The 57671-nt window shown below is 71.2% G+C and carries 51 protein-coding genes (1 of these 51 cut by a window edge); 29 read left to right on the forward strand and 22 right to left on the reverse strand.

Going from position 1 to position 57671, the window contains the following annotated elements; translation table 11 throughout:
- Positions 1-190 precede the first annotated feature (190 nt).
- Complete coding sequence (locus ACIRO3_RS11885; RefSeq protein ID WP_404135161.1) at positions 191-1453, forward strand: FAD-dependent oxidoreductase; 1263 nt, start codon at positions 191-193, stop codon at positions 1451-1453.
- Between the two features lie 224 nt (positions 1454-1677).
- Here the strand turns inward: ACIRO3_RS11885 and ACIRO3_RS11890 are convergent, their stop codons facing one another.
- Positions 1678-3117 (reverse strand): regulator, encoded by a 1440-nt coding sequence (locus ACIRO3_RS11890; protein WP_361785954.1) that lies wholly within the window; start codon positions 3115-3117, stop codon positions 1678-1680.
- 173 nt (positions 3118-3290) lie between these two features.
- Between ACIRO3_RS11890 and ACIRO3_RS11895 the strand changes: the two genes are divergently transcribed.
- The 5 genes from ACIRO3_RS11895 (at position 3291) to ACIRO3_RS11915 (ending at position 6705) form a co-directional block, all read left to right on the forward strand.
- Entirely contained in the window at positions 3291-3569 is a 279-nt protein-coding gene (locus ACIRO3_RS11895) for a hypothetical protein (protein WP_366001047.1), read from the forward strand.
- A 76-nt stretch (positions 3570-3645) separates the two neighbouring features.
- A complete protein-coding gene (gene lipB, locus ACIRO3_RS11900) occupies positions 3646-4443 on the forward strand; it encodes a lipoyl(octanoyl) transferase LipB (protein WP_404135165.1) in 798 nt (265 codons plus the stop codon).
- A gap of 109 nt (positions 4444-4552) precedes the next feature.
- Complete coding sequence (gene lipA / locus ACIRO3_RS11905; RefSeq protein WP_361785921.1) at positions 4553-5500, forward strand: lipoyl synthase; 948 nt, start codon at positions 4553-4555, stop codon at positions 5498-5500.
- Between the two features lie 299 nt (positions 5501-5799).
- A complete protein-coding gene (locus tag ACIRO3_RS11910) occupies positions 5800-5997 on the forward strand; it encodes a hypothetical protein (RefSeq protein WP_361786007.1) in 198 nt (65 codons plus the stop codon).
- A 9-nt stretch (positions 5998-6006) separates the two neighbouring features.
- Positions 6007-6705 (forward strand): DUF4191 domain-containing protein, encoded by a 699-nt coding sequence (locus ACIRO3_RS11915; RefSeq protein ID WP_053676101.1) that lies wholly within the window; start codon positions 6007-6009, stop codon positions 6703-6705.
- A 106-nt stretch (positions 6706-6811) separates the two neighbouring features.
- On the opposite strand, the gene ACIRO3_RS11920 is transcribed toward ACIRO3_RS11915, so the two are convergent.
- Positions 6812-7279 carry an RDD family protein gene (locus ACIRO3_RS11920; RefSeq protein ID WP_366000704.1) on the reverse strand — a complete coding sequence of 156 codons (468 nt, stop codon included), beginning with the start codon at positions 7277-7279 and terminating at the stop codon, positions 6812-6814.
- A 185-nt stretch (positions 7280-7464) separates the two neighbouring features.
- Between ACIRO3_RS11920 and glnA the strand changes: the two genes are divergently transcribed.
- Positions 7465-8874, forward strand: coding sequence for a type I glutamate--ammonia ligase (gene glnA / locus ACIRO3_RS11925; protein ID WP_053676099.1), 1410 nt, complete (start codon positions 7465-7467; stop codon positions 8872-8874).
- Positions 8875-9001: 127 nt separating this feature from the next.
- On the opposite strand, the gene ACIRO3_RS11930 is transcribed toward glnA, so the two are convergent.
- A complete protein-coding gene (locus ACIRO3_RS11930) occupies positions 9002-9664 on the reverse strand; it encodes a TetR family transcriptional regulator (protein WP_366000703.1) in 663 nt (220 codons plus the stop codon).
- An 86-nt stretch (positions 9665-9750) separates the two neighbouring features.
- Between ACIRO3_RS11930 and ACIRO3_RS11935 the strand changes: the two genes are divergently transcribed.
- A complete protein-coding gene (locus ACIRO3_RS11935) occupies positions 9751-10521 on the forward strand; it encodes an SDR family NAD(P)-dependent oxidoreductase (RefSeq protein WP_404135171.1) in 771 nt (256 codons plus the stop codon).
- A gap of 50 nt (positions 10522-10571) precedes the next feature.
- Here ACIRO3_RS11935 and ACIRO3_RS11940 read toward each other — a convergent pair whose 3' ends face one another.
- The 6 genes from ACIRO3_RS11940 to ACIRO3_RS11965 form a co-directional block, all read right to left on the reverse strand.
- Positions 10572-11090: a DUF4240 domain-containing protein gene (locus tag ACIRO3_RS11940; RefSeq protein WP_351002125.1), complete on the reverse strand. Its 519-nt coding sequence runs from the start codon at positions 11088-11090 to the stop codon at positions 10572-10574.
- Between the two features lie 145 nt (positions 11091-11235).
- Positions 11236-13920 carry a pyruvate dehydrogenase (acetyl-transferring), homodimeric type gene (gene aceE, locus ACIRO3_RS11945; RefSeq protein WP_404135176.1) on the reverse strand — a complete coding sequence of 895 codons (2685 nt, stop codon included), beginning with the start codon at positions 13918-13920 and terminating at the stop codon, positions 11236-11238.
- 313 nt (positions 13921-14233) lie between these two features.
- Complete coding sequence (locus tag ACIRO3_RS11950) at positions 14234-14857, reverse strand: GntR family transcriptional regulator (RefSeq protein WP_361785394.1); 624 nt, start codon at positions 14855-14857, stop codon at positions 14234-14236.
- A 256-nt stretch (positions 14858-15113) separates the two neighbouring features.
- The gene (sucB, locus tag ACIRO3_RS11955) at positions 15114-16931 is read right to left on the reverse strand and encodes a 2-oxoglutarate dehydrogenase, E2 component, dihydrolipoamide succinyltransferase (protein ID WP_404135179.1); all 1818 of its coding nucleotides are present in this window, start codon (positions 16929-16931) and stop codon (positions 15114-15116) included.
- A gap of 53 nt (positions 16932-16984) precedes the next feature.
- Positions 16985-18373 carry a dihydrolipoyl dehydrogenase gene (gene lpdA / locus ACIRO3_RS11960; protein ID WP_053676093.1) on the reverse strand — a complete coding sequence of 463 codons (1389 nt, stop codon included), beginning with the start codon at positions 18371-18373 and terminating at the stop codon, positions 16985-16987.
- Between the two features lie 312 nt (positions 18374-18685).
- A complete protein-coding gene (locus ACIRO3_RS11965; RefSeq protein ID WP_404135181.1) occupies positions 18686-20215 on the reverse strand; it encodes a leucyl aminopeptidase in 1530 nt (509 codons plus the stop codon).
- A gap of 358 nt (positions 20216-20573) precedes the next feature.
- Here ACIRO3_RS11965 and ACIRO3_RS11970 point away from each other — a divergent pair, with 358 nt between their 5' ends.
- The 5 genes from ACIRO3_RS11970 (at position 20574) to ACIRO3_RS11990 (ending at position 27279) form a co-directional block, all read left to right on the forward strand.
- Complete coding sequence (locus ACIRO3_RS11970) at positions 20574-22601, forward strand: hypothetical protein (protein ID WP_404135183.1); 2028 nt, start codon at positions 20574-20576, stop codon at positions 22599-22601.
- 121 nt (positions 22602-22722) lie between these two features.
- Positions 22723-24237, forward strand: coding sequence for a GT4 family glycosyltransferase PelF (gene pelF / locus ACIRO3_RS11975; RefSeq protein ID WP_404135186.1), 1515 nt, complete (start codon positions 22723-22725; stop codon positions 24235-24237).
- On the forward strand, positions 24234-25760 hold the full coding sequence (locus ACIRO3_RS11980) for a hypothetical protein (protein WP_404135189.1): 1527 nt from the start codon (positions 24234-24236) through the stop codon (positions 25758-25760). Before pelF ends, ACIRO3_RS11980 begins: the two co-directional genes overlap by 4 nt.
- A 26-nt stretch (positions 25761-25786) precedes the next feature.
- Complete coding sequence (locus tag ACIRO3_RS11985) at positions 25787-26452, forward strand: spherulation-specific family 4 protein (protein ID WP_361785358.1); 666 nt, start codon at positions 25787-25789, stop codon at positions 26450-26452.
- Positions 26449-27279 carry an endo alpha-1,4 polygalactosaminidase gene (locus tag ACIRO3_RS11990; RefSeq protein WP_404135192.1) on the forward strand — a complete coding sequence of 277 codons (831 nt, stop codon included), beginning with the start codon at positions 26449-26451 and terminating at the stop codon, positions 27277-27279. Before ACIRO3_RS11985 ends, ACIRO3_RS11990 begins: the two co-directional genes overlap by 4 nt.
- Before the next feature lie 63 nt (positions 27280-27342).
- Here ACIRO3_RS11990 and ACIRO3_RS11995 read toward each other — a convergent pair whose 3' ends face one another.
- The 5 genes from ACIRO3_RS11995 to ACIRO3_RS12015 all read right to left on the reverse strand — a co-directional run bounded on the left by ACIRO3_RS11995 (position 27343) and on the right by ACIRO3_RS12015 (position 33701).
- Complete coding sequence (locus tag ACIRO3_RS11995) at positions 27343-28563, reverse strand: histidine kinase (protein ID WP_361785364.1); 1221 nt, start codon at positions 28561-28563, stop codon at positions 27343-27345.
- 49 nt (positions 28564-28612) lie between these two features.
- Entirely contained in the window at positions 28613-29329 is a 717-nt protein-coding gene (locus tag ACIRO3_RS12000; RefSeq protein ID WP_404135196.1) for a hypothetical protein, read from the reverse strand.
- Complete coding sequence (locus tag ACIRO3_RS12005) at positions 29326-31050, reverse strand: phosphatidylglycerol lysyltransferase domain-containing protein (RefSeq protein ID WP_404135343.1); 1725 nt, start codon at positions 31048-31050, stop codon at positions 29326-29328. Before ACIRO3_RS12005 ends, ACIRO3_RS12000 begins: the two co-directional genes overlap by 4 nt.
- Positions 31051-31299: 249 nt before the next feature.
- Positions 31300-32355 carry a nicotinate-nucleotide--dimethylbenzimidazole phosphoribosyltransferase gene (cobT, locus tag ACIRO3_RS12010; protein WP_366148521.1) on the reverse strand — a complete coding sequence of 352 codons (1056 nt, stop codon included), beginning with the start codon at positions 32353-32355 and terminating at the stop codon, positions 31300-31302.
- A gap of 116 nt (positions 32356-32471) precedes the next feature.
- Positions 32472-33701, reverse strand: coding sequence for a bifunctional adenosylcobinamide kinase/adenosylcobinamide-phosphate guanylyltransferase (locus tag ACIRO3_RS12015; protein ID WP_361785373.1), 1230 nt, complete (start codon positions 33699-33701; stop codon positions 32472-32474).
- Positions 33702-33830: 129 nt separating this feature from the next.
- On the opposite strand from ACIRO3_RS12015, the gene ACIRO3_RS12020 reads away from it, so the two are divergent.
- Entirely contained in the window at positions 33831-34043 is a 213-nt protein-coding gene (locus tag ACIRO3_RS12020; protein WP_404135200.1) for a hypothetical protein, read from the forward strand.
- A gap of 28 nt (positions 34044-34071) precedes the next feature.
- On the opposite strand, the gene ACIRO3_RS12025 is transcribed toward ACIRO3_RS12020, so the two are convergent.
- Both ACIRO3_RS12025 and ACIRO3_RS12030 read right to left on the reverse strand, forming a co-directional pair.
- Positions 34072-34815, reverse strand: coding sequence for a class I SAM-dependent methyltransferase (locus tag ACIRO3_RS12025; protein WP_404135346.1), 744 nt, complete (start codon positions 34813-34815; stop codon positions 34072-34074).
- A gap of 80 nt (positions 34816-34895) precedes the next feature.
- Positions 34896-35495 carry a DUF3043 domain-containing protein gene (locus tag ACIRO3_RS12030; RefSeq protein WP_361785376.1) on the reverse strand — a complete coding sequence of 200 codons (600 nt, stop codon included), beginning with the start codon at positions 35493-35495 and terminating at the stop codon, positions 34896-34898.
- A 282-nt stretch (positions 35496-35777) separates the two neighbouring features.
- Here ACIRO3_RS12030 and ACIRO3_RS12035 point away from each other — a divergent pair, with 282 nt between their 5' ends.
- Complete coding sequence (locus ACIRO3_RS12035) at positions 35778-36572, forward strand: PspA/IM30 family protein (protein WP_361785379.1); 795 nt, start codon at positions 35778-35780, stop codon at positions 36570-36572.
- Between the two features lie 13 nt (positions 36573-36585).
- Positions 36586-36864: a hypothetical protein gene (locus ACIRO3_RS12040; RefSeq protein ID WP_404135204.1), complete on the forward strand. Its 279-nt coding sequence runs from the start codon at positions 36586-36588 to the stop codon at positions 36862-36864.
- Positions 36865-36930: 66 nt separating this feature from the next.
- On the opposite strand, the gene ACIRO3_RS12045 is transcribed toward ACIRO3_RS12040, so the two are convergent.
- Positions 36931-37698, reverse strand: coding sequence for a hypothetical protein (locus ACIRO3_RS12045; RefSeq protein WP_404135207.1), 768 nt, complete (start codon positions 37696-37698; stop codon positions 36931-36933).
- 70 nt (positions 37699-37768) lie between these two features.
- Between ACIRO3_RS12045 and ACIRO3_RS12050 the strand changes: the two genes are divergently transcribed.
- The 3 genes from ACIRO3_RS12050 to ACIRO3_RS12060 all read left to right on the forward strand — a co-directional run bounded on the left by ACIRO3_RS12050 (position 37769) and on the right by ACIRO3_RS12060 (position 42697).
- Positions 37769-38590 (forward strand): adenosylcobinamide-GDP ribazoletransferase, encoded by an 822-nt coding sequence (locus ACIRO3_RS12050; protein ID WP_404135210.1) that lies wholly within the window; start codon positions 37769-37771, stop codon positions 38588-38590.
- A gap of 112 nt (positions 38591-38702) precedes the next feature.
- A complete protein-coding gene (locus ACIRO3_RS12055) occupies positions 38703-39410 on the forward strand; it encodes a response regulator (RefSeq protein WP_404135349.1) in 708 nt (235 codons plus the stop codon).
- A gap of 170 nt (positions 39411-39580) precedes the next feature.
- A complete protein-coding gene (locus ACIRO3_RS12060) occupies positions 39581-42697 on the forward strand; it encodes an efflux RND transporter permease subunit (RefSeq protein WP_404135214.1) in 3117 nt (1038 codons plus the stop codon).
- A 198-nt stretch (positions 42698-42895) separates the two neighbouring features.
- On the opposite strand, the gene nadA is transcribed toward ACIRO3_RS12060, so the two are convergent.
- Positions 42896-44083, reverse strand: a complete 1188-nt coding sequence (nadA, locus tag ACIRO3_RS12065) for a quinolinate synthase NadA (protein ID WP_404135217.1) — start codon at positions 44081-44083, stop codon at positions 42896-42898.
- Between the two features lie 308 nt (positions 44084-44391).
- On the opposite strand from nadA, the gene erpA reads away from it, so the two are divergent.
- Positions 44392-44748: an iron-sulfur cluster insertion protein ErpA gene (gene erpA, locus ACIRO3_RS12070; RefSeq protein WP_053676136.1), complete on the forward strand. Its 357-nt coding sequence runs from the start codon at positions 44392-44394 to the stop codon at positions 44746-44748.
- A gap of 67 nt (positions 44749-44815) precedes the next feature.
- Here the strand turns inward: erpA and ACIRO3_RS12075 are convergent, their stop codons facing one another.
- Both ACIRO3_RS12075 and ACIRO3_RS12080 read right to left on the reverse strand, forming a co-directional pair.
- Positions 44816-46273 (reverse strand): hypothetical protein, encoded by a 1458-nt coding sequence (locus tag ACIRO3_RS12075; RefSeq protein ID WP_404135220.1) that lies wholly within the window; start codon positions 46271-46273, stop codon positions 44816-44818.
- Between the two features lie 137 nt (positions 46274-46410).
- Positions 46411-46626, reverse strand: a complete 216-nt coding sequence (locus ACIRO3_RS12080) for a hypothetical protein (RefSeq protein ID WP_361784394.1) — start codon at positions 46624-46626, stop codon at positions 46411-46413.
- 132 nt (positions 46627-46758) lie between these two features.
- Here ACIRO3_RS12080 and ACIRO3_RS12085 point away from each other — a divergent pair, with 132 nt between their 5' ends.
- The gene (locus ACIRO3_RS12085) at positions 46759-47736 is read left to right on the forward strand and encodes a carbohydrate kinase family protein (RefSeq protein WP_361784397.1); all 978 of its coding nucleotides are present in this window, start codon (positions 46759-46761) and stop codon (positions 47734-47736) included.
- 67 nt (positions 47737-47803) lie between these two features.
- Here ACIRO3_RS12085 and ACIRO3_RS12090 read toward each other — a convergent pair whose 3' ends face one another.
- Positions 47804-49183 (reverse strand): cysteine desulfurase/sulfurtransferase TusA family protein, encoded by a 1380-nt coding sequence (locus tag ACIRO3_RS12090; protein WP_404135223.1) that lies wholly within the window; start codon positions 49181-49183, stop codon positions 47804-47806.
- A 283-nt stretch (positions 49184-49466) separates the two neighbouring features.
- Between ACIRO3_RS12090 and ACIRO3_RS12095 the strand changes: the two genes are divergently transcribed.
- The 4 genes from ACIRO3_RS12095 (at position 49467) to ACIRO3_RS12110 (ending at position 53966) form a co-directional block, all read left to right on the forward strand.
- Complete coding sequence (locus ACIRO3_RS12095; protein WP_361784403.1) at positions 49467-50477, forward strand: cytochrome c oxidase subunit II; 1011 nt, start codon at positions 49467-49469, stop codon at positions 50475-50477.
- The gene (ctaD, locus tag ACIRO3_RS12100; protein WP_267798586.1) at positions 50474-52204 is read left to right on the forward strand and encodes a cytochrome c oxidase subunit I; all 1731 of its coding nucleotides are present in this window, start codon (positions 50474-50476) and stop codon (positions 52202-52204) included. Before ACIRO3_RS12095 ends, ctaD begins: the two co-directional genes overlap by 4 nt.
- Entirely contained in the window at positions 52201-52599 is a 399-nt protein-coding gene (locus ACIRO3_RS12105; protein ID WP_361784406.1) for a cytochrome c oxidase subunit 4, read from the forward strand. The genes ctaD and ACIRO3_RS12105 overlap by 4 nt, the downstream gene beginning before the upstream one ends.
- 119 nt (positions 52600-52718) lie before the next feature.
- A complete protein-coding gene (locus tag ACIRO3_RS12110; RefSeq protein ID WP_404135227.1) occupies positions 52719-53966 on the forward strand; it encodes an Ig-like domain-containing protein in 1248 nt (415 codons plus the stop codon).
- Between the two features lie 104 nt (positions 53967-54070).
- Here the strand turns inward: ACIRO3_RS12110 and ACIRO3_RS12115 are convergent, their stop codons facing one another.
- Positions 54071-54472, reverse strand: a complete 402-nt coding sequence (locus ACIRO3_RS12115) for a hypothetical protein (protein ID WP_053676066.1) — start codon at positions 54470-54472, stop codon at positions 54071-54073.
- Between the two features lie 200 nt (positions 54473-54672).
- On the opposite strand from ACIRO3_RS12115, the gene ACIRO3_RS12120 reads away from it, so the two are divergent.
- The 4 genes from ACIRO3_RS12120 to ACIRO3_RS12135 form a co-directional block, all read left to right on the forward strand.
- Positions 54673-55293 carry a heme-copper oxidase subunit III gene (locus tag ACIRO3_RS12120; RefSeq protein ID WP_008738823.1) on the forward strand — a complete coding sequence of 207 codons (621 nt, stop codon included), beginning with the start codon at positions 54673-54675 and terminating at the stop codon, positions 55291-55293.
- Between the two features lie 76 nt (positions 55294-55369).
- Positions 55370-56179: a c-type cytochrome gene (locus ACIRO3_RS12125; protein ID WP_361784415.1), complete on the forward strand. Its 810-nt coding sequence runs from the start codon at positions 55370-55372 to the stop codon at positions 56177-56179.
- Entirely contained in the window at positions 56176-57234 is a 1059-nt protein-coding gene (locus tag ACIRO3_RS12130) for a Rieske 2Fe-2S domain-containing protein (protein WP_361784418.1), read from the forward strand. The genes ACIRO3_RS12125 and ACIRO3_RS12130 overlap by 4 nt, the downstream gene beginning before the upstream one ends.
- Positions 57231-57671: the beginning of a cytochrome bc complex cytochrome b subunit gene (locus ACIRO3_RS12135; RefSeq protein WP_361784421.1), read on the forward strand. 1191 nt of this gene lie beyond the right edge of the window; 441 of the gene's 1632 nt are visible here — the first part of the coding sequence; it begins with the start codon at positions 57231-57233; its stop codon lies beyond the right edge, outside the window. Before ACIRO3_RS12130 ends, ACIRO3_RS12135 begins: the two co-directional genes overlap by 4 nt.

Consider the following 57671-nt stretch of genomic DNA (forward strand, 5'->3'; position numbering starts at 1 on the left):
CCCCACGCCCGGCGCCCCACGCCCGGCGGCTCGGGGGAGCATCGTCTGCTCATGTGCGACCGTTTGTGACCCGAATGCGACCGCTGTGCGACCGGAGTTGTGCGTAATACGGCACCGGACTCGGGTTCTCCTGGAGTCCGTTGGGGGAAGGAGGAACCCCACACAGCGCGCCGACCTCGGGGAGGGGCACGTGCTCAGCAGCGCACACCATGCAGACGTCGTCATCGTGGGAGCCGGAGTCTCAGGACTCGCGGCGGCACACCATCTGATCGCCGCGGGAGTCACGGTCACCGTCCTGGAGGCCGCGAACGATCCCGGAGGCCGAATGGCCACCGAGTCGGTCGACGGCTTCCGGCTGGACCGGACCGGCCAGCTCCTCAACACCTCGTACACCGAACCGTCCCGCACCCCGGGCCTGGAGGCGCTCGTCCTGCGCCCCTTCGCGCCCGGGGTCCTCATCCGGGGAACCGACGGCAAACAGCAGCGCGCCGGGGCCCTCACCCCCGCCCGCGCCCTGGCCGGCGGCTCCCTCGACCAGGCCCGCCTCAGCGCCGCGCTCGGCCGGCTGGCCGCCCTGCCCGTCGAGCGCCTGCTCGCCCGGCCCGAACGCACCGCCATCGCCGCCCTGCGCACCCGCGGCCTGCCGCCGCGCACCGTCAACGGCGTGCTGCGGCCCCTGCTCGCCACCCTGCTCCGCGACCCGGAACTCACCACCTCCAGCCGGGTCGCCGACCTGGCCCTGCGCGGATTCGCCCGGGGCCGGCTCGCCGTGCCCGAGGGTGGCGCCGCGCGCCTGCCCGACCTGCTCGCCGCCGCCCTGCCGCCCGGGACCGTACGGACCGGGGTACGGGTCCGCACGGTGGCGACGAACCTCGTCACCACCGAAGGACACGGCGACTTCAGCTGCCGTTCCGTCGTGCTCGCCACCGGCGCCCGTGCCGCCGCCGAACTGCTGCCGGGACTGCGGGTGCCCGACTTCCACGAGGTCACCGTCATCCACCACGGCACCCCCGGCCCGCTGCCGTGGGACGGTTCCCTGCTCCTGGACGCCGACCCGAGGTGGCCGCTCGCCCACACCACCGTGATGAGCGCGGTCGACCCGACGCGGGCCCCGGCGGGGCGGAGCCTGGTCACCACCACCGTGCACGGACCGCCGCCGGCGGCGCGGACGGTCGCCTCCCGCCTCGCCAGGCTCTACGAGACCTCCACCCGGGATTGGGACCTGCTCGCCGTCCACCACACCCCGGAGGCCGTCCCGGCCATGCCCCCGCCGCACGACCTGCGGCGCCCGGTACGGGTCGTGGCGGGGCTGTACGTGTGCGGCGACCACCGCGACTCCAACACCGTCCAGGGGGCCCTGAACTCCGCCCGCCGCGCGAGCACCGCCGTCCTGCGCGACTTCGGCATCCCGGTGCCGGCCGCCCCGGAACGATCAATTCCGGTGGCGGCCTGAGCCAGTCCCGCCAGGCCGCGTCCCGCCAGGCCGCGTCCGGTCGAGCCGCGTCCGGTCGGGCCGCGTCCGGTCGGGCCGCGTCCGGTCGGGCCGCGTCCGGTCAGGCCGCGTCCCGCCCGGCCGCGTCCGGTCGGAGGCCCGGCCCCGACCCCGGGGCCGGGCCTTCCCGGCGCGGGCCCGGGCGCGGCCGGCCCCGGTGCGGGAGCCCGGGCGAAGCCCCCGTCTCAGGACAGGGCCGCGACCCGGTCCCGGTAGGTCCGCACCGCCGACGCCTCCCGGTACGGCTCCAGCCGCCGCTCGAAGTCCCGTACGTACTCCACCGCGCGCACCGACCGCATCTCCATCGCCTGCTGCGCCGCCTCCGCGCCCAGCGCGCACGCCTGGTCCAGCTCGCCGAGCCCCAGCCGGGCCGTGGCCAGCACCACCCGGCAGAACAGCCGCGAGCGCGCGTGGCCGGGAGCCCGCAACTGGAGCGAGCGCTCCGCGTGCTGCGCCGAGGCCCGGTACTGCTGGAGGTCCCGGTGGCAGTGCCCGAACTCGTCCGCCAACTGCGCCTCGTCGTAGAACCGCGCCCAGTGCGGCACCTCGTCCCCCGGCCGGGCCGCGCCGAGCGCCCGCTCCGCCCGCACCAGCGAGGCCGTCGAGGCCCGCACCTCGCCCAGCACCGCGTGCCCGCGCGCCTCCGCCGAGTGCAGCAACGCCTGCACCACCGGCGGCGGCCCGGAGCCCACGCCCTGCTGGGCGACCCGGGCGAGCTGCACCGCCTCCCGCCCGTGCCCGAGGTAGACGGCCTGGCGGCTCATCGTGACCAGCACGTACGACCCGTACGGCCGGTCGGCCGCGGCCTGCGCGAGCCGCAGCGCCTGCACGAAGTACCGCTGGGCCAGCCCGTGGGCGGCGATGTCGTACGAGGTCCAGCCCGCGAGCCGGGTCAGGTCGGCGGCGGCCGCGAACAGCCTGCGCCCGGTGGTCTCCCCGTAGGTGCCCCGGAGCATCGGCTCCGCCTCGTGCTCCAGGTACCGCACCAGCGCCTGCCGGGCGTGCCCGCCGCCGTAGGTGTCGTCCAGGGTCCGGAAGAGTTCGCTCACCGACCGCAGCGCCGCGATGTCCCCGCCCGTCACCCGCTGCCCGGGCCCCCGGTCGATCTGCCGCTGGCGGGGCACCGCGGTCCGGCCCTGCGACGGGACCCGGGAGCCGGCGGACTCCGCGCCCCGCCCGACCCGTTCGTCGGCCCGGCCGATCAGCCAGTCCCGGCTGGGCACCACCAGACCGGCCGGGGTGAAGGCGATCTTGCGCAGCTCGGCGTGCGAGCCGGAGTCCTTGCGCCACAGCCCGCTCGCGATGTCCACGGCCTCCTCGGGGGTGGCCGCGAACTCCAGACCCGCGTAGACGGGCGCGCACGCGTCCAGCCCCAGGTCCTGCGCCGACAGCCGCCGCCCGAGGCGACGGGTGAAGACCTCCGCGATCAGCGCCGGGGTGGTGCCGCGGGGCTGCTGGCCGCGCAGCCACCGGGTCACGGACGTCTTGTCGTACCGCAGATCGAGACCGTGCTCCAGGCCGAGCTGATCGACGCGGCGGGCGAGACCGGCGTTGGAGAACCCGGCTTCCGCGATCAGCGCCGAGAGCCGCCGGTTGGGGACGCGCTGGGCAGGTCGTTCCGTCATCGGCTCCACGGTTTCCTGACGTGAAAGACCGGAGTCCCGGCCCTGTGAACGGCGTGAATGTAGCGGCGAACTTCGCCCGCACCGCCCCCTCTGTCCCACATTCATCCGATCGTGTGCAGAACCGGCGGGACCCTTTACGGATTGGCCCCCTCCGCCCGCATAGGCTGCGGACCATGACCCGTCGGCCCACCGGGGCGCGCCGCCCCGACGACCACCGCCGCCCCGACGGGCAGGCGGAGTCCACGGCTCCGCTTCCCGCGCCCGAGCTGACCGAGGCGGAGTGCCGGCGCTGCGGCACGCACATCGCGGGGCTGGACGGGCGGTACGCCTGCGGGGTGTGCGGCTGGGTCAACGACCACTCGGAGGGCCACCGGCGGCTGCCGAGGGCGGACGAGGACCCGGATCGACCGCCCGGTGGAAGGCGGCGACCGAGGCGGCCGCCGGGGCCCTGAGGGGCCGCATTCGGCCGGCCGTACCCTTGGCTGGTGCGATGCGTGCACACAGCAGGTTCAACGAGGAGGCGCTGCGGTGACTGAGCTTCGGTTTGTCCATCTGGGCTTCGGGCCGGAATTCGTCGAGTACACCGAGGCCTGGGAAGAGCAGCGCCGCGTGCACGCCGCCCGCTTCGCGGACGAGATCGAGGACACCTGCCTGCTGCTGGAGCACCGGCCCGTCTACACGGCCGGCCGGCGCACCGACGACAGCGAGCGGCCGCTGGACGGCACGCCGGTCGTGGACGTGGACCGGGGCGGCAAGATCACCTGGCACGGCCCGGGCCAGCTCGTCGGCTACCCGATCATGAAGCTGCCGCGCCCCGTGGACGTCGTCGCGCACGTCCGCCGCCTGGAGGACGCGCTGATCAGGACCGCCGCCGAGTTCGGGCTGGAGACCACCCGGATCGAGGGGCGCAGCGGTGTCTGGGTGCTCGGCGACCCCGTCGAGGACCGGCCGAGCATCGGCGGGCTCTCGCTGGACCTCGACCCCCGGATGCACGACGACGAGTTCGACCCGCGGCTGAACGGCCCCGAGTACGCCCCGTCCAACGCGGGCCAGCGCCGCGAGGACCGCAAGCTCGCCGCCATCGGCATCCGGGTCGCCAAGGGCGTCACGATGCACGGGTTCGCGATCAACGTGAATCCGGACAACACCTGGTTCGACCGGATCGTCCCCTGCGGCATCCGGGACGCCGGTGTGACCTCGCTCTCGTACGAACTGGGCCGGGAGATCACCATCGCCCAGGTGCTGCCCGTCATCGAGCGGCACCTGAAGGACGTCCTGGAGCAGGCGGAGCCGCGGCCTCGGGAGATCGAGCCCGCCGTCGGCTGAGCGTCGGGGAATGCGTCCGGCCGCCCCCAGGTTGGCGGACGTAAGAACGTATGAAATTACGGGCGTACCCTGGTGGGCGCCGAAGAATCGAAGTCACAGGGAGCCGGTCGTGTCCGCAGTCGCACCCGACGGACGCAAGATGCTGCGCCTCGAGGTCCGTAACGCCCAGACCCCCATCGAGCGCAAGCCCGAGTGGATCAAGACCCGGGCGAAGATGGGCCCCGAGTACACCAAGATGCAGGCCCTGGTGAAGGGCGAAGGACTGCACACGGTGTGCCAGGAAGCCGGCTGTCCGAACATCTACGAATGCTGGGAGGACCGCGAGGCCACCTTCCTCATCGGTGGCGACCAGTGCACCCGGCGCTGTGACTTCTGCCAGATCGACACGGGCAAGCCCGAGGCGCTCGACCGGGACGAGCCGCGTCGTGTCGGTGAGTCCGTGGTCACCATGGACCTGAACTACGCGACGATCACCGGTGTGGCCCGCGACGACCTGCCCGACGGCGGTGCCTGGCTGTACGCGGAGACCGTGCGCCAGATCCACGAGCAGACGGCGGGCCGCGAGAGCGGCCACACCAAGGTCGAGCTGCTGGCCCCCGACTTCAACGCGGTGCCGGAACTCCTGGAGGAGGTCTTCGCCTCCCGCCCCGAGGTCTTCGCGCACAACGTCGAGACGGTCCCCCGGATCTTCAAGCGGATCCGTCCCGGCTTCCGCTACGAGCGCTCCCTCGACGTGATCACCAAGGCGCGCGCCTACGGCCTGATCACGAAGTCGAACCTGATCCTCGGCATGGGCGAGGAGCGCGAGGAGGTCTCGCAGGCCCTCAAGGACCTCCACGAGGCCGGCTGCGAGCTCATCACCATCACCCAGTACCTGCGGCCCTCGCCCCGGCACCACCCCGTCGAGCGGTGGGTCAAGCCGGCCGAGTTCGTCGAGCTGGCGAAGGAGGCCGAGGAGATCGGCTTCTCCGGTGTGATGTCGGGCCCGCTGGTGCGCTCCTCGTACCGCGCCGGGCGGCTCTACCAGCAGGCGATGGAGAAGCGCGCCACCGTCTGAGGTCGCCGGTGCGGGAGCCGGTGCGGTCGCCGTGTGAATTCCCGCACAAAACCTTACTGAACAGTAATACCGCGCCGACGCGGCCCCTAGGCTCATTCGAGGATGAGTCGGGTGGGCCGCGTCAGTGTTTTCGCGCCCAACATGTTCATCGCATTTGACCGACCGGTCACGCCCTGGTAACACCAGTCAGTGACGATTGCTGCACGCACCGCACATCTCGCAGCACGCACCACCGCTTCGCTCCACGCACCACCGCTCCACTCCCAGCCGTCGTGAGCACCGTGAGAGGGATCGACATCATGCAGGCCGCGCCCGTACGCGCCATCGCCATCCCGTCCTTCACAGACGCCTTCCGGGGCTTCGAGTCGCTGCTCATGAGCGGCGCCCGCCGCAATGCCTGGAGCGCGGTCCTGGAGGACCGCCGCAGGGCCAAGGATCGGGTCGAAACCGAGCACGTACTCGAGGCCGCGGCGACCCGCCGTCCGCAGGCCACGTAAACTCGCCTTATGGCGAGGAAGTCAAACGCAGAGACTGCTGCGAACCCCGGGCGACTGAAGCAGATCGCCCTGACGTACAAGATGACGCGCAAGGCCGACCCGAAGGTCGGTCTGATCGTCGCGGGCGTGGGAATCGTCACCTTCGGTGTCTTTCTCGCGATCGGCTTCCTGATCGGGCATCCGGTCTACCTGGGCATCCTGGGTTTCCTGGTGGCGTTCCTCGCGATGGCGATCGTCTTCGGACGACGGGCCGAGCGGGCTGCCTTCGGGCAGATGGAGGGACAGCCGGGCGCGGCCGCGGCCGTACTGGACAACGTGGGACGGGGCTGGACCACCACCCCGGCCGTCGCGATGAACCGGAACCAGGACATCGTCCACCGGGCCGTCGGCAAGGCGGGCGTCGTCCTGATCGCGGAGGGCAACCCGAACCGGGTCAAGGTCCTGCTCGCGGCCGAGAAGAAGAAACTGGCGCGGATCATGCCCGACGTCCCGGTGCACGACTTCATCGTCGGCACCGGCGAGGGCGAAGTGCCGCTCAAGAAGGTCCGCACCACGCTGCTCAAGCTGCCGCGCGTGCTGGCCGGGCCGCAGATCACGCAGGTGAACGACAAGCTCCGGGCCATGGGCGACCTCATGAGCAACATGCCGGTCCCCAAGGGCCCCATGCCCAAGGGGACGCGCATGCCGCGCGGCGGCAAGATGCGCTGACGGTGCGCTGACCTGCTTTTCGTACCTGCTTTTCGTATACGACACGGGGGTGCCCCCGGAGCCGACGGCTCCGGGGGCACCCCCGTGTCGTGCGTCGCGCCGTTCCTCAGATCCGGACCTGTACGGCGCCGGCGAGCCGGTCGTGCAGGCCGCGGCCGTCCCGGTCCGAGATCAGGGCCGGGACGAAGAGGGCCAGCAGCAGCGTGCGCAGCGCCACCCGGCCGAGGCCCAGGCGCGAGCCGTCCAGCGCGATGACCCGGAGTCCCACGATCCGCTTGCCGGGGGTGAAGCCCACGGTGCCCACCGTCAGGAACGTCAGGCTCAGGAAGAGCGCCAGCGTCCACGGACCGGAAGCGTCCAGGTCACCGCCCGTGATCAGGGCGTACGCGATCAGCTGACAACCGACCCAGTCGATGACGACCGCGCCGAGCCGACGTCCGAAACGGGCCACCGAGCCGGGCCCCGAGCGGGGAAGGCCCAGGCGCTCGCCCGGATGGCCGAAGTCGACGCCCATCTCCTCGGCGGCCGCGCGGGGGCCGGAAAGCCAGGATCCGATTGCTTGCCTGTTGTCCACCGGACCACGGTACCGGTGCGCTCTCCGGCGACCCGGACGGGACCCTGGTTAACTTGTGCGAAACAAATGGGTCATGCTTGAGAAATCCCGTCTGCTTATGGTCGGGTCAGCGTGCGGCACCGCACTGACGCACCACGAGCTATAAAGCCCGCCCCTGCCCCGGGGTCGGGAGTAGGAGGAGTTGGATGTTCCAGAACGCCGACGAAGTGAAGCAGTACATCGAGGAGAACGACGTCAAGTTCGTCGACGTCCGCTTCTGTGACCTGCCTGGTGTGATGCAGCACTTCACCATCCCGGCGCGGGCGTTCGACCCGGCGGAGGAGCTCGCCTTCGACGGATCCTCCATCCGCGGCTTCCAGGCGATCCACGAGTCCGACATGGCGCTGCGCGCCGACATCACCACCGCGCGCCTGGACCCGTTCCGCAAGGACAAGACGCTCAACATCAACTTCTTCATCCACGACCCGATCACGGGCGAGGCCTACAGCCGCGACCCGCGCAACATCGCGAAGAAGGCCGAGGCGTACCTCGCCTCCACCGGCATCGCCGACACCGCGTACTTCGGCCCCGAGGCCGAGTTCTACGTGTTCGACAGCGTGCGCTTCGCGACGACCGCGAACGAGAGCTTCTACCACATCGACTCCGAGGCCGGCGCCTGGAACACCGGCTCCGAGGAGAACAACCGCGGCTACAAGGTCCGCTACAAGGGCGGCTACTTCCCCGTCGCCCCGGTCGACCACTTCGCCGACCTGCGCGCCGAGATCTCCCTCGAACTGGACGCCCAGGGCCTCCAGGTCGAGCGCCAGCACCACGAGGTCGGCACCGGCGGCCAGGCCGAGATCAACTACAAGTTCAACACGCTGCTCGCCGCGGCCGACGACCTGATGCTCTTCAAGTACATCGTGAAGAACGTCGCCTGGCGCAACGGCAAGACCGCGACCTTCATGCCGAAGCCGATCTTCGGTGACAACGGCTCGGGCATGCACGTCCACCAGTCGCTGTGGGCGAACGGCGACCCGCTGTTCTACGACGAGGCCGGCTACGCGGGCCTCTCGGACACCGCCCGCTACTACATCGGCGGCATCCTCAAGCACGCCCCGTCGCTGCTGGCCTTCACCAACCCGACGGTGAACTCCTACCACCGCCTGGTGCCGGGCTTCGAGGCGCCGGTCAACATGGTGTACTCGCAGCGCAACCGCTCCGCCGCGATGCGCATCCCGATCACCGGCTCGAACCCGAAGGCCAAGCGCGTCGAGTTCCGCGCCCCGGACCCGTCGTCCAACCCGTACCTCGCCTTCGCGGCGCTGCTGCTCGCGGGCCTCGACGGTGTGAAGAACAAGATCGAGCCGATGGAGCCGATCGACAAGGACCTCTACGAGCTCTCTCCCGACGAGCACGCGAGCGTCCCGCAGGTCCCGACCAGCCTGGAGGACGTCCTCAAGGCGCTGGAGGAGGACCACGAGTACCTCCTCGCCGGTGGTGTCTTCACCCCGGACCTGATCGAGACCTGGATCGACTACAAGCGCACCAACGAGATCGCCCCGATCGCGCTGCGCCCGCACCCGCACGAGTTCGAGATGTACTTCGACATCTAGTCGACCCGAGCGACCTTGCCGCAGGCGTACTCGCCCGTGGCCGTGCCGCCCTCCACTCCTCACGGAGCGGGGGGCGGCACTTCGTCGTTCCAGGGGCGGGGCGGGGCGGGGTTCAGGGGGCCGTCCCTCAGGCCGGGCGGCGCAGCAGGGGCATCGCGCCCGTCAGGTCGCGCAGGCAGCGGACCGCGAGTTCGGCGGGGGAGCCGGGGCCGGCGACCGGGGCGTCGGTGGCCGACCAGAGTTCCAGGGCGATGCGGATCGCGTCCGTGGCGGCCGCCGCCAGGAGGCGGACGCCGAGGAGGTCGGCGTCCGGGCCGGCGAGTCGGGCGACCACCGGGACCAGGCGTTCCTCGGAGTCCTGGTTCACGCGGTACCAGACGGCCCGCAGGGCCTCGTCGCCGGTGGCCGCCCGCAGCAGCCCGCGGGTGACCCGCAGGCCCTCCTCGACGGCCTGGGAGTCGCCGAGGGAGCGGGTGACGGCGCGTTCCAGCGCCTCGGCCAGGGGGGTGCCGGGGTCCTCCTCGGCGAGGAGCGCGCGCCAGGCGTCACCGCCACCGGCGAGCAGGGGGGCCACGGCCTCCTGCTTGTTGCGGAAGTAGCGGTAGAACGTGCGCAGGGCCACGCCGGCGCGGTGGGCGATGTCCTCGGCGGTGGTGCCGTCGGGCCCGTGCTCGGCGAAGAGTTCGCAGGCCGCGCGGGCGATGTCGAGCTGGGTGGCGGCCTTGCGGCGCTCGGTCAGCGACTGGGCTCCGGGGCCGGCCTGGGGAGAGTACGGACGAGGGGATCTCACGTCTGAAGCCTACCGTCCGATCCGTTCGACGATTGCGTGCATTGACACTCTGGCAAAACATGCCACTTGGTCGTACGCTCGCCCTCATGAATCGTTACGAAGGACGTCGCGTCCTCATCACCGGCGGCGGCTCCGGCATCGGCCGGGCCACCGTCCACCGCATCCTCGCCGAGGGCGGCCGCGTACACACCGTGGACGTCGACGGAGCCGGGCTGGGGAACACGGCGGACCAGGCCGGCGCCGCCGGCCATGGCGAGCGCCTCACCACCGCCGTCCTCGACATATCCGACGAGACCGCCGTACAGGCCGGGATCGCCGGCGCCGTCGCGAGCCTCGGCGGACTCGACGTACTGGTGAACGCCGCCGGCATCCTGCGCTCCGCCCACACCCACCAGACCACGCTCGACTTCTGGAACAAGGTCATCGCGGTCAACCTCACCGGCACCTTCCTGGTGATCCGCGAATCCCTGCCGGCGCTGCTGGTGGGCGACCAGCCGGTCGTCGTGAACTTCAGCTCCACCTCGGCGTCCTTCGCGCACCCCTACATGGCCGCCTACGCGGCCAGCAAGGGCGGCATCCAGTCCATGACCCACGCGCTGGCCGCCGAGTACAGCAAGCAGGGCCTGCGCTTCGTCGCCGTGGCCCCCGGCTCCATCGAGAGCGGCATGACCACCGGCAACGGCCCGGGCCTGCCCGAGGACACCGACTGGAGCCTGTTCACCAAGCTCGCCCCGGCCCTCGGCCAGGGCTTCGCGGGCCCGCAGACGGTGGCCGGCGTCGTCGCGATGCTCGGATCGGAGGACGGCGCGTTCATCACCGGCACCGAGATCCGCATCGACGGCGGCACGCACTACTGATCGGCGGCCGCCGGCCGCCGGCCGCCGGCCGCACGCGTCACGGACCGGGGTCAGCCCCGGAAACGGTCCCAGAGCCGGGGGAAGCGCTCCGCGAGCACGGCTTCGTTCTCGAAGTCGAGGGGAGCGCCCTCCGGCTCGGCCGCCTGCAACGGAACCCCGAGATCCGGGGCCACCGCCCCGGTGAGCTGCTCGTACGCCTCGTCCGCCGCGTACCCCAGCTCCTCGCCGTCGCCGTCGATCTCCTCGTCGAAGTCGCCCAGCAGCTCCGCCAGGTGGTCGGGATCGTGCACCCCGCCCTCGAAGACCTCCCGCCCCTGGCCGATCAGCCAGCACCGGAAGTAGTCGAACGCGTCGTCGCTCGCCCCGTCGAGCAGCACCCAGGCGGCCCCCCAGAGGTCCCAGGTGTACGCCCGGTTGTACCGCGACTCGAAGTGCCGGGCGAAGTCCAGCACGGAATCCGGGTCGAGCTGCGCCAGCCGCTCCACGAGCAGCTCGGCGTGCTCCTCGGGGTCGCCCTCGGCGGCCTCGCGGGTACGGTCGACGATCTCCCAGAACTCCGTCTCGTCCATCACCGCTCCAGCATCACGGGTCCACCCCCGTGCCGCCACCGCGCATACGGCCAAAGGCCGGTGTCCGACCCCCAATGGCGGGGCGGACACCGGCCTTCGGCCGTACGGTGGCGGATCGACTCGGGCGTGTCGGGGCGACCGGGCCCTACAGGCCGTAGCGCTCGCGGGCCTCCTTGATGGCGGACGCCGGCACCTCGCCGCGGCGGGCGAGCTGGGCCAGCGCGGCCACCACGATGGACTGGGCGTCGACACCGAAGTGCCGGCGGGCGCCCTCGCGGGTGTCGGAGAGGCCGAAGCCGTCCGTGCCGAGCGAGGTGTAGTCCTGCTCGACCCACTGGCTGATCTGGTCCGGGACCTGACGCATCCAGTCGGACACGGCCAGCACCGGGCTCGTGACGCCCTCCAGCGCGCGGGTGACGTACGGGGTGCGCACCTCGCCGCGCAGCAGCGCCTCGTCGCACTCCAGCGCGTCGCGGCGCAGCTCGCCCCAGGAGGTGGCGGACCAGACGTCGGCGGCCACGTTCCAGTCGGCGGCCAGCAGCTTCTGCGCCTCCAGCACCCAGTGGATCGCCGTACCCGAGGCCATCAGCTGGACCTTCGGGGCGTCGGCGGCCGGGGCCGCCTCGGCCAGGTCGGCCGCGGTGTTGAAGCGGTACAGGCCCTTGAGGATGCCCTCCTCGACGCCCTCGGGCATCGCGGGCTGCACCTTCGGCTCGTTGTAGACCGTCAGGTAGTAGAAGACGTCTTCCGGCTTCTCGCCGTACATCCGGCGCAGACCGTCCTTGACGATCACCGCGATCTCGTACGCGAAGGCCGGGTCGTAGTTGAGCGACGCCGGGTTCGTGGACGCGATCAGGTGCGAGTGGCCGTCCGCGTGCTGGAGGCCCTCACCGGTCAGCGTGGTGCGACCGGCCGTGGCGCCGACGATGAAGCCCTTGCCGAGCTGGTCGGCGAGCTGCCACATCTGGTCGGCGGTGCGCTGCCAGCCGAACATCGAGTAGAAGATGTAGAACGGGATCATCGGCTCGCCGTGCGTCGCGTACGACGTGCAGGCGGCGATGAAGTCGGCCATGGCGCCGGCCTCGGTGATCCCCTCGTTGAGGATCTGGCCGTCCTTGGCTTCCTTGTAGTACATGAGCTGGTCGCGGTCGACCGGCTCGTACGTCTGGCCCAGCGGCGAGTAGATGCCGGCCGACGGGAAGAGGGACTCCATGCCGAAGGTGCGGGCCTCGTCGGGGACGATCGGCACCCAGCGCTTGCCGGTCTCCTTGTCCCGCATCAGGTCCTTGACGAGCCGGACGAAGGCCATGGTGGTGGCCATCTCCTGCTTGCCGGAGCCCTTGAGCAGCGGGGCGAAGGAGCGGTCCGCCGGAGCCGGCAGGGCCACCTGCTTGACCTTGCGGGCCGGGGCCGGGCCGCCGAGCGCCGCGCGGCGCTCGTTGAGGTACCGGACCTCGGGGCTGTCCGCGCCCGGGTGACCGTAGGGGACCTGGCCGTCGGCGAAGGCGCTGTCCGGGATCGGGAGGTCGAGCTTGTCGCGCATGCTCTTGAACTCGTCGATCGTGAGCTTCTTCATCTGGTGGTTCGCGTTCTTCGACTCGAACCCGGCGCCCAGCGTGTAGCCCTTGACGGTCTGCGCGAGGATGACCGTCGGCGCGCCCTTGTGCTCCAGGGCGGCCTTGTACGCGGCGTACACCTTGCGGGGCTCGTGGCCGCCGCGGGAGGTGTGGAAGCACTCGGCGATCTTCGCGTCGGAGAGCACACCGGCCAGCTGCACCAGCTCGGCGTTCGCGCCGAAGAAGTGCTCGCGGATGTAGGCCACGTCACGGGTCGCGTACGTCTGGAACTGCGCGTCCGGCACCTCGCGCAGGCGGCGCACCAGGGCGCCCGTGGTGTCGAGCTGGAACAGCTCGTCCCAGGCGGAGCCCCACAGGGACTTGATGACGTTCCAGCCGGCGCCGCGGAACTGGGCCTCCAGCTCCTGGACCACGCGGAAGTTGGCGCGGACCGGACCGTCGAGACGCTGCAGGTTGCAGTTGATGACGAAGGTCAGGTTGTCGAGCTGCTCGCGGGAGGCGAGGGCCAGGGCGGCGGTCGACTCGGGCTCGTCCATCTCGCCGTCGCCCAGGAAGGCCCAGACGTGCGAGTTCGCGGTGTCCTTGATGCTGCGGTTCTGCAGGTAGCGGTTGAACCGCGCCTGGTAGATCGCGGACAGCGGGCCGAGGCCCATGGACACCGTCGGGAACTCCCACAGCCACGGCAGGCGCCGCGGGTGCGGGTAGGACGGCAGGCCGTTGCCGCCGGACTCCTGGCGGAAGTTGTCGAGCTGCTGCTCGGAGATCCGGCCGTCGAGGAAGGCGCGGGCGTAGATGCCGGGGGAGGCGTGGCCCTGGATGTAGAGCTGGTCGCCCGATCCGTCGGCCTCCTTCCCGCGGAAGAAGTGCTGGAAGCCGGTCTCGTAGAGCCAGGCTGCCGACGCGAAGGTGGCGATGTGGCCGCCGACGCCGTACTTGGAGCCGCGGGTCACCATGGCGGCCGCGTTCCAGCGGTTCCACGCGGTGATCCTGGCTTCCATCGCCTCGTCGCCGGGGAACTCCGGCTCGGCGGCGGTGGGGATGGTGTTGACGTAGTCCGTCTCGAGCAGCTTCGGCAGCGCGAGGCCGGCGGCCTCGGCGTGCTGGAGGGTACGACGGAGCAGGTACTCGGCGCGGCGCGTACCGGCGGCCTTGGCGACGGCGTCGAGGGAGGCCGCCCATTCGGCGGTCTCCTCGGTGTCGCGGTCCGGGAGCTGGTCGAGCTCGCTCGGAAGCTTTCCTACGGGGTCGGACATCGGTGTGCGCCGCCTTCCGGACAAAGGAGAGGTGGTGAAGAAAATCCCTGACGGGCAGGACAGGGTCGATGGACCCGGGTGGGGTCCGCGTTGACTGTAAAGCGCTGATCGATGATCGATCAAATTAAAGTGACAATTAAATGTCCACGAGGCGAAAGTCGGCACCGGGTGCCATGGGGCAAGGCACCCGGTGCCGGTGGCCCCGCGTGGTGGAACCAGTACAGGCCGCCGCGCCGGCGGCTCCCTGGAGAGTCGCTCGAAACCCCTGGTCGGAGCGGGTGTCAGGGATCTTGCCGGCCGGCGCGGGCGTCCGTCAGGCGCGGGGCGCGCAGCCCAGGACGTGCCGCTTCACGAGCAACCCGATCTCCGGGTCCTGACCGCGGAACGCCGCCACGAGGGCCTCGTGCTCCTCCGCGTAGGACTTCTGGACCGTACCGAGCCAGCGGATCGAAAGCGCCGTGAACACCTCGATGCCCAGGCTCTCCCAGGTGTGCAGCAGCACGCTGTTCCCGGCCGCCCGCACCATCTCGCGGTGGAACCCGACCGTGTGCCGCACCTGCGCCGTGCCGTCCTCGCTGCGGTCGGCCTCCCACAGGGCCGCCACGTGCGGCTCCAGCGCGGTGCAGTCGGCGGCCAGCCGGGGGGCCGCCAGTTCGGCGGCGATCTGCTCCAGACCGGCCCGGACCGGGTAGATCTCCTCCAGGTCGGCCGCGGAGAGGTTCCGTACGCGGACGCCCTTGTTCGGCGCGGACTCGATCAGCCGCAGCGTCTCCAGCTCGCGCAGCGCCTCCCGTACGGGCGTCTGGCTGACCTCCAGCTCGACGGCGATCCGCCGCTCCACGATCCGCTCGCCGGGCTTCCAGCGGCCGCTGACGATCCCCTCCACGATGTGCTCGCGGATCTGCTCGCGCAGCGAGTGCACGACGGGTGGGGTGATCATCGGCGCTTCATCTCCTGAGGGGCACGCAGGGCTCTGATGCGTAGACAATACGGCGGTGTCGGCCCGCCGGTACGCGTTGGTGCCCGGGGACCGGGGGTGAGGCTGGTTACAGGCCGATCCCGGCCGGTTCGGCGCACCCGCCCGGGAACCCCGGCCCCCGCGACCGGACATGACGACGGCGCCCCCGCCCGGAGTGGTTCCGGGCGGGGGCGCCGTGCGCCGCGACGGTACGGCGACCGCCGCGGGCGAAGCCCTACAGGCCGAGCTCGACCTCGAACTCGCCGGCTTCCAGGATCGCCTTGACGGCCGAGAGGTACCGGGCCGCGTCCGCGCCGTCCACCAGACGGTGGTCGTAGGACAGGGTCAGGTACGTCATGTCGCGGATGCCGATGTTCGTGCCCTCGGCGGTCTCGATGACCACCGGGCGCTTGACCGTGGCACCGATGCCCAGGATGGCGACCTGGTTCGGCGGCACGATGACCGTGTCGAACAGCGCACCGCGCGAACCGGTGTTGCTGATGGTGAAGGTCGCGCCCGACAGCTCGTCCGGCGTGATCTTGTTGCCGCGGACCTTGGCGGCCAGGTCGGCGGTCGCCTTGGAGATGCCCGCCAGGTTGAGGTCACCGGCACCCTTGATGACCGGGGTCATCAGGCCCTTCTCGGAGTCCACGGCGATGCCGATGTTCTCCGAGTCGAAGTAGGTGATGGTGCCCTCGTCCTCGTTGATCCGGGCGTTGACGACCGCGTGGGCCTTCAGCGCCTGGGCCGCGGCCTTGACGAAGAACGGCATCGGCGAGAGCTTGACGCCCTCGCGGGCCAGGAACGCGCCCTTGGCCTTCTCGCGCAGCTTCATGATCTTGGTGATGTCCACCTCGACCACGGAGCTGAGCTGGGCCTGCGAGTGCAGGGCCTTCATCATGTTGTCGCCGATGACCTTGCGCATGCGGGTCATCTTGACGGTCTGACCACGCAGCTCGGACACCGCGGCCGGAGCCTTGGCGGCCGGAGCGGCAGCGGCGGCGGCCGGCGCCGGAGCGGCGGCAGCGGCCTTGGCGGCCTCGGCGGCGGCCAGGACGTCCTGCTTGCGGATACGGCCACCGACACCGGAGCCCGAGACCGTCGACAGGTCGACGCCGGACTCCGAGGCGAGCTTGCGCACCAGCGGGGTCACGTACGCGCCCTCGTCACCGGCCGGGGCCGGAGCGGCGGGAGCGGCCGGGGCCACGGGAGCCGGAGCGGCCTGGGCCGGAGCAGCCTGGGCCGGAGCGGGAGCGGCCTGAGCGGGAGCAGCCTGGGCCGGAGCCGGAGCCGGAGCCGGAGCAGCCTGCGCCGGAGCGGCCGCGGGAGCCGGGGCGGCAGCCGCGGGGGCGGCCTGGGCCGGAGCCGGGGCGGCGGCCGCGGGGGCAGCCTCCACCGGAGCCGGGGCGGCGGCGGCCGGAGCGGCCGCGGGGGCCGCGCCGGCGACACCGATGACGGCCAGACGAGCGCCGACCTCGGCGGTCTCGTCCTCGCCGACCAGGATCTCCAGCAGGGTGCCAGCGACCGGGGCGGGGATCTCGGTGTCGACCTTGTCGGTCGATACCTCCAGCAGCGGCTCGTCGGCCTCGACCGACTCGCCGACCTGCTTCAGCCAGCGGGTGACGGTGCCCTCGGTGACGCTCTCGCCCAGGGCGGGGAGAGTGACGTCCGTGCCGGACGCGGCGGGCGCGGCGGCGGGGGCCTCGGCGGCGGGGGCCTCGGCGGCGGGAGCCGCGGGTGCCTCGGCGGCCGGAGCCGGCTCGGCGGGGGTCTCGGCGACGACCGTCTCGGCCTCGGCCGGAGCCGGGGCGCCCGAGCCGTCGTCGATGACGGCCAGCTCGGCGCCGACCTCGACGGTCTCGTCCTCGGCGACCTTGATGGAGGCCAGGACGCCGGAGACGGGCGACGGGATCTCGGTGTCGACCTTGTCGGTCGATACCTCGAGCAACGGCTCGTCGGCCTCGACGCGCTCGCCCTCGGCCTTCAGCCAACGGGTGACAGTGCCCTCGGTGACGCTCTCACCGAGCGCCGGAAGGGTTACGGAAACCGACATGGTTTCAGTTGCTCCTAACGAAAGTGCGGAAGTGGTCGTCGCGCCCGTGACGATTAGTCGTGGGAGTGAAGCGGCTTGCCGGCAAGGGCCAGGTGGGCCTCGCCGAGCGCTTCGTTCTGGGTCGGGTGCGCGTGGATGAGCTGCGCGACCTCGGCCGGCAGTGCTTCCCAGTTGTAGATCAACTGGGCTTCGCCGACCTGTTCGCCCATCCGGTCACCGACCATGTGGACGCCGACCACGGCACCATCCTTGACCTGGACGAGCTTGATCTCGCCCGCGGTCTTGAGGATCTTGCTCTTGCCGTTGCCCGCCAGGTTGTACTTCAGGGCCACGACCTTGTCGGCCCCGTAGATCTCCTTGGCCTTGGCCTCGGTGATGCCGACGGAGGCGACCTCGGGGTGGCAGTACGTGACGCGGGGCACACCGTCGTAGTCGATCGGGACGGCCTTGAGGCCGGCCAGACGCTCGGCGACGAGGATGCCCTCGGCGAAGCCGACGTGTGCGAGCTGCAGGGTCGGGACGAGGTCACCGACGGCCGAGATGCTCGGCACATTGGTCTGCATGTACTCGTCGACCAGGACGTAGCCGCGGTCCATCGCGACGCCCTGCTCCTCGTAGCCCAGGCCCTGCGAGACCGGGCCGCGGCCGATCGCGACCAGCAGCACCTCCGCCTCGAAGGTCTTGCCGTCGGCGAGGGTGACGCGGACACCGTTCTCGGTGTACTCGGCCTTCTCGAAGAAGGTGCCGAGGTTGAACTTGATGCCGCGCTTGCGGAACGCGCGCTCAAGAAGCTTGGAGCTGTTCTCGTCCTCGACCGGCACGAGGTGCTTGAGGCCCTCGATGACGGTGACGTCGGTGCCGAAGGACTTCCACGCCGAGGCGAACTCGACGCCGATGACGCCGCCGCCCAGGATGATCGCGGACTCGGGCACGCGGTCCAGGACCAGCGCGTGGTCCGAGGAGATGATGCGGTTTCCGTCGATGTCCAGGCCCGGCAGCGACTTCGGCACGGAGCCGGTCGCCAGCAGGACGTGGCGGCCCTGGATGGTGCGGCCGTCGACGTCGACGGAGGTCGGCGAGGAGAGGCGGCCCTCACCCTCGATGTAGGTCACCTTGCGCGAGGCGACGAGACCCTGGAGACCCTTGTACAGGCCCGAGATGACGTCGTCCTTGTACTTGTGCACACCCGCGATGTCGATGCCCTCGAAGGAGGCCTTGACACCGAACTGGGCGGCTTCGCGCGCCTGGTCCGCGATCTCACCGGCGTGCAGCAGAGCCTTCGTGGGGATGCAGCCGTTGTGCAGGCAGGTGCCGCCGAGCTTGTTCTTCTCGATCAGCGCAACGTCGAGACCCAGCTGGGATGCGCGCAGCGCCGCGGCGTAACCGCCACTGCCACCGCCGAGGATCACTAGGTCGAAAACGGTGCTGGCGTCGTTCGCCACGTCACGTCCTCCATGCATGTGCGCCGGGCACCGGTCCTCTGTGACCGGGGCGGCGGCTGGTAATCGGCCGCTTGTTTCTTCGGCCCTGTGGTGGGGGCCCTGTCCTGCCGAGAACCCATCTTCGCATTTGTCGGGGGAACGCGGGACGCCGGGCCCCGGCTCTGGACCGTCGTTCCGCCCGAACCCGGGGTTACCACTGCGTAGAAACCTACTGATCCTCGAGGTTTCGTCCAGGGCGAACGCGCCCCGCGGCCCCGATCGGGGCCGCGGGGCGCGTTGCGTCCCACGGGGCGAGACGGATCGCCGGTCGCGTCAGCCCAGGTCGCCCGTGGCGGTGCGCTCGGCCAGCCGCACCAGGGTGCGCACGGCGGAGCCGGTGCCGCCCTTGGGGGTGTAGCCGTACGGGGCGCCCTCGTGGAAGGCGGGGCCCGCGATGTCGAGGTGGGCCCAGGTGATGCCCTCGCCGACGAACTCCTGGAGGAAGAGGCCGGCCACCAGGCCGCCGCCCATGCGGACACCCATGTTGGCGATGTCGGCGGTGGGGGAGTCCATGCTCTTGCGCAGGTCCGCGGGGAGCGGCATCGGCCAGGAGGCCTCGCCGACCTCCTCGGCGATCTCGTGGATCGAGGTGCGGAAGGCGTCGTCGTTGGCCATCACGCCGAAGGTGCGGTCGCCCAGGGCCAGCACCATGGCGCCGGTCAGGGTGGCGACGTCGACGATCGCGTCCGGGTTCTCCTCGGAGGCCCTGGTCAGCGCGTCACCCAGGACGAGGCGGCCCTCGGCGTCGGTGTTGAGGACCTCGACGGTCTTGCCGCTGTACATGCGCAGCACGTCGCCGGGCTTGGTGGCGGAGCCCGACGGCATGTTCTCGGCGAGCGCGAGCCAGCCGGTGACGTTGACCTGGAGGCCCAGCTTGGCGGCCGCGACGACGGCGGCGAACACGGCGGCGGCGCCGGCCATGTCGCACTTCATCGTCTCGTTGTGGCCGGCCGGCTTCAGGGAGATGCCGCCCGAGTCGTAGGTGATGCCCTTGCCGACGAAGGCGAGGGTCTTCGCCGCCTTGGAGTGGGTGTAGCTGAGCTTCACCAGGCGCGGCGGGTTCTCGGAGCCCTTGCCGACGCCCATGATGCCGCCGAAGCCGCCCTTGACGAGGGCCTTCTCGTCCAGCACCTGGACCTTGATGCCGTTCTCCTTCGCGGCCGCGGACGCGACGGCGGCGAAGGCCTCGGGGGTGAGGTCGTTCGGCGGGGTGTTGACCAGGTCGCGCGCGATGTTGACCTCGGTCGCGACGACGACGGCGCGCTCGGCCGCGGCCTTGTGCTCCTTGTCGCGGGGCTTGGCGCCGAGCAGGGCGATCTCGGCGAGGGGCTGCTTGGGGCCCTCGCCCTTGGCGGCCTTCTTCTCGGCGCCCTGGTAGACGGTGAAGGCGTACGCGCCAAGCAGCGCGCCCTCGGCGACCGCGGTGACGGCGGAGGCGTCGTCGAGGGGCAGCGCGAAGGCCGCCTTCTTCACACCGTGCAGGGCGCGGGCGGCGGAGCCGGCGGCGCGGCGCAGCGCCTCCTCGTCGTAGGACTCGTCCTGCTCCGGTACGGAGCCCAGACCGACCGCGAGGACGACCGGGACCTTGAGGCCGGACGGCGCGGGCAGTTTGGTGATCTCGCCTTCCGCGCCCGAGGCGCCGAGCGCGTCCAGCACGGAGGCGAGCTTTCCGTCGAACGCCTTGTCCACGGCCTCGGCGCCTGCGGCGACCACGGGGCCCTTGGCGCCCTTCGCCACGCCGACCACGAGGGCGTCGGCGCGCAACGTCGCGGCGCCGGCAGTGCTGAGAGTCAGAGCAGTCACGGTGGTGAAGTCTCGCTTCCGTTTGTGTGTATGGGCGCTGCGGTCGCGTCAGGGTCGCCGGCCGCTCCGCAGCGATCGTATTCCGGCTCGACGGCCGCCGGAAACGAGCCTACGCCGACGCACTCGTCCGTACGTCACTCGAAGGTTTGGCAAGTTGTTCGATCCGGACGCCGCCAGGTTCACCCATCTGTGGTCTCTGTTCCAGGTTTGCCCTTTAGACCTGACGAGGTCCGAGAGAGTGATGCCGCTCTCGCAAGGGGACGCGGGGTCCCTTTGCATGATTTCCACAGAGCCTCCCCGGCCCGGCCGAACGCCATGCGGCCGAAGTCGGCGGGAGGCCTGCGGGGGGAAGGCCGAAATGGTCAACAAGAACCGGATGAACAGGGTCGCCGCGGCGATGGCCGCCGCGACCCTGATCTCCGTGGCGGTACCCGTCGCGTCCGCCGAGGCGGCGGCCGCGACACCGCGCATCGATCTCAGGGTGCTCGTCGTAGACGACGGCGGCAGCTCGGTCGAGGCGATCACCGCCGAACTCCGCGACACCGGGGTTCCGTACACCCGCGTCGACCTGGGCAGCAGCAGCCGCCCGGTGATCAACGCGGCCTATCTCAGCGACACGGTCGACGGCCGTCCGCGCGCCAAGTTCCAGGGGGTGGTGCTGCCCAACGAGAATCCCTTCGGCACGGGTTCGGCCGAGATGACGGCACTCGCCGCGTACGAGACGACGTACGGGATCCGACAGGTGGACGCCTACACCTGGTCGCACCCGGGCGTCGGACTGGAGTACACCGACAACGGCGGCTACAGCGGCACGCTCGACGGCACCCAGGCCGCCGTCACCGCCGCCGGCAAGACGGGCCCCTTCGGCTACCTCGGCGGTCAGGTCACCTTCGAGGACAACTCGCCGCTGGTCCCCGAGAGCTACGGGTTCATGGGCAAGCCGCGCACCGGCTACACCAGCTACCTCGACGCGCCCGTCGGCTCCGGGCGGGCCTCGCTCGTCGGCGAGTACGCCCACGACGGACGCAGCGAACTGGTCGTCACCTTCGGCTACAACCAGTACCAGCAGCAGTTCCGGCTGCTGGCCCGGGGCATCGTCGAATGGCTCACCCAGGGCGTCCACCTCGGCCAGGAGCGCAACTACTTCGCGGTCCACGTCGACGACGTCTTCGCCCCGGACGCCCGCTGGAGCAAGGAGCTCAACTGCACGCCCGGCGACTACGCCTGCGCGGGCGGCGAGGGCCAGGAGAGCACCATCCGGATGACCGCCGCCGACGCCCAGTACGCGGCGCAGTGGCAGACCTCCAAGAACTTCAAGCTCGACATGCTCTTCAACGCGGGCGCGGGCGAGGAGTGGAAGACCGAACACGGCGGCGTCGACGCCATGACCGCCCAGCTGGTGGCGGACCGGGCCAAGTACCGCTGGATGAACCACACCTACTCGCACCCCTTCCTCGGCTGTGTGCAGGACACCACCACCTCCCCCTGGACCTGCAAGAAGAACGCGCAGGGCGCGATCCAGTACATGAGCCGCGCCGAGATCTCGGCGCAGATCCGCGACAACAACAACTGGGCGGCCGCCAAGGGCATCACCACCGACCGCACCGAGCTCGTCACCGGCGAGCACTCCGGCCTCAAGACGGCCCCGCAGCAGCCCGTGGACAACCCCAACCTGGCGGGCGCCCTCGCCGACAACGGCGTCAAGTGGGCGGGCAGCGACAACTCCCGGGAGCCGGCGCAGCGCGCGGTCGGCGCCGCCCTGACCGTCCCGCGCCACCCGATGAACGTGTACTACAACACGGGCACCAACGCGGAGATGGCCGACGAGTACAACTGGATCTACACCAGTCGTGCCGACGGCGGCAGCGGCGCCTGCGAGGACAACCCGGCGACCTCCACCTGTCTGCCGGCCCCGCTCGACGTCACCACGGGTTACAGCAGCTACATCGTCCCGCAGGAGGCCCGGACCGCCCTGCGCCACGTGCTGGCCAACGACCCCCGGCCGCACTACGTCCACCAGTCCAACCTGGCCGAGGACCGCACCCTGTACCCGGTGCTCAACCAGGTCCTCGACACCTACCGCACGCTGTACGCGCCCAGCGCGCCCATCGTGAACCAGACCATGAAGGACACCGGCGTCGAGCTGACCCGTCGCGCCGCCTGGGACAAGGCGATCGCGAACAACCAGGTCACCGCCTACCGCATCGGCAAGGACGTCACCGTCAAGGCGCCCTCCGGAGTGCTCGCCCCGATCACCGCGCCCAACGGGACGAAGAAGCAGCTGCTGCTCGGCACCGCCGACTTCGGCACCGCGTACGCCGGCACCCGCTCGGCATGGTCGGGTCCCGAGCTGCTCCAGTCCGCGGTCACGCTGAAGCTGCTCTGACCTCCACCCGGCCTCCGTCAGGCCGGTCGTTCCACCGCACGCGCACACACGCATCACCCAGCGCCGGCGCTCCGCGAACCACGGGCGCCGGCCCCTTTTCCGTCCTGGGGGGACACACCGCATGAGCCATGGGCGTCATGTCACCATGCTCACCGAAGGCACCTATCCTCACGTCCACGGGGGCGTCAGCACCTGGTGCGACCAACTGGTCCGCGGCATGCCGGAGGTCGACTTCAACGTCATAGCCCTGACCGGCTCCGGGCGCGAGCCGGTCACCTGGGAACTGCCGCGCAACGTCTACCGGCACACCGCCGTACCGCTCTGGGGGCCTCCATCGGCCCGGCGATCGCGGTCGACGCTGCGCGGCAGGGCCCAACGAGGTTTCACCGAGACGTACGAGACGTTCCTGCTCTCCATGCTCGACCCGCGGCACGGCGGATTCTCGCAGTCCCTGCGCGAACTGGCCCTGCTCGCCCGGGCCGGGAAACTCGCGCCGGCCCTGCGCTCCGAGTCCGTGCTGCGCCTGCTGATGACCGTCTGGACCCGCCCCGGTCTGGTCACCGCCGAGGCCGCGCCCACCATCCACGACGCGCTCACCGCCACCGACCTGCTGGAACACGCGCTGCGCCCGCTGTCCGTGCGGATCCCGCCCGACAGCGTCGCCCACGCCGTCAGCAGCGGCCTCGCCACCCTTCCGGCCCTCGCCGCCAAATACCTCGACCAGGTGCCGTTCCTCCTCACCGAGCACGGCATCTACCTGCGCGAGCGCTACCTGGGCTACCGCACAGCCGAACAGCGGTGGCCCGTCAAGGCGTTGATGCTCGGCTTCTACCGCGAGCTCAACACCGAGGGCTACCGGCAGGCCGACCTGATCACCCCCTGCAACCAGTACAACCGTCGGTGGGAGGAGCGCGGCGGGGCCGCCGCCGACCGGATCCGCACCGTCTACAACGGCGTCGACCCGCACGCCTTCCCCGAGGCCGGTCCCGAACCGGAGGTGCCCACCCTCAGCTGGTGCGGCCGCATCGACCCGATCAAGGACCTCGAAACCCTCGTCCGGGCCTACGCGTTCATGCGCGAGGAGCTGCCCGTCCTGCGGCTGCGCCTCTTCGGCCCGGTCCCGGCCGGCTGCGAGGACTACAAGCTGCGCCTGGAGAAGCTCGCCGCCGAACTCGGCGTCAGCGACGGCATCACCTACGAGGGCCGGATCGACCAGGTCGCCCAGGCCTACGCGGCCGGCAGCGTCGTGATGCTCTCCTCCATCAGCGAGGGTTTCCCCTTCAGCATCATCGAGGCCATGTCCTGCGGCCGCACCACGGTCTCCACCGACGTGGGGGGCGTGCGCGAGGCCGTCGGGGACACCGGCCTCGTCGTCCCGCCCCGCGAGCCCGAGACCATGGCCCGCGCCACCCTGGCCCTGCTCCGCGACGACGAACGGCGCGCCGAACTCGGCCGGATGTCGCGCAAGAGGGTCGTCGAGAAGTTCACCCTCCACCAGTCCGTCGACGGCTTCCGGCACATCTACCGGGAACTCGCCGGCCAGCCCCTGCTGCCCGTCCACCCGGGCGACGACTGGACCCAGCGACTCGCGGACCCCTGGTACAAGGAGCTCGCCGCCGACGGGAGCCTGTGGTGAGCGGTTCCCTCTGGCTCAAGGTCCCGGGCGGCAGCACGCTGCCCGCCGTCCCGCGCCCCCGACGGACGGTCCCCCCGGCCGCCGATCCGATGGACGAACTCGTCGAACGGCTCGACGTGTTCATCGCCGCCGCCGTCCACCCCGACGAGATGGCGGCCATCCTCGAATCCGACGGGATGACCGACGAGTACATCCGGCTCACCTACGGCCGCCACGACTCCTTCGCACTCGCCGAGGAGCTCTACGCCCGGGTGCCCCGCTCCTTCCCGGAGCCCGAGGGCGCCCCCGACCCCTGGAAGGTCTCGCTCACCGCCTGCCTGCTGCGCGGGCTGATCTTCGCCCTGCCCGGCCTGGCCTACCTGCTCGGCGCACCCCTGCTGGAAGGCCCCCAGGACCGGCTGGGGCTGCCCGCCGGGACGCTGACCCTGCTCGCCGGGGCACTCATCGGGTGGGTCTGGGACCAGACCCTGTCCCACCGGGCCTACTCCTGGCTCGGCCTCGGCGACCGGGCCGCCGCCGGGCGGACCCTGCTCGCCGGGGCTCCCGCCGGGGCCCTGCTGGGCACCGCCGCCGCGCTGGCGGTGCCCGGCGGGCCGCCGTTCTCGTACGCGTTCGCCGCCGGACAGGCCCTGTACGTGGGCGCCGCCACCGTCCTGCTGGTCCTCGGCCGGGAGCGGTTGCTGATCGCCGCGCTCGCGCCGATGGCCGCGGGCGCGGCGGCCTCCCTCTTCGTGGACCCGCCCGTACCCGTGCGCGTCACCCTGCTCGTGGTGTCGCTGCTGGCCGCCTGCGCCCTCGCCGTCCGGGAACTCCCGCTGGCCGAGGGCGTACGGACCACCGTGCGCCGCGTCCGGGGCTGGTCCCGGCGCGGCCCGGGGGAGGGCCCGGTGCGCTGGCGGATGCTGCGCGGCACCGAGGAGGAGTACCGCCCGCGCGGTCCCCGGCTCGGGGACTCCGTGCCGTACGGGGTGTTCGGCCTCGGCACCGGCCTGCTCGTGCTGTACGCCGCCCTCGGCGAGGTGCTGGCCGGAGGCCCCGCCGAGGCCGTCGCCGCGCCCTCCGCGGTGGCCCTCACCCTCAGCATGGGCCCCGCCGAATGGCTGCTCCACCGGTTCCGCAGCGGCAGCCTCGCCGGGCTGCGGGCCGCCCGCTCGCCCCGGGCGTTCCGGCGCCGGATGCTCGTCACGCTGACCCGGTGCCTCGCCGCCTACCTGGCGGTGCTGCTCGCCCTGGGCGTCGTCGGGACCCTGCTCTGGCCCGGAGCCCCCGGGCTGACCGGCCTGCGCGTCGCGACGCTGCTGCTGCTCGGCGCCGTGATGTGGACCGGGCTGCTGCTCCAGTCGTTCGGGGCGGTCCGCCCCGCGGCGGTGGTCTGTGCCTCGGCCGCCGTCGCCCAGAGCCTGGCCCTGCTCTTCGGGGCCGGGCAGCCGCGGCTGGTCCAACTGGTCGTGGCGGGCACGGCGGCCGCCGCCCTGACCGTCATGGTCTGCCTGTTCCTGGGTCGGGCCACGGCCCACCGCTGACGCACGTGCCCCCGTACGCGACGGACATGAAGAAGGACCACATGCTGCTGGTGCCCCTCTACGAGCACCCCTCCGACCAGCCCGAGGCCTGGGAGCTGCTGATCCGCTCCGCGGGCCGCCTGCACTCGGTGGTGCTCAACCCCGACAGCGGGCCGGGCGACGCCCCCGACGAACGGTTCGCCGCCGTCGCCGAACGGCTCCGCGAGGCCGGGGTGCCCGTCCTGGGCTACGCCGACACCGACTACGGGCGGCGCCCGCACGCGGCCGTCGTCCAGGACCTGCTGCGCCACCGCGACTGGTACGCCACCGACGGCGTCTTCCTCGACCAGGCCTCCGCCGATCCCGAGCTGCTGGCGCACTACGGTCGGCTCGCGGTCGCCGCCCGGGCCGCGGGCGCCCGCACGGTCGTCCTGAACCACGGCGTCCACCCGCACCCCGGGTACGCCGAACTCGCCGACCTGCTGGTCACCTTCGAGGGTCCCTGGGACGCCTACCGGGACGCGGCGGCCGTACCCTCCTGGACCGCCGACCACCCCGCGGGGCGGTTCTGCCACCTGGTGTACGCCGTCCCGCCGGGCGCGCCCGCCGCCGAACTCGCCCGGGAGCGACGGGCCGCCGTGCACTGCGCGGTCCCCGGAACCGGCGCGCACCCGTGGGGCACCCTCCCGTACGCCCTGGAGGCCACCGCGTGAACCGCCGTCCGCCGAGATGGTCCGGGTCGCTGGTCGTCCCGCTCCTGCTGCTCGCCGCGTGCACCTCCGTGCCGGAGCCGGACGACGTCTCGCCCGACCCGGCGCCGGGGCGGCGCTGGCAGCCCGAGCCGGGGGTCAGTTGGCAGTGGCAGTTGTCGGGCAGGCTCGACACCTCGGTGAAGGCGGCCGTGTACGACGTCGACGGGTTCACCACGAGCAAGGAGCAGGTCGCCGACCTGAAGGAGGCCGGCCGCAAGACGATCTGCTACCTCTCCACCGGCGCCTGGGAGGACTTCCGGCCGGACGCCGACGACTTCCCGAAGTCGATGCTGGGCGAGGGCAACGGTTGGGAGGGCGAACGCTGGTTGGACATCCGGCGCCTCAAGGAGCTGGAACCGCTGATGGCCAAGCGCATCGACATGTGCAGGGAGAAGGGCTTCGACGCGGTGGAGCCCGACAACATGGACGGCTACGCCAACCCCTCCGGGTTCCCGCTGAAGGGCGACGACCAGCTGAAGTACAACCGGCTGATCGCCCGGCTCGCCCACGACCGGGGCCTGTCGGTCGGCCTGAAGAACGACCTGGACCAGATCCCCCAACTCGTCGGGAACTTCGACTTCGCGGTCAACGAACAGTGCATGGAACACGATGAATGCGACCGGTACGCGCCGTTCACCGACGCGAACAAGGCCGTCTTCCACGTCGAGTACGAGAGCCGGGTGGGCGAGTGGTGCGCCCGCTCGCAGGAGGCGCGGCTCAGCTCGCTCCAGAAGAAGTACGAACTGGGCAGCTGGCGCAGGATCTGCCCCCGCTCCGGCACCCCCTGAGGGCGACGGGACCCGGGAGGCAGGACCCGGGAGGCAGGCCCCGGGAGACCCGGGAGGCAGGACCTAGGAGACGGGCAGGATGGCGTGCACCCGGTACCCGCCGCCGTACCGGGGCCCCGCGAAGCAGGACCCGCCCAGCGCGCCCGCCCGCTCGCGCATCCCCAGCAGCCCGTGACCACCACCCGGGTCGGCCGGTTCCGGGGCCGGGTCGGCCGAGGTGCCCCCGTCGTCGAGGACCGTCACCTCCACCGAGGCCCCGACCCGGACCACGCTCACCTCGGCACTGGCGCCCGGGCCCGCGTGCTTGCGCACGTTGGTCAGCGCCTCCTGGATCACCCGGTACGCGGCCAGGTCCACGGCCGCCGGCAGCGCGGACGTGTCCCGCCCCAACTGCACGATGACCCGCACCGGCAGCCCGGCGTGCCGGAAGGTGTCCGCCAGCTCGTCCAGCACGGCCAACCCCGGCGCGGGCTCGGTCGGCGCCTCCGGGTCGCCGGACTGGCGCAGCAGCCCGACCGTGGCACGGAGTTCGTTCAGCGCCGAGCGGCTGGCGTCCCGTACGTGCGCCAGCGCCTCCTTGGCCTGGTCGGGGCGCTTGTCCATCACGTGCGCGGCCACCCCCGCCTGCACGTTGACCAGGGCGATGTGGTGGGCGACCACGTCGTGCAGGTCCCGGGCGATCCGCAACCGCTCCTCGGCGACCCGGCGCCTGGCCTCCTCCTCGCGGGTCCGCTCGGCGCGCTCGGCCCGCTCCCGGATGGCGTCGATGAAGGCACGTCGGCTGCGCACGGCGTCCCCGGCGGCCGCGGCCATGCCGGTCCAGGCGAAGATCCCGAGGTTCTCCTGCGCGTACCAGGGCAGTGGCCCCGCCAGCATGGCGACGCCGGTCAGCCCGGTCATGGTGAGCAGCCCGATCCGCCAGGTGGTGGGGCGGTCGGTGCGGGCGGCCAGCGTGTACAGGGCGATCACCGCGCACATCACGACGGGCGCGCGGGGCTCCCCGGTGGCCAGCTCCAGCAGGGACAGTGCGCAGGTCACGGCGAGTACGGCGCGGGTGCGGCGGCGCCGGAACACGAGGGCGGCGGCGCCCAGGAGCATCAGCAGGAGCGAGAAGGGGTCGGGGGTGCGGGTGCCGAAGGTGGGCCCGTGCGGCCCGTGGGGATCGGCGAAGGATCCGACGACCATGGAGACGAGCGCCCCGAGCGCGAGTACGGCGTCGGTGGCGAGCGGATGGGCCCGCGTCCACTGCCGGGTGGCGGCGAAGGGCCCGCGGTGTGTCGTCACCCCGTTACGGTACGGCCTGACCGCTGAGCCCCGGACGGAGCGGGATCGCTCAGGCCGGCGGCGGTGCGCTCGGCGCGGGCGGCGGGCGTTGTCCCAGCGGGGCGCGGGAGCGCCGCGGCCCCCACTTCGCGCGCACCACGCACACCGCCATGACGGCGGCGATGGCGGCCAGGTGTTCCTTGCCCGCCAGGTTGTCCTTGATCAGCACCTCGCCGATCATCACGAGGATCACCAGGGCCCCGGTGAGGTGGGCCCGGTAGCGCCAGCAGACGTAGATCGCCAGGCCCACGACCGCCGCCGACGGGCCGGTGTCGTTGACGACGCGGTCGGACACCGGCAGCCCGAAGGGGTGGTCGGGGCCCAGGGAGAGCCCGATCCGGGCGTACGTGGTGCCAGCGAGGGTGGCCACGTAGCCGACCACCAGGGTGCGCCACCAGCCGATGCAGATCTCCGAGATCCCGAAGACCAGCAGGATCTGCGCGAGCGCCCCCCAGACCGGCAGGTCGAGCGCCGGCACGAAGAGGGACAGGGGCGTGCGCGACAGCGCCAGCCAGAGCGGGTCGACGGCCTTGACCGAACCGAGGTCCTGCACCGGCTGGAAGCCCCACGAGGTGTTCTGGACGATCTGGAAGACCGAGGTCAGGCAGACCGCGCCGAGGGTCATCGGGATCGCCCGCCACTTGTCGCGGACGAGCGAGTCCCGGATCGTCCAGAACAGGGGCCCCCACTCGCGGCGGGCGAACCGCCGCAGTGAGGAATTCGTCAACGCTTGGTCTCCAGGTGTCTGCGGTGCATCCACTTCGGCAGGCCGGGAGCTTCGAGGAAGCCCTCCGCCCGGCCCGCCGCGACACCGATCCGCAGCAGGTCCGAACTCTTCTCGAAGAGCATGAACCGCGGTTCCCAGATCGGCCGGTATTTGGCGTTGGCCCGGTAGAGGGACTCGATCTGCCACCAGCGGGAGAAGAAGCTCAGCAGCGACCGCCACATCCGCAGCACCGGACCGGCGCCGAGCTTCGATCCCCGCTCGAAGACGGAGCGGAACATCGCGAAGTTCAGTGAGACCTGTGTGACGCCGATCTCCTTTGAACGCTCCAGGAGTTCGATGACCATGAACTCCATCAGACCGTTCTCGGAGTCCCGGTCGCGGCGCATCAGGTCGAGCGACAGACCCTTGGGTCCCCACGGCACGAAGGACAGCACGGCACGCAGTTCGCCGTTGCCGTCGAAGCACTCCAGCATCACGCACTGGCCGTCGTCGGGATCGCCCAACCGGCCCAGTGCCATCGAGAAGCCCCGCTCGGTCGCGCCGTCGCGCCAGTCGTCGGCGCGGACGAGGAGCACGTCCATCTCCTCGGCGGGGATGTCGGAGTGCCGGCGGATGCGCACCGTGTACCCGGCGCGCTTGACCCGGTTGTAGGCCTGCCGGACGGTCCGCATGGCGCGACCCTCCAACGTGAACTCGGCGGTCTCCACGATGGCCTCGTCGCCCAGTTCCAGCGCGTCCAGGCCGTGTCGGGCGTAGATCTGTCCGGCCTCCTCGCTCGCGCCCATGACGGCCGGCACCCAGCCGTGCTCGCGGGCCTCGGCCAGCCAGGGCTCGATGGCGCCGGGCCAGGCCTCGGGGTCCCCGATCGGGTCGCCGGAGGCCAGGGACACGCCGCCGACGACGCGGTAGGTGACGGCGGCCTTGCCGGTGGGGGACCAGATGACGGACTTCTCGCGGCGCAGCGCGAAGTAGCCGAGCGAGTCGCGGTCGCCCTGCTTGGCGAGCAGGGCCCGCAGCCGTTCCTCGTCCTCGGGGGTGAGCGGGTCCACGGCGCGGCGCGAGCGGAACGCGGCGAACAGCACGGCGAGGAGCAGCAGCATCGACATGACGTTGACGAAGACGTCCACCCACGCCGGCGTGGCGATCCCGTCGTAGGCCCGGTCGTTGGGCTCCAGGGTGATCAGCCGCATCGCGCCGTACTTCCAGCGGGCGAGGAAGGTGGCGTCGGCCCGGTCCGGGTCGGTGTTGGTGGCGCCGACGAGCAGGGCGGCGACCAGCGAGGTCAGCAGCAGGCCGACGGCGGCCACGACGGTGGCCAGCTTGGGGTTGGAGCGGTCGCCCTTGGCGTAGAACTCGTGGCGGCCCAGCAGCAGGGCGCCGACGAAGGCCGCGGTGAGGACGAGCGAGACCCAGTTCTGCGCGTGGTCGCGGAACTCCGGGTAGCAGAAGTCGTAGTCCCCGCCGACGCACGGGGCGAAGGCCGCCGTGGCGAAGGCGAACAGCAGCATGCCGCTGATCACCAGGTTCAGGATCCAGGCGGCCCGTTTGCGGCGGCCCATGGTGACGGCGAGGATCAGCGAGAACAGCCCGGAGGCGAAGCCCGCCGTGAGCAGGTACGGGGTGTAGAAATCGGCGGTGTTGTGCCGGCGCAGGTCCTGCCCCAGCGAAAGCCACACCGCGCTGAGGAAGTTCACGAAGGTGACGACGCGCAGGTACCAGATCGCGAAGGCCGCGCCGCGCCGTGATGGTTTGCTGCCTCTGCGGGCCTCGGCCTCGGCCGCCGGATCCCCCTTGCCGGTGTCCCCCCTGCCGGCGGGATTGCCGCCGGACTCTTTTCTTCCGTTTACTGCCGTGGTGGTATCTGCGCTGGTCAAGCGGACCTCTCCCATGAAAAGCGATGATATGGGGCGTCACCGTCCACGGGCGGATCGAGCGCCCCGGACTGGTCAGGCCCGTGGCGCCCGGTGAATTCAGTCCGTCGGCTCCTCCGCCGCTCGTTCGGGCAGCTCCGCAGCGAGTGCGGCGGCCGCCTGGACGAGGGGGAGGGCCAGCAAGGCCCCTGTTCCCTCGCCCACAGTGACGCCGTGGTCGAGCACGGGGTTGAGTGCCATCCGGTCCAAGGCCTTCGCCTGGCCCGGTTCGCCGCTCGCCTGGCCGGCCAACCACCAGTCCGGGGCCCGGAACGCGGCCCTCTGGGCCACCAGCCCGCAGGCCGCCGAGACGAGCCCGTCGAGGATGACCGGTGTACGGCGCACCGCGCACTGGAGCAGGAAGCCGGTGATCGCGGCGACGTCCGTGCCGCCGACCTTCGCCAGCAGGGCCACCTGGTCGCCCAGGACCGGGCGGGCCCGGCGCAGGGCGTCGCGGATGGCCGCGCACTTGCGCATCCAGGCCAGGTCGTCGATCGGGACCCCGCCGCGACCGGTGACGACCGAGGCGTCCGTCCCGCACAGCGCGGCGACCAGGGTCGCGGCCACCGTGGTCCCGCCGACGCTGAGGTCCCCGAGCACGACGAGATCGGTTCCCGAGTCGGCCTCCTCGTCGGCGACGCGCATCCCGAGCCGCAGCGCGGCCTGCGCCTCCTCGACCGTCAACGCGTCCTCGACGTCGATCCGTCCGCTGCCGCGCCGCACGCGGTGCCGGACGACCTCCTCGGGGAGCAGCTCCGGATCGCAGTCCAGACCGGTGTCGACGATCCGAACGCCCGCGCCGAACCGCGCGGCCAGGACGGCCACCGGGCTGGTCCCGTCGAGCACGCCGCGCACCAGCTCATGCGCGGTGCCGGCGGCGCGCGCGGAGACCCCCTCGGCGGCGATCCCGTGGTCGGCCGCGAACAGCACGACGCGGGGCCGCTCGATCTGCCTGACCGGGACCCGCCCCTGCGCGGCCGCGAGCCACTCGCCGAGTTCGTCGAGCCGGCCCAGCGCGCCGGGCGGCACGGCCAGCCGCTCACGGCGATCCTCGGCGTCACGCCGGACGCCCCCGTCGGGGCGCTCGATCAGATCGGAGAAGTCGTCGAGATTCAGCGTGGTCATCTGCCAGAGCGTACAGCCGGTGAGGCCCTCCCCAAGCCCCTCCCGCGGCCCCGCCGTCGGTGCGCCGGGGCCGCCCGCGCGCTCGCCGGCGACCGGCATCGGCGACGTCAGTCCTTCAGGACCACCGCCTGCCCGGCCACGACCAGCAGGACGTGCTCGCACTCCGCCGCCACCGCGTTGTTGAGCCGCCCCAACTCGTCACGGAAACGTCGACCGGAGGACGTCGCGGGGACCACTCCCGCCCCCACCTCGTTGCTGACGAGCACCACCGGACGACGGCTCGCGCGGACCGCCGCCACCAACTCCGCGGTCGACTCGCGCAGCTTCTTCTGCCCGCCGCCCGCCCACACGTCGTCGTCCCAGGCCTCGGCCCGGTCCATCGCGTCGGTCAGCCACAGCGCCAGACAGTCGATCAGCAGCGGCGGCCCGCCGTCGTTCTCCAACAGCGGCACCAGCGCGCAGGTTTCCACCGTCCGCCAGGTCGCCGGCCGCCGCTCCCGGTGCAGACCCACCCGCTGCGCCCACTCCGCGTCCCCCTCACGGGAGCCGCCCGTGGCCACGTAGACCACCTCGGGGAAGCCGGCCAGCCGGCGTTCCGCCTCGTACGACTTCCCCGACCGGGCGCCGCCCAGGACCAGGGTGCGCCGCGGCAGCTCCGGCGCCGCGTGGTACTCGCCGACCACCACCGTCGTGCCGTCCGGCACCACCCGCGCCCCGGCCGCCGCGCACCGCCGCTCCGACTCCCGCCCCGGCGGGGTGTCGTGGTCCAGGTGCACGGCGATCACGTCCGTCGCGGGCCCCAGCGCGCCGCTCGCCCGCAGCCGCGCCACCGCCTCGGGGCGACCGAGCACGTCCGCGAGGACCACGTCGTAGGGGCGTTGCCCGGCCGCGCCGCCGGGCTCCGGGCGCGCGGAGACCAGACCGGCCGGCGCCCCGCCCGGCGGGAGGTACAGCAGTCGGCCACCGTCCGGCCCGGTCACCTCGTACCCGGTGCCCGGCGTGTCCATCGGCACCGCCCGCACCCGGTGACCACTGATCACCGACAACTCCTGCCCGTCCGGCACACGCCCCGCCGCCGGCAGGCCCGGCGGCAGCTCGACGGGCGGCCCGTCGTGCGGGTGGGTGAGCAGCACCTGCCGCACACCGGCCAACGAATGCCCCGCGCGGGCCCCGGCCAACACCGCCCCGGGGGTGAGGTCGAGCAGCAGCGCACCGTCCACGAGCACGGCCGTCGCCGCCCTGGAGAGGGGGCCGACGGAGACCGCGCAGGCGGCGCAGGGACAGCCGGGGCGGGGCAGTCCTTCGGGTGTACCGGTGCCGAGCAGAGTGAGTTCCACCCGATGATCCTCCCGCGTCCGCGGGAGTGGTGCGCGCCCGGTTACTCTGCGGGCAGACTCAAGGCGAACAACGCAGGTGCGCGAGAGACGGTCAACGCGCGAAACAGCGGACGAGCAACGGAGGCGGACATGGCGTGGACGTGGCGGTTCGAGACGGCCGAGGGCAGCGAGGCGACGCCGTCGGTGGTGCCGGAGGAGTTCACCACGCAGGGGGACGCGGAGTCCTGGATCGGTGAGTACTGGAAGGACCTGCTGGAGGGCGGCACCGAGAAGGTGAAGCTGTCCGACGACACGGGCACCGAGCTGTACACGATGAGCCTGCGCGAGGCCCTGGACGCCTGACCGGCTGCCGCCGCCGCGGTGTGCGGGCTCAGCCCCGCACACCGCACAGGTGCAACAGCGCCGCCACCGCGCGGTACGGGTCGGTGCGCCCGGCGCGGTCCTCGGCGGCGAGCAGTCGCTCCAGCTCCGCCTCCGGCGGGAGGTGCTCCCCGGCCTCGGTGCCGTCGGTGAAGACCCGTACCCCGTACCAGGCCTGGAGCGGAGCCCCGATCCCCGAGAGCGTCGCGGTCAGGCCCGCCAGTCGGTCGGCGCGTACGTCCAGACCCAACCGGTTCGTGTAGTCGACGGTGTCGAACGCCTTCAGGGCGCCGTTCCAGTCCCCGCCGAGCCCCGGCCGCATGGCGAGCGCGTCGCCGTTGCGCACCAGCAGGGACAGCAGCCCGCCGGGGGCGAGCATCCGGGCCAGCCCCGCCAACATGGCGTCCGGCTCCGGTACGTACATCAGCACGCCGTGGCACAGCACGACGTCGAAGCTGCCCGGCACGAAGTGCGCGCCCGTCTCCCGGCCGTCGCCCTCCATCAGCCGGACCCGGTCGCGGATGCCCGCCGGCTCGCCGGCCAGCGCCTCGCGGGCCACGTCCAGCATGGCGGGGTCCTGTTCGAGGCCCGTCACCTTGTGTCCGGCGCGCGCCAGGCGCAGGGCCTGGGTGCCCTGGCCCATGCCCACGTCGAGGACCCGCAGTCGCTGCCCGACCGGGAAGCGGTGCGCGATCTGTTCGTCGACCTGGCGGCCCACGAGTTCCTGGCGGACCGCGTTACGCAGTCCGCCCAGGCCCTCCAGCCACAGACGGGATCCCCCGGAGAAGTCGGCCACGTCGCCCCCCGACGCCCCGGATGCGGGCGTCGCTGCGCTCAGGGTCGTTCCCCACGCTTGACCTGCGGCTTCGGCAGGCGCAGCCGGCGCATCTGGAGGGTGCGCATCAGGCCGTACGCGACGGCGCCGCGCTTGGGCTCGTCCGGGAAGCGCTCGTTGACGGCCTTGCGCAGGCGGATGAACATGCCGATGGAGTCGAGGATGATCAGTGCGATCACGCCCATCCACAGCACCAGCGCGATGCTCTGGAGACGCTCGACGCGCACCATGCTCAGCACCAGGATGATCACGGCCAGCGGCAGGAACATCTCGGCGACCGAGAAGCGCGAGTCCACGAAGTCGCGGACGAAGCGACGGACGGGGCCCTTGTCGCGGTTGGGCAGGTAGCGCTCGTCGCCGTTGGCGAGGGCCTCGCGCTGCTTCGCCATCTCCACACGACGGCGCTCACGGGCCCGCTTGGCGTCCTCCTTCCGATTGCCGGTCGAGGCCACCACTGCCTTGCGCTGCGACTGGGCCACAGCACGCTTCGGCGTCGGGCGGCCCTTCGGGGCCTGGGGGTCACGGGGCTGCGAAAGGTCGGCGCTCACCTTGTCGGTGGCGGGGGCCTTTTCTTCCTTGGAGGAACGGCTACCAAACACGAAACCAAGCCTACGTGGTCACGGGCACGCTCCCCACCTCGGTGGGGAACGATCCGGCAACGGCGGGCGTCTTCCCTTGTGCAGGGTTCTTGTGACGGGCGGGCCCCCCTCGGGATCTCCTGGGACCACCTACTCCTTACGCCTGACACGGCGGCGGCGTAGTCGTCCTGGAGGAGGAGCGCATTCGTTCTCGAACAGTGCGGTAATGGAGACAGGGCCCGTACTGTGGGTTCTGTTGGTGACCTGGAGCGAAGTCCGTCTAGAAGGGGGCGCGCGAAGCCCATGAGCGGTGTCATGAAGCGTATGGGGATGATCTTCCGCGCGAAGGCGAACAAGGCCCTTGACCGGGCCGAGGACCCGCGCGAAACCCTCGACTACTCCTACCAGAAGCAGCTGGAGCTGCTGCAGAAGGTGCGGCGCGGTGTCGCCGACGTCGCGACCTCCCGCAAGCGCCTGGAACTGCAGCTGAACCAGCTCCAGGGCCAGTCCACCAAGCTGGAGGACCAGGGCCGCAAGGCGCTGGCCCTCGGCCGCGAGGACCTGGCCCGCGAGGCCCTGTCCCGGCGGGCCTCGCTCCAGCAGCAGGTCAGCGACCTGGAGGTGCAGCACCAGACCCTCCAGGGCGAGGAGGAGAAGCTGACCCTCGCCGCCCAGCGCCTCCAGGCCAAGGTGGACGCCTTCCGCACGAAGAAGGAGACCATCAAGGCCACCTACACCGCGGCCCAGGCGCAGACCCGCATCGCGGAGTCCTTCTCCGGCATCTCGGAGGAGATGAGCGACGTCGGCCTCGCCATCCAGCGGGCCGAGGACAAGACCGCCCAGCTCCAGGCCCGCGCCGGCGCGATCGACGAGCTGCTGGCATCCGGCGCCCTGGACGACCGGAGCGGTCTCGGCTCCAAGGACGACATCCAGGCCGAGCTGGACCGCCTCTCGGGCGGGACGGACGTGGAGCTGGAGCTCCAGCGGATGAAGGCCGAACTGGCGGGCGGCCCGACCGACCGGCAGCAGGCCATCGAGGGCGGCGCCCCGGGCGCCGGTCAGCCCACCCAGACCCCGCACCGGTTCGACAAGCAGTAGGACGGGGCCCGTCATGATTGTCCGCATCATGGGGGAGGGCCAGTGGACGCTGGCCGACAGCCACCTCGTCGAGCTGAACAGGCTGGACGACGAACTGCTCGTGGAGATGGAGTCCGGCGACGGCGAGGGGTTCCGGCGCACGCTCGCCGCACTCCTCGACGCGGTCCGCAGACTCGGCGAGCCCCTGCCGGACGACGCGCTGGAGCCGTCCGAACTGATCCTCCCGGCGCCCGGCGCGAGCCTGGACGAGGTCAGGGAGATGCTCAGCGACGACGGCCTGATCCCCGGCTGACGACGGCCTCTCCCCGGCTGACGACGGCCTGATCCCGGGCCGGCGGGCGGGCCCGCCGCCCGATCGTCAGTCGGGACCCTTCTCCAGCGAGACCCGCTCCGGGTCCGGCGTCCCGCCGATGAAGTTCTCGAACCTGCGGCGCGGCGAGGCCCAGCGCCGGTCGTGGTGGAAGGCGCGCAGCCCCGCCCGGGCCCGGGCCTTGGGGCGGTTCGCGTAGAAGCGCTTCGCATAGGGGGACGTGGGGCGGGCGAGACGGATCGCGCCGATCAGCGCCACGAAGGGCACGACGGTGCCGAAGATCGCGGTGCGCGCCTTGCCCTTCCACAGCGCGACCAGCGCCAGGAAGAAGTTGCCGGCCATGTTCATCACGACCACCCCGCGACTCTGACGCTCCTCACTGGTGAGGTCGTTGACCCCGAACGGCAGGAACCCGCCGAGCATCAGCGCCACCAGCGCGGCGGTCAGGACCACGATCTCCACGCTCTTGCGGCCGTCCTCGCTCCAGTAGACGTCGTCCAGGTGCAGGATCAGCGCGAACTCGTCCAGCACCAGGCCGGCGCCGACCCCGAAGAGCACGGCCGAGAGCATCGCCCCGAAGCCGTGCCGGCCGCTGCCGACGGCCCCGAAACCGCCGATGATCACCAGGATCACGCCCGGGACGACGTGGTGGATGTGGATGCCGCCCGGGGTGACGTTCTTGAAGGGCCCCCGCCCCGCCCGGATCAGGCGGGTGACCAGCCGGGTGATCAGGAAGGACAGCACGAACGACAGCAGGGCGAGCAGCAGCGGGAGCTTGCCCGGCTCCAGGATGTTGCGGTACCACCATTGACCCATGACACCACCTTCCACCGTGGCGGGTAATGCGCAATTCAACGCCGGTCGCGGCGGGGTAGCGTTCGCGCCGATGAAAGATTCGTTCGAAGATCCGCCGCAGTCGCCGCCGACGGAGCGCGCCCCGCTCCTCGACGGGGTCCGCTTCGCGTTCGGCACGCTCACCGTGTTGCCCGCCCGCATCACCCGGTGGGACCGGCCGGCCGCCCGGACCGGGATGGCGTGCGCTCCGCTGGCGGGGCTCGCCGTCGGTCTGCTCGCGGCCGTCCCCGGAGTGCTCCTGCTGGTCCTCGGCGGCGGGCCGCTGCTGGCCGCCGCCGTCACCGTCGCCGTGCCGGCCGCGCTCACCCGGGGGCTGCACCTCGACGGACTCGCCGACACGGTCGATGGGCTGGGGAGCGCCAAGCCGGCCGAGGAAGCCCTGCGGATCATGAAGCAGTCCGACATCGGCCCCTTCGGGGTGATCGCCCTGCTGGTGGTCTTCCTGGTGCAGGTGGCGGCGCTGACGAACGTGTACGCCGACAGTTGGGTGCGGGGCGCCCTGGCCGGCGTGCTCGCCGCCGTCACCGCGCGCCTCGCGATGACCCTGGCCGCCCGCGACGGCGTCCCGGCCGCCCGCCCCGGCGGCCTGGGCGCGGCGGTCGCGGGCGTGGTCCCGCTCCGCTCGGCCGTTCTGGTCACCGCCCTCACCGTCGCGGCCTGCACGGCCGCGGCCCTCCCGCTGGGACTGCCCGCCGCGGCGCAGCACGCGGCGGCGGTGCTCGTCGCGCTGCCGGTGGCCGAACTGCTCCTGCGCCGCTGCGTGCGCCGCTTCGACGGGGTCACCGGTGACGTCTTCGGCGCCCTGTCCGAGGTCTCGGCCACCGTGGTCCTCGTGGTCCTGGCCCTGGGCTGACCCCCGCGCACCCCCGCGGACCCCCGTGGGTGCCGGGCGCGGGGGTCCGCCCCGGGACCGGGCCGGGATCTTGGGGACGTACCCTCGGGGGGTGGACGACACGGTGGCGGGGATGCCGGGCGGCGGGCCCATCAGGGTGCTGCTCGCCGACGATCAGGCGCTGCTGCGCAGCGCGTTCAAGGTGCTCGTCGACTCCGAGGCCGACATGGAGGTCGTCGGCGAGGCGTCCGACGGGGCCCAGGCCTACGCCCTCGCCGGCGAACGACGGGCCGACGTGGTCCTCATGGACATCCGGATGCCGGGCACCGACGGGCTGGCCGCCACCCGCATGATCAGCGCCGACCCGGAGCTGCGCGCCGTCCGCGTCGTCATGTTGACCACCTTCGAGGTGGACGAGTACGTGGTGCAGGCCCTGCGCGCCGGCGCCTCCGGCTTCCTCGGCAAGGGCGCCGAACCGGACGAGCTGCTCAACGCGATCCGGGTGGCCGCCGCCGGCGAGGCCCTGCTGTCCCCGGCCGCCACCAAGGGGCTCATCGCCACCTTCCTCGCGCAGGGCGGCCACCCGGACGTCCCCGCCGACGGCTCCGCGCACGCCGCACGCCTGGCCACGCTGACCGTGCGCGAGCGCGAGGTGCTCGTACTCGTCGCGGCGGGCCTGTCCAACGACGGCATCGCGACCCGCCTGGAAGTCAGTCCGCTCACCGTCAAGACCCACGTCAACCGGGCCATGGCGAAGCTGGGCGCCCGCGACCGGGCCCAGTTGGTGGTCATCGCCTACGAATCGGGCCTCGTGCGGCCCCGGGTCGACGGCGCGCGGTAGTCCCGAGGGGCGGCGCAGCAGGACGGCGTACTGCGGGCGCGGTATGCCGCGCGCAAGTACGGGACCTGGGGGCGACGAAGCGGCGTCCCGGGTACGAAAGGCTGGGGGGCCCTCGCTTGTCCCTGACGGCGTCACCTCGCCGCCGCCACCGAATGAGAGATCCTCCAACCATGTCGTGGCTGTCCCGCTTCAGCCTGGCCCAGAGAGCGTTGATCGGCCTCGTGTCGATCGTCGCGCTCCTCTTCGGCGCCATAGCCGTCCCGCAGCTCAAGCAGCAACTGCTGCCGTCCATCGAACTGCCGATGGTGTCCGTGCTCGCGCCCTACCCGGGCGCCTCGCCCGACGTGGTGGAGAAGCAGGTCATCGAGCCCATCGAGGCCACCCTCAAGGGCGTCGACGGCATCACCGGCATCACCTCCACGGCCAGTGAGGGCAACGCCCTCCTCATGGCGACCTTCGACTACGGCGACAGCGGCACCAAGCAGCTCGTCGCCGACGTCCAGCAGGCCGTCAACCGGGCCCGCGTCCGGCTGCCCGCCGACGTCGACCCGCAGGTGGTGGCCGGTTCCACCGACGACATCCCGACCGTCATCCTCGCCGTCACCTCGGACAAGGACCAGCAGGCGCTCGCGGACCAGCTGGAGGCCTCGGTGGTCCCCGTCCTCTCGGACATCGAGGGCGTCGGCCAGGTCACCGTGGACGGGGTCCAGGACCTCCAGGTCACCGTCACTCCCGACAACGCGAGGCTCGCGGCCGCCGGTCTCGACGCCGGCGCGCTGAACAAGGGCCTCCAGGCCGGCGGCGCCACCATGCCGGCCGGCTCCTTCGACGAGGAGGGCAAGAACCGCACCGTCCGCGTGGGCGCCGGCTACACCTCCCTCGCCCAGCTGGAGGACCTGCGGCTGAGCCCCGGTCCCGGCAAGCCGGCCGTCCGGCTCGGCGACGTGGCCGCGGTGAAGCAGGAGCCGGCCAAGGCCGTCTCCCTCACCCGTACCAACGGCAAGCCCAGCCTCGCCCTGGTCCTGACCATGGACAAGGACGGCAGCGCCGTCGCGATCTCCGACGCGGTCAAGGACAAGTTGCCCGAGCTGCGTTCCACCCTCGGCTCCGGCGCCGACCTGGCCGTGGTCACCGACCAGGGCCCGGCCGTCGCCAAGTCCATCTCCAGCCTCACCACCGAGGGCCTGCTCGGCCTGGCCTTCGCGGTGATCGTGATCCTGGTCTTCCTCGGCTCCCTGCGCTCGACGCTGGTCACCGCGGTCTCCATCCCGCTGTCCGTGGTCCTCGCGCTGATCGTGCTGTGGACCCGCGACCTGTCGCTCAACATGCTGACCCTGGGCGCCCTCACCATCGCCATCGGCCGGGTCGTCGACGACTCCATCGTGGTCTTGGAGAACATCAAGCGGCACCTCGGCTACGGCGAGGAGCGCGAGGCCGCGATCATCACCGCCGTCAAGGAGGTGGCCGGCGCGGTCACCTCCTCCACGCTGACCACCGTCGCCGTCTTCCTCCCGATCGGTCTCACCGGCGGGATGATCGGCGAACTCTTCGGTTCCTTCTCGCTCACCGTCACCGCGGCCCTGCTGGCCTCGCTGCTCGTCTCGCTGACGGTGGTACCGGTCCTGTCGTACTGGTTCCTGCGCGCGCCGAAGGGCACCTCGCAGGACCCGGAGGAGGCCCGCCGCGACGCGGAGGACAAGGAGGCGCGCAGCCGCCTCCAGCGCTTCTACGTGCGCGTCCTGGGCTTCGCGACCCGGCGCCGGCTGACCAGCGTGGCCATCGCCGTGGTGGTCCTCGTCGCCACCTTCGGGATGTCCCCGCTGCTGAAGACCAACTTCTTCGACCAGGGGGAGCAGGACACCCTGACGGTCAAGCAGGAGCTGGCCCCCGGCACCTCGCTGGCCACCGCGGACGAGTCGAGCCGCAAGGTCGAGCAGGTCCTGGCCTCGGTCGACGGCGTCAAGGACTACCAGGTCACCGTCGGCTCCTCCGGCTTCATGGCGGCCTTCGGCGGCGGTACGGGCTCCAACCAGGCCTCCTACCAGGTCACGCTGGAGGACTCCGGCAAGGCGGAGTCCGTCAAGAAGGGCATCGAGACCGGGCTGGCCGCGCTCGACGGCATCGGCGACACCCGGATCATCGCGGGTGGCGGCTTCGGCAGCTCCAACCTGAGCGTGGTCGTCAAGGCCGGCGACGCCGACGTACTGGCCAAGGCCGCCGCGCAGGTCCAAGCCGAGGTGGCGAAGCTCAAGGACGTCACCGACGTACAGAGCGACCTCTCCCAGTCGGTGCCCCGGATCTCCGTGGTCGCCGGCCCCAAGGCCGCCGAGGCGGGCCTGGACCAGGCCGCGCTGGGCGCGATCGTCGCGCAGTCCGTCCGGGGCACCCCGGCGGGCAAGGCCGTACTGGACGGCACCGAGCGGGAGGTCCTCGTGAGGTCGGCGCAGCCGGCCACCACCCTGGCCCAGCTCCGCGATCTCCCCGTCGGCCCGGTCAAGCTCGGTGACATCGCCGAGGTCAAGGTGGTCCCCGGGCCGGTCGCGATGACCCGGATCGACGGCGCCCGCGCCGCCACCGTCACGGCCAAGCCGGTCGGCGACAACACCGGCGCGGTCAGCACGGAACTCCAGAGCAAGATCAAGGCGCTGGACCTGCCCGCGGGTGCCACGGCCTCGATCGGCGGGGTCTCCGAGGACCAGGACGACGCGTTCGCCTCCCTGGGCCTGGCCATGCTCGCCGCCATCGCGATCGTCTTCATGCTGCTGGTCGCGACCTTCCGCTCGCTGATCCAGCCGCTGATCCTGCTGGTGTCCGTGCCGTTCGCGGCGACCGGCGCGCTCGGCCTGCTCATCGTCACCGGCACCCCCATGGGCGTCCCGGCGATGATCGGCATGCTGATGCTCATCGGCATCGTGGTGACCAACGCGATCGTCCTGATCGACCTGGTCAACCAGTACCGCGCCCAGGGCCTCGGGGTCGTCGAGGCCGTCATCGAGGGCGGCCGCCACCGGCTCCGCCCGATCCTGATGACGGCCCTCGCGACGATCTTCGCGCTGCTCCCGATGGCGCTCGGCGTCACCGGCGAGGGCGGCTTCATCTCGCAGCCGCTCGCGGTCGTGGTGATCGGCGGCCTGGTCAGCTCGACGCTGCTGACCCTGCTGCTCGTGCCGACCCTCTACACGATGGTCGAGCTGTCCAAGGAGCGCCGCCGGGCGAAGAAGCGGGCCCGCCTGACGGTGGTCCCGAGCCCCGCCCCGACCGAGGACGACACCCCGGTCAAGGTCTGACGCACCGGACCCGAGGGCGTCCGAAGACCACACCGAGGGCCCCGGCCCCCGTACGAGTACGGGAGCCGGGGCCCTCGGCGTGCGCGCCCGGGAACCGTGGGCGCGCGAACGCGGGCGTCCGGGAACCGCGGGCGCGCGAACGCGGAAAGGGGCGCCCGGCTTGCCGCCGGGCGCCCCTTTCCGCGTTCGAGTGGACCGCTACGGGAGCGCGAGCATGCGCTCCAGGGCGAGCTTCGCGAAGCTCTCCGTCTCCTTGTCGACCTCGATCCGGTTCACCAGGTTGCCCTCGGCGAGGGATTCCAGGGTCCAGACCAGGTGCGGCAGGTCGATGCGGTTCATCGTCGAGCAGAAGCAGACCGTCTTGTCGAGGAAGACGACCTCCTTGTCCTCGGAGGCGAATCGGTTCGCCAGTCGGCGGACCAGGTTCAGCTCGGTGCCGATGGCCCACTTGGAGCCGGCCGGGGCCGCCTCCAGCGCCTTGATGATGTACTCGGTGGAGCCGACGTAGTCCGCGGCCGCCACGACCTCGTGCTTGCACTCGGGGTGGACCAGGACGTTCACGCCGGGGATGCGGGCGCGGACGTCGTTGACGGAGTCCACCGAGAAGCGGCCGTGCACCGAGCAGTGTCCGCGCCACAGGATCATCTTGGCGTCGCGCAGCTGCTCGACGGTCAGACCGCCGCCGGGCTTGTGCGGGTTGTAGAGCACGCAGTCGTCCAGCGACATGCCCATGTCGCGGACCGCGGTGTTGCGGCCGAGGTGCTGGTCGGGCAGGAAGAGCACCTTCTCGCCCTGCTCGAAGGCCCAGTCCAGGGCCTTCTTGGCGTTGGACGACGTGCAGATCGTGCCGCCGTGCTTGCCGGTGAAGGCCTTGATGTCGGCCGAGGAGTTCATGTAGGAGACCGGCACGGTGTCGCCCGCGATCCCGGCCTCGGTCAGCACGTCCCAGCACTCGGCGACCTGCTCGGCGGTGGCCATGTCGGCCATCGAGCAGCCGGCCGCGAGGTCGGGCAGGACGACCTTCTGGTCGTCGGAGGTGAGGATGTCCGCGGACTCGGCCATGAAGTGGACGCCGCAGAAGACGATGTACTCGGCCTCCGGCTTGGCGGCCGCGTCCCTCGCCAGCTTGAACGAGTCGCCGGTGACGTCCGCGAACTCGATGACCTCGTCGCGCTGGTAGTGGTGGCCGAGGATGAAGACCTTGTCCCCGAGCTTCTCCTTGGCCGCGCGGGCGCGCGCCACCAGGTTCGGGTCCGACGGCGAGGGCAGGTCGCCGGGGCACTCCACCCCGCGCTCGCTCTTGGGGTCGGCTTCGCGGCCGAGCAGCAGCAGGGCAAGGGGCGTCGGCTGGACGTCCAAAGGCTGGGCGGTGGTCACGACACGCACCCTTTCTGTTCTGCGACTAGGGACTTCCGAAGGAAGCGCTTCGACTTCTCGTCTATTTGACGCTATCTATCATAACCGCTTCACGTCAGTTTGACGATGCCCGATAGCGTCGATGTGACGAATTCGCCCGCCACGGAACTCCCCCGTCCGTCGGGTTCGTCCCCTCGTGCCGGTGTGCGAGCATGAATATCGAGACAAGGTGCGGGAGCCGGAATGAATCCGCGATCGCACTGGTTGCCACCGACGGCAAGAGTCCGACGTTTCCCCAGCCTCCGGCGGGGAGCCGCCCACTTCGGGAGTGAATGCAGATGTCCGTACAGGACGACAAGACCACTGTGAGCGACGGCATCCTCCTGTCCGACGCCGCCGCCGTGAAGGTCAAGACCCTGCTGGAGCAGGAAGGCCGTGAGGACCTGGCGCTGCGCGTCGCCGTCCAGCCCGGTGGCTGCTCGGGCCTGCGCTACCAGCTCTTCTTCGACGAGCGCTCCCTCGACGGCGACGTCGTCAAGGACTTCGACGGCGTCAAGGTCGTCACGGACCGGATGAGCTCGCCCTACCTCCACGGTGCCTCCATCGACTTCGTCGACACCATCGAGAAGCAGGGCTTCACCATCGACAACCCGAACGCCACCGGCTCCTGCGCCTGTGGCGACTCGTTCAGCTAAGCCTGTACGACGAGGGCCCGCGCACCGGTCGAGTACGACTGGTGCGCGGGCCCTCTCGCATGTCGGCTCAGCCGCGGGGGAGCGGCTTGCCCGTGGTCGCGTCGACCACCTTCCGGTCGCCGAGCGGCTCCTTGAGGGTCACCGTCCGGGACATCTCCTCCGCGATCATGATGCAGCTCTGGCCCGGCTTGTTCGGGGTGTCGGTGATCTTCACCAGCACCGACGCGCCCTCCTCGCGCGCCTCCACGGCGTAGGCGCTGCACACCCCGCCCCAGAAGTTCACGGTCAGTTTCCGGTCGGCCTCGGCGTACGAGAACCCGGGCACGGTGCGGCCCCCCGTCGGCGGAACCGGCGCCGGAGCGGTGCTCTCCTCGGCCGACGCCGGCTGGACCACCGTGTGGCCCGCCGCGCCGTCCTTGCCGGCCACCTCGAAGTGCCAGGCCGGGACCAGGCCCCGCGCACCGTTCACCGTCCCGGGCGCCAACCCGAGCACGGCGCCCCGTACGGTCTCCGTCCGCGGCGGCTTCATCGGGCGCGGCTCCGGGTTGCAGGGGAGCGTGTCGGTCGCCCCGACCGGGGTGTCCGGAGTCAGCGGCACCGAGGTCGCGCAGCCGCTCGGGCCCGGACCCGTGCCGTTCGACCCCGACTTCCCGGCGTTCAGCCGGGCCAGCGCCTCGACGGCTCCGACCACCGACTGCTCCGCCGCCCGGACCGGGGCCTTCAGCTCGCCGCTCGCCGTCACCACCCGGGAGTCCGGGCCCACGCTCACCTTGCTCGACCAGCCCTGCGTGGGCAGCTCCCCGACCACCGGGTCCGCCGTCACCACCCGGGCCGAGCCCTGCGCGAGGCGGGCGTCCAGCTTCGCGCCGGCCTGACCCGCGGCGGCCAGCACCGGGGCGGCGGCGGCCTTGGCGGCCTCCTCGGAGACCGGCGTCGCGCCGGCGGTGCCCTGCGGCTCCTGCGGGTCCCGCGGCAGGGTGGCGGGACCGCAGGTGTCCTGACCGCGCTTGCAGGAGTCCCCGCCACCGCCGTTGTCACCGCCCGGCTGGAAGCGGTTGAACGTCCAGGTGCCGGGAGCCTTGAGGCCGACCGTCAGCCGGGGCCCGGAGCCGTCGGCGCCCTCGCCGGCGAGCCACTGCTCCCCCGAGAGCCGGGGCGCGCCGGGCACGCCCAACGCGCTCGCCAGCCGCGCCACTTCCTCGGAGGTCACCTCGCCCGACGCGACGAACGTCGGCGCCTTCGCCGGGGCCTCGGGCAGCTTCACGTCCGCGCGGTACGTCACCCCGCCGCCGGACGGGTCCGGCTCGCCGGGGGCGATCCCCGGCCCCGAGGGGGTGCCGGCCTCGCGGGCCGCGGCGGCCGTGCGCTCGCCCGTCCGCCCCGCGCCGGAACCGTCACCGTGGGCCGTCGACGCCCAATAGGCCGTACCGCCGCCCGCGAGCAGGACGGCGGCCGCGATCGAGCCGATGGCCCAGGCCGGCCGCCGTCGTGTGGCGCGTGCTGTGTCGGGTTCTTCGCTGGTCACCGAATCGCTCCTTCACTCGTCCCGTCGTACGTGATGCGGGTGTGACGGGACGGAGGCGCAACCGGTTCCCCCGGGGAGCGGCCGGGGTCCGGCGGGATCCGAAAGAGACGGCCCAGGGCCTGTCTTTCGGTCAGGCCCTAGTCGCCGTAGGCCGCGGTGGACGCGATCAGCCGGGCCGAGGAGGGCGGGACGCTGATGCCGTGGATCTGGGACGGCGCCACCCGGTCCGGCCGGGGCCCCGCCGGGACCGCCCAGTGCGGGGCCATCCGGGCGCAGTCGCCCAGCAGTCGTGCGAAGCCGGGACGGATCTCGGCGTTGTGGTCGGCGTACCCGAAGCCATCGCTGTAGGTCATGAGGGCACCGTAGGCCCGGCCCGGCGGGCGAAGAAAGGCCTACTACGGGGTAGTTTCGTACGGTCGGCCGGACGCCGGGGACCGGGTAGTTTTGAATGTCCCCTTGCCGCCCTCCGCAGGAGCATCCACGCCGTGCGCATCGCAGTCACCGGCTCCATCGCCACCGACCACCTCATGACCTTCCCCGGCCGCTTCGCCGACCAGCTGGTCGCGGACCAGCTGCACACGGTCTCCCTCTCCTTCCTCGTGGACAACCTCGACGTACGGCGGGGCGGTGTCGGCCCGAACATCTGCTTCGGAATGGGTCAGCTCGGCAGCCGTCCCGTCCTGGTCGGCGCGGCCGGCTCGGACTTCGACGAGTACCGCGCGTGGCTGGACCGCAACGGGGTCGACACCGAGTCCGTGCGGATCTCCGAGGTGCTGCACACCGCGCGCTTCGTCTGCACGACGGACGCCGACCACAACCAGATCGGCTCCTTCTACACGGGCGCGATGAGCGAGGCCCGGCTGATCGAGCTGAAGGCCGTCGCCGACCGGGTGGGCGGCCTGGACCTCGTCCTCATCGGCGCGGACGACCCCGAGGCGATGCTGCGCCACACCGAGGAGTGCCGTACGCGCGGGATCCCCTTCGCCGCCGACTTCTCGCAGCAGATCGCCCGGATGGACGGCGACAACATCCGCACCCTGATGGAGGGCGCGACCTACCTCTTCTCGAACGAGTACGAGAAGGGCCTCATCGAGTCGAAGTCCGGCTGGACCGACGCCGAGATCCTGGCCAAGGTCGGCACCCGGGTGACGACGCTCGGCTCCCAGGGCGTGCGGATCGACCGCGTCGGCGAGGAGCCGATCGTCGTCGGCTGCCCCGAGGAGACCGCGAAGGTCGACCCGACGGGCGTCGGCGACGCCTTCCGCGCCGGCTTCCTGACCGGCCTGGGCTGGGGCGTCGGCCTGGAGCGGGCGGCGCAGGTGGGCTGCATGCTCGCCACGCTGGTCATCGAGACGCTGGGCACGCAGGAGTACACGCTGGCACGCGCGCACTTCATGGAGCGCTTCACGAAGGCGTACGGGGACGAGGCCGCGGCCGAGGTCCGGTCCCACCTCGCGGCGTAAGACCCCCGGCGCGGCGGGAGCACTCCCGCCGCGCCGCGGGAGCGCGCCGCGCCCCGCCGTACGCGCGTCAGCGCAGCCGGCGGACCGCGTACGCCACGCCCACCTCGGCCGCCGTCTCGCCCAGGTAGGCGTGGCCGCGCATCGCGCACCAGGCCGGGATGTCCAGGCGCGCGACCTCGTCGTCCGACACGACCGTCACCGTGCCGCCCACCGGGACCGTCACGATCGCCCGGGCCAGTTCGATCACCGGCTGGGGGCAGCGCAACCCCAGGGCGTCGAGGCGCACCGCGTCCGCGACCGGAGCGCACGGCTGCGGCTCCGTCACCCCGAGCTTCTCCCGTACGTCGGCCACCGCGCGCGGCAGGACCTCCAGGAAGCCGTTCACCTCGTCGGCGGTGGTGCCGGGCGGCAGGGACACCCGTACGTTCCCCTCCGACAGCACCCCCATCGCCCGCAGCACGTGCGACGGCGTCAGGGTCGAACTGGTGCAGGAGGAACCGGAGGACACCGAGTAGCCGGCCCGGTCCAGCTCGTGCAGCAGGGTCTCCCCGTCGACGTACAGGCAGGAGAACGTGACCAGGTGCGGCAGCCGCCGGTCCGGGTCGCCGACCACCTCCACGTCCGGCACCAGCCGGGCCACCCGCCGCCGGATCCGGTCCACCAGCACCCGCAGGCGGGCGGCCTCCACGTCGGCCTCGGCGCGCACCGCCCGCAGCGAGGCGGCCGCCGCCACGATCGCGGGCAGGTTGGCGAAACCGGGGGAGCGACCCGACTCTCTTTCGTCCGACGGTCCTTGGGGGGAGAAGCGGACGCCCTTGCGGACCGCCAACAGCCCGACCCCGGGCGGGCCGCCCCACTTGTGGGCGCTCGCGGTGAGCAGCGACCACCCGCCCTCCACCCGGCCCCACGCCAGCGACTGCGCCGCGTCCACCAGCAACGGCACCCCGGAGGCGCCGCACACCTCGGCCACCTCCGCCACCGGCTGGACGGTGCCCACCTCGTGATTGGCCGACTGGAGACAGGCCAGCGCCGTCGTCGGGCCGAGCGCGCGGGCGTAGTCCGCCGGGTTGACCGCGCCGAAGCGGTCGACCGGCACCTCGGTGACCGTGCCGCCGGCCGCCGCGTGCACCTCGGCGGCGTGCAGTACCGAACTGTGTTCGACCGCCGACGCGACCAGGTGGCCGCCGACCCGCCGGCGCCCGGCCAGGGCTCCGGCGAGGCCCGTGTGAACCGCGTGCGTCCCCGAAGGAGTGAACACCAGCTCGTCGGGGCGACAGCCCACCGCCTCGGCCGCGGCCTCCCGCGCCGCGTCCAACAGCAACCGGGCGCGGCGGCCCTCCCGGTACAGCCGGGCCGGGTCGGCCCAGCCCTCGTCCAGGGCGGCCTGGAGCGCCTGACGGGCCACAGGGTGCAGCGGGGCGGCTGAGGCGGTGTCGAAGTACGGCATCCGGCCACGCTAACCGGCGGCCCGGGGCGCCCGAGGTCAGGGGCCGTCAGTTGTCCGCCGGAGTGCGCCATTCAGGGCCGGATGGCCCGTCCCCCGGACGGCGGATCCATCCCTTCGGGGTCAGTAGCGGCGCGTTGGGCACCCTCCCCGCGCGACCCCAAATAGCGTCCAGTAGGGTTTGGTCCGCATAAACATCCAAACCCCTGCCTGCGTCAGGGCCGGCGACCGACCCGAATACGGCCGCGGCCAGCCACGCGGGCCGAGACTCTCGGGAAGGCGCTACGTGAGTCCCTACGGCTCCGACCGCTCGCCGCGGCGCCCGATGCGGCGGAAGCTGCTCCAGGCGCTGACTGCGGGCGTGGTCCTGGCGACCGCCACTGGTTGCTCGTATACATGGAAAGACTTCCCTCGCCTCGGAATGCCGACTCCGGTAACTGAGGAGGCGCCGCGCATTCTCTCCCTCTGGCAGGGATCCTGGGCTGCCGCGCTGATCACGGGCATCCTGGTGTGGGGCCTGATCCTGTGGAGCGTCATCTTCCACCGGCGCAGCCGCACGAAGATCGAGGTTCCGGCGCAGACCCGGTACAACATGCCCATCGAGGCGCTGTACACCGTGGTCCCGCTGATCATCGTCTCGGTGCTCTTCTACTTCACCGCGCGTGACGAGTCGAAGCTGCTCGCCCTCTCCAAGCCCGCCCACACCATCAACGTGGTCGGCTACCAGTGGAGCTGGGGCTTCAACTACGTCGAGGACGTCGACGGCGACCCCGCGACCCCGAAGCTGCCGGCTCCGTCGGTCGGCGAGGAGAAGAAGGAGGGGGCCGTTTCGGTCCCCAAGGAGCTCGCCTCCATCCCGGACCGCTTCGCCAAGGACTTCCCCAAGGGCGCCGAAGGCGTCTACACCCAGGGCGTCCCCGGTGACCGGAACCCGCAGACGGGCAACCCGGGTCCGACCCTCTGGCTCCCCAAGGGCGAGAAGGTCCGCTTCATCCTCTCGTCCAATGACGTCATCCACTCCTTCTGGGTGGTTCCCTTCCTGTTCAAGCAGGACGTCATCCCCGGCCACACCAACGTCTTCGAGGTGACCCCCTCCCAGGAGGGCACCTTCATGGGCAAGTGCGCCGAACTCTGCGGTGTCGACCACTCCCGGATGCTCTTCAACGTGAAGGTCGTCTCGCCGGAGAAGTACCAGGCGCACCTGAAGGAGCTGGCCGAGAAGGGGCAGACCGGCTTCCTGCCGGCCGGCATCAAGCAGACCGACCCGGCCCGGAACTCGGAGACGAACAAACTGTGAGCATCCTCAACGAATCTCAGGGTGCCGCCGCCGACTCGTATGAGAACGAGCTGCCGGTACGGCGCAAGCAGCCGGGCAATGTCGTCGTGAAGTGGTTGACCACCACCGACCACAAGACCATCGGCACGATGTACCTGATCACGTCGTTCGTGTTCTTCATCATCGGCGGGATCATGGCGCTCTTCATGCGCGCCGAGCTGGCCCGTCCGGGTACGCAGATCATGTCGAACGAGCAGTTCAACCAGGCGTTCACCATGCATGGCACGATCATGCTGCTGATGTTCGCCACCCCGCTCTTCGCGGGCTTCGCGAACTGGATCATGCCGCTGCAGATCGGCGCGCCCGACGTGGCGTTCCCGCGGCTGAACATGTTCGCGTACTGGCTGTACCTCTTCGGCTCGACCATCGCGGTCGCCGGCTTCGTGACGCCGAACGGCGCGGCCGACTTCGGTTGGTTCGCCTACTCGCCGCTGTCGGACGCGGTGCGTTCGCCGGGCATCGGCGCCGACATGTGGATCATGGGTCTGGCCTTCTCCGGCTTCGGCACGATCCTCGGCTCGGTCAACTTCATCACCACGATCATCTGCATGCGCGCCCCCGGCATGACGATGTTCCGCATGCCGATCTTCACCTGGAACGTGCTGCTGACCGGTGTCCTGGTCCTGCTCGCCTTCCCGGTGCTGGCCGCCGCGCTCTTCGCGCTGGAGGCCGACAGGAAGTTCGGTGCGCACGTATTCGACGCGGCCAACGGCGGCGCCTTGCTGTGGCAACACCTCTTCTGGTTCTTCGGACACCCAGAGGTGTACATCATCGCCTTGCCCTTCTTCGGCATCATCTCCGAGGTCATCCCGGTCTTCTCGCGCAAGCCGATGTTCGGTTACATCGGCCTGATCGCCGCGACGATCGCGATCGCCGGCCTCTCGGTGACGGTGTGGGCCCACCACATGTACGTCACCGGCGGTGTGCTGCTGCCGTTCTTCTCCTTCATGACCTTCCTGATCGCGGTACCGACCGGTGTGAAGTTCTTCAACTGGATCGGCACCATGTGGAAGGGCTCGTTGTCCTTCGAGACCCCGATGCTCTGGGCCGTCGGCTTCCTGATCACCTTCACCTTCGGTGGTCTGACCGGCGTCATCCTGGCCTCGCCCCCGATGGACTTCCACGTCTCCGACTCGTACTTCGTCGTCGCGCACTTCCACTACGTCATCTTCGGCACCGTGGTGTTCGCGATGTTCTCCGGCTTCCACTTCTGGTGGCCGAAGTTCACGGGCAAGATGCTGGACGAGCGCCTCGGCAAGATCACCTTCTGGACGCTGTTCGTCGGCTTCCACGGCACCTTCCTGGTGCAGCACTGGCTGGGCGCCGAGGGCATGGCGCGTCGTTACGCCGACTACCTCGAGGCCGACGGCTTCACCGCGCTGAACACGATCTCCACGATCAGCTCGTTCCTGCTCGGCCTGTCGATGCTGCCCTTCATGTACAACGTCTGGAAGACGGCGAAGTACGGGAAGAAGATCGAGGTCGACGACCCGTGGGGCTACGGCCGTTCGCTCGAATGGGCGACTTCCTGCCCGCCGCCGCGGCACAACTTCCTCACCCTCCCGCGGATTCGTTCCGAGTCCCCGGCGTTCGACCTGCACCACCCGGAGATCGCGGCCCTCGACCACCTCGAGGACCACGGCGCCGGCACCAAGGCCGTCACCGGTGGCAAGGAGGCCGGCAAGTGAAGATCCAGGGCAAGATGTTCCTCTGGCTCTCCTTCTTCATCCTGATCATGGCCGTCGTGTACGGCGTGTGGTCGAAGGAGCCCGTCGGCACCACCGCGCTCTTCCTGGCCTTCGGCCTGAGCGTCATGATCGGCTACTACCTGGCCTTCACGGCCAAGCGCGTCGACGAGATGGCCCAGGACAACCTGGAGGCCGACGTCGCCGACGAGGCGGGCGAGCTGGGGTTCTTCTCCCCGCACAGCTGGCAGCCGCTCTCGCTGGCCGTCGGTGGCGCGCTCGCGTTCATGGGCGTCATCTTCGGCTGGTGGCTCATGTACTTCTCGGCCCCGATCATCCTGATCGGCCTGTGGGGCTGGGTGTACGAGTACTACCGCGGTGAGAACCAGAACCAGTAGTCACAGCGGCACCCACGCACGACACCAGGGGCCCGGACACCTCGAACAGAGGAGTCCGGGCCCCTCGTTTGCAGTCACCCCGCGCGCCGTAATTGTCATACCTTCATAGCGTTAGCCTCATGAACCACTCACCGCGTCTTTGGACGGTAATCGGCTGCTCCCTGCTGGTCGCGTCCCTCGGGGCCGGCGCCACCGCCTGTGGGTCCGAAGAGGAGAACCCGCTGTCCGCCCGCCCGTTTGACGCGGGCGAGCAGGTCGCCTTCAACCAGACGGCCGGCGGACGACCGGTGGACCACAACCGGCCGCTGGAGATCACCGCGAAGAGCGGCGGTGGCCGGATCACCGACGTCACCGTCGTGGACACCCACGGCCGCCGGCTGGCCGGCGAGCTCACCGCCACCGGCGAGCGCTGGCACAGCACGGTCCCGCTGGCCGCGGGCGTGCGCTACACGGTCACCGTCAACACGGAGGACGAGAGCGGCGCTCCGGGGCAGCGCACGATGGCGTTCGACACCACACCCTCGAAGGGGGTCCTCCAGGTCGAATTCGGGCCGGAGGCGGGCAAATACGGCGTCGGACAGCCCATCACGGCCGAGCTCAACGAGCCCGTCAAGGACAAGGCCGCCCGCGCGCTGGTCGAGCGCGGCCTGGTCGTCGAGACGCCGGAGGGCGTCGAGGGCGCCTGGCACTGGGTCGACGACAAGAACCTGCACTTCCGGCCCAAGGAGTACTGGCCGGCCAACTCCACCGTCGCCGTACGGAGCAACCTGGAGGGCGTCAGGATCACCGACGACCTCTACGGCGCCGCGGCCAAGCCGCTGAAGCTGGAGATCGGCGACCGCGTCGAGGTCACCACCGACGCCTCCTCGCACTACCTGACCTTCCGGCGCAACGGAGAAGTGATCAACACCATTCCGGTGACCACCGGAAAGCCGGGCTTCTCCACCCGTAACGGGATCAAGGTGGTCCTGGGCAAGCAGTACTACGTCCAGATGCGCGGCGACACCGTCGGCATCGGCGGCAGCGAGTACTACAACCTGCCCGTCTACTACGCGACGCGCGTCACCTGGAGTGGTGAATACGTGCACGCCGCCCCGTGGTCCGTCGGCTCCCAGGGCTACGAGAACGTCAGCCACGGCTGCACCGGCATGAGCACGGGCAACGCCGCCTGGTTCTACGAGAACATCACCGAGGGCGACATCGTCAAGGTGATCAACAGCATCGGCGACGACATGGACACCTTCGGGAACGGCTTCGGCGACTGGAACATGGAGTGGAAGGAGTGGCGCGAGGGCAGCGCCCTCCTCAAGGGCACGCAGGACGGCCGCAGCCCCGTCGACCAGGCCCGACTCCGCCCGCAGGTCTGAACCGGCGCGCGCGGGCGCGCAGAACCCCCCGAAAGAGGCCCTCGACCGGCCCACGGAAGTCCGTACGGGCTCCCGTGGGCGGTTCCGCGCCCGCCCGGCACCGTTTACGCGTCCAGGGCCAGCCGGGGCCGCAGCAGGCCCGCCAGAACCTCGGGGAAGTCCACCGGGTCCACCGGGAGGGTCACCGCCGCGTCCGCGCGGCTCCAGGTGGCCAGCCAGGCGTCCTGGGGGCGCCCCATGAGCAGCAGGACCGGCGGGCAGCGGAAGATCTCGTCCTTGATCTGCCGGCACACGCCCATGCCCCCGGCGGGCACGGCCTCCCCGTCCAGCACGCACACGTCGATGCCGCCCGCGTCCAGCGCGGACAGGACCGCCGGAAGGGTCGCGCACTCCAGGAACTCCACCGGCGGCAGGTCCGCGGCCGGCCTGCGTCCGGCGGCCAGCCGCACCTGCTCCCGGGTGCCCGCGTCGTCGCTGTAGACCAGAACTCGCGCAGTCGCCCGCATTTCGTTCCTCCACGTGTCCCGTGAATCACGTTGATGTTGCGCGGGATGCTACTCCGTCCGACCCGGTGTCAACATCGGTTCGCACAGCCTCGCGAGTACCCGTCCACCACTCGATCTGATGGGCCGTTCGGGCCTTGCACACGCCCCTGACACTCCGAACGGCACCCCCCGGGGTGAGGGCGGGATAAGCGACCGACATAATGTCGGTCGTGGCGACAGCAACGACAGTAGATACCGGGCACGCGCACCCGACGGTCAACCGGCCGAACCTCGTCAGCGTCGGAACCATCATCTGGTTGAGTTCCGAGCTGATGTTCTTCGCGGCCCTCTTCGCGATGTACTTCACCCTGCGATCAGTGACGGGTGCCGAGTACTGGACAGAACAGGCCTCGGCCTTGAATCTGCCCTTCTCGGCGACGAACACAACGATCCTGGTGCTCTCTTCGCTCACCTGCCAGCTCGGCGTGTTCGCCGCCGAGCGCGGTGACGTGAAGAAGCTCCGGACGTGGTTCATCATCACGTTCGTCATGGGTGCGATCTTCATTGGCGGCCAGGTGTTCGAGTACACCGAGCTGGTCAAGCACGAGGGCATGTCTCTCTCGTCCGGCCCGTACGGATCGGTGTTCTACCTGACCACCGGCTTCCACGGGCTGCACGTGACGGGCGGTCTCATCGCCTTCCTGCTGGTCCTCGGCCGGACGTACGCGGCCAAGAGGTTCACCCACGAACAGGCCACGTCGGCCATCGTCGTGTCCTACTACTGGCACTTCGTCGATGTCGTCTGGATCGGCCTCTTCGCGACGATCTACCTGATCAAGTAGCGAACACGTCGCCGGGCCCGACCCGGCACTCCATCCAGAAACACCGACGCAGAAGATCCTGACACCGGGGTAATCCGTGAAAAAGCTCTCCGCACGACGACGCCATCCGCTGGCGGCGGTCGTCGTTCTACTCTTCGCGCTGGCGGCCACCGGGGGGCTTTACGCCGCCTTTGCCCCCGCGGGCAAGGCGCAGGCCGATGAAACCGCCCAGTCCCTCGCCATCGAGGAGGGCAAGAAGCTCTACGCCGTGGGCTGCGCAAGCTGCCACGGAACCGGCGGTCAGGGTTCCTCTGACGGCCCGAGCCTGGTCGGCGTCGGCTCCGCGGCCGTCGACTTCCAGGTGAGCACGGGCCGCATGCCCGCCCAGCAGCCCGGCGCCCAGGTGCCGAAGAAGCCCGTGATCTACTCGCAGGCCCAGATCGACCAGCTGGCCGCGTACATCTCGTCTCTCGGCGCCGGCCCGATCACGCCGACCGAGAAGCAGTACGACCCGGCAGGCGCCGACATCGCCAAGGGTGGTGAGCTGTTCCGCAACAACTGCGCGCAGTGCCACAACTTCACCGGCGAGGGCGGCGCCCTGACGCACGGCAAGTACGCCCCCAACCTTGAGGACGTCTCGCCGAAGCACATCTACGAGGCCATGCTCACCGGCCCGCAGAACATGCCCTCCTTCCCGGACAGCACCATGCCGGAGAAGCAGAAGAAGGACATCATCGCGTACCTCCAGAACGTGAACGGCGAGAAGTCGAACAGCCCCGGTGGTCTCAAGCTCGGCGGCCTCGGCCCCGTGTCCGAGGGTCTGTTCGGCTGGATCTTCGGTCTGGGTGCGCTGATCGCTGTCGCCGTCTGGGTCGCGGCCCACACCGCTAAGGCCAAGAAGTCATGAGTAGCCAAGACATTCCCGAAGAGAAGCACCTGCCGAGCGAGCAGGGCGACGCGCACCACGGTGGCGTAGCGGTCGCGGACGATCCGTTCGCCGACCCGGGCCTTCCGGTCCACAAGCCGCGCATCCAGGACATCGACGAGCGGGCCGCCAAGCGGTCCGAGCGTACGGTCGCGATGCTGTTCACGCTGTCGATGCTGGCCACGATCGGCTTCATCGCCTCGTACGTGGCCATCCCGATCGACAAGATCGTCTACATCTTCCCCATCGGGAAGGTGAGCGGCCTGAACTTCGCCCTGGGTCTCACCCTGGGCGTGGCCCTCTTCTGCATCGGCGCGGGCGCGGTCCACTGGGCCCGCACCCTGATGTCCGACGTCGAGGTCGCCGACGAGCGGCACGCCATCGCCTCCCCGCCGGAGGTCAAGGCGAAGGTCCTCGCGGACTTCGCCGACGGCGCGCGCGAGTCCGACATCGGTCGACGCAAGCTGATCCGCAACACGATGTTCGGCGCGCTGGCCCTGCTGCCGCTCTCCGGTGTCATCCTGATGCGCGACCTGGGCCCGCTGCCCGAGGACAAGCTGCGCAAGACCATGTGGGCCAAGGGCAAGCTGCTGATCAACGACAACACGAACGAGCCGCTGCGTCCCGAGGACGTCATCGTCGGTTCGCTCACCTTCGCCCGGCCGGAAGGCCTGGAGGAGGAGCAGCACGACTTCCAGACCCAGATCGCCAAGGCCGCCCTGATGATCGTCCGCATCCAGCCGGACGACATCAAGGACAAGCAGGAACTGGAGTGGTCCCACGACGGGATCGTGGCCTACTCCAAGATCTGCACCCACGTCGGCTGCCCGATCAGCCTGTACGAGCAGCAGACGCACCACGTGCTCTGCCCGTGCCACCAGTCCACCTTCGACCTCTCCGACGGCGCCCGAGTCATCTTCGGCCCGGCTGGTCACGCGCTTCCGCAGCTGCGGATCGGCGTCAATGACGAAGGTTTCCTCGAGGCGCTCGGCGACTTCGAAGAGCCCGTCGGTCCTGCTTTCTGGGAGCGCGGATGAGCACTGCCACCACTGACACCAGCGCGCGCAAAGCGCCCGCCGGCGAGCGCGTAGCGGACTGGGCGGACGGTCGCCTGGGGATCTACGGCCTCGCCAAGGCGAACATGCGCAAGATCTTCCCGGACCACTGGTCCTTCATGCTGGGTGAGATCTGCCTGTACGCCTTCATCATCATCATCCTCACGGGTGTGTACCTGACCCTGTTCTTCCACCCGAGCATGAACGAGGTCGTGTACCACGGCTCGTACGTGCCGATGCAGGGCGTCCAGATGTCCGAGGCCTTCGCCTCGACCCTGGACATCAGCTTCGACGTCCGCGGCGGTCTGCTCATCCGGCAGATCCACCACTGGGCGGCGCTGATCTTCGTCGCGGCCATGGTCGTGCACATGATGCGCGTCTTCTTCACGGGTGCGTTCCGCAAGCCCCGCGAGGTCAAC

Origin of the sequence: Streptomyces sp. NPDC102278 (assembly GCF_044766345.1) — a bacterium.
Lineage (GTDB): Bacteria > Actinomycetota > Actinomycetes > Streptomycetales > Streptomycetaceae > Streptomyces.

Bases quoted from the DNA above. Each gene is read 5' to 3' on its own strand.
- ACIRO3_RS12130 (WP_361784418.1), top strand. From the start codon at position 56,176: ATGAGTAGCCAAGACATTCCCGAAGAGAAGCACCTGCCGAGCGAGCAG.
- ACIRO3_RS12060 (WP_404135214.1), top strand. From the start codon at position 39,581: ATGTCGTGGCTGTCCCGCTTCAGCCTGGCCCAGAGAGCGTTGATCGGC.
- erpA (WP_053676136.1), top strand. From the start codon at position 44,392: ATGTCCGTACAGGACGACAAGACCACTGTGAGCGACGGCATCCTCCTG.
- glnA (WP_053676099.1), top strand. From the start codon at position 7,465: ATGTTCCAGAACGCCGACGAAGTGAAGCAGTACATCGAGGAGAACGAC.
- ACIRO3_RS12110 (WP_404135227.1), top strand. From the start codon at position 52,719: ATGAACCACTCACCGCGTCTTTGGACGGTAATCGGCTGCTCCCTGCTG.
- ACIRO3_RS12050 (WP_404135210.1), top strand. From the start codon at position 37,769: ATGAAAGATTCGTTCGAAGATCCGCCGCAGTCGCCGCCGACGGAGCGC.
- ACIRO3_RS12035 (WP_361785379.1), top strand. From the start codon at position 35,778: ATGAGCGGTGTCATGAAGCGTATGGGGATGATCTTCCGCGCGAAGGCG.
- ACIRO3_RS11940 (WP_351002125.1), bottom strand. From the start codon at position 11,090: ATGGACGAGACGGAGTTCTGGGAGATCGTCGACCGTACCCGCGAGGCC.
- aceE (WP_404135176.1), bottom strand. From the start codon at position 13,920: ATGTCCGACCCCGTAGGAAAGCTTCCGAGCGAGCTCGACCAGCTCCCG.
- ACIRO3_RS12120 (WP_008738823.1), top strand. From the start codon at position 54,673: ATGTCGGTCGTGGCGACAGCAACGACAGTAGATACCGGGCACGCGCAC.
- ACIRO3_RS12045 (WP_404135207.1), bottom strand. From the start codon at position 37,698: ATGGGTCAATGGTGGTACCGCAACATCCTGGAGCCGGGCAAGCTCCCG.
- sucB (WP_404135179.1), bottom strand. From the start codon at position 16,931: ATGTCGGTTTCCGTAACCCTTCCGGCGCTCGGTGAGAGCGTCACCGAG.
- ACIRO3_RS11890 (WP_361785954.1), bottom strand. From the start codon at position 3,117: ATGACGGAACGACCTGCCCAGCGCGTCCCCAACCGGCGGCTCTCGGCG.
- ACIRO3_RS12080 (WP_361784394.1), bottom strand. From the start codon at position 46,626: ATGACCTACAGCGATGGCTTCGGGTACGCCGACCACAACGCCGAGATC.
- ACIRO3_RS12020 (WP_404135200.1), top strand. From the start codon at position 33,831: ATGGCGTGGACGTGGCGGTTCGAGACGGCCGAGGGCAGCGAGGCGACG.
- ACIRO3_RS11985 (WP_361785358.1), top strand. From the start codon at position 25,787: ATGAAGAAGGACCACATGCTGCTGGTGCCCCTCTACGAGCACCCCTCC.
- ACIRO3_RS12040 (WP_404135204.1), top strand. From the start codon at position 36,586: ATGATTGTCCGCATCATGGGGGAGGGCCAGTGGACGCTGGCCGACAGC.
- ACIRO3_RS12115 (WP_053676066.1), bottom strand. From the start codon at position 54,472: ATGCGGGCGACTGCGCGAGTTCTGGTCTACAGCGACGACGCGGGCACC.
- ACIRO3_RS12090 (WP_404135223.1), bottom strand. From the start codon at position 49,183: ATGCCGTACTTCGACACCGCCTCAGCCGCCCCGCTGCACCCTGTGGCC.
- ACIRO3_RS12055 (WP_404135349.1), top strand. From the start codon at position 38,703: ATGCCGGGCGGCGGGCCCATCAGGGTGCTGCTCGCCGACGATCAGGCG.
- ACIRO3_RS11935 (WP_404135171.1), top strand. From the start codon at position 9,751: ATGAATCGTTACGAAGGACGTCGCGTCCTCATCACCGGCGGCGGCTCC.
- ACIRO3_RS11970 (WP_404135183.1), top strand. From the start codon at position 20,574: ATGGTCAACAAGAACCGGATGAACAGGGTCGCCGCGGCGATGGCCGCC.
- pelF (WP_404135186.1), top strand. From the start codon at position 22,723: ATGAGCCATGGGCGTCATGTCACCATGCTCACCGAAGGCACCTATCCT.
- ACIRO3_RS11915 (WP_053676101.1), top strand. From the start codon at position 6,007: ATGGCGAGGAAGTCAAACGCAGAGACTGCTGCGAACCCCGGGCGACTG.
- ACIRO3_RS11895 (WP_366001047.1), top strand. From the start codon at position 3,291: ATGACCCGTCGGCCCACCGGGGCGCGCCGCCCCGACGACCACCGCCGC.
- ACIRO3_RS11910 (WP_361786007.1), top strand. From the start codon at position 5,800: ATGCAGGCCGCGCCCGTACGCGCCATCGCCATCCCGTCCTTCACAGAC.